At 69.6% G+C, this 45035-nt stretch carries 43 protein-coding genes, 2 tRNA genes and 1 rRNA gene; 36 read left to right on the plus strand and 10 right to left on the minus strand.

Going from position 1 to position 45035, the window contains the following annotated elements; translation table 11 throughout:
- The 21 genes from rrf to AB0K21_RS40755 form a co-directional block, all read left to right on the plus strand.
- Positions 1-85 (plus strand): 5S ribosomal RNA (gene rrf, locus AB0K21_RS40655); the annotation flags it as partial.
- Between the two features lie 159 nt (positions 86-244).
- Positions 245-670 carry an RDD family protein gene (locus AB0K21_RS40660; protein WP_364157935.1) on the plus strand — a complete coding sequence of 142 codons (426 nt, stop codon included), beginning with the start codon at positions 245-247 and terminating at the stop codon, positions 668-670.
- Between the two features lie 228 nt (positions 671-898).
- Entirely contained in the window at positions 899-2191 is a 1293-nt protein-coding gene (locus tag AB0K21_RS40665) for a folylpolyglutamate synthase/dihydrofolate synthase family protein (protein WP_343977195.1), read from the plus strand.
- A 7-nt stretch (positions 2192-2198) separates the two neighbouring features.
- Positions 2199-2579 (plus strand): DUF4233 domain-containing protein, encoded by a 381-nt coding sequence (locus AB0K21_RS40670; RefSeq protein ID WP_343977189.1) that lies wholly within the window; start codon positions 2199-2201, stop codon positions 2577-2579.
- 11 nt (positions 2580-2590) lie between these two features.
- Positions 2591-4435, plus strand: a complete 1845-nt coding sequence (locus AB0K21_RS40675; RefSeq protein ID WP_364157857.1) for a hypothetical protein — start codon at positions 2591-2593, stop codon at positions 4433-4435.
- A gap of 91 nt (positions 4436-4526) precedes the next feature.
- Entirely contained in the window at positions 4527-4937 is a 411-nt protein-coding gene (gene ndk / locus AB0K21_RS40680) for a nucleoside-diphosphate kinase (RefSeq protein ID WP_030924808.1), read from the plus strand.
- Positions 4938-5128: 191 nt separating this feature from the next.
- Positions 5129-6160: a rod shape-determining protein gene (locus AB0K21_RS40685; protein WP_030924806.1), complete on the plus strand. Its 1032-nt coding sequence runs from the start codon at positions 5129-5131 to the stop codon at positions 6158-6160.
- On the plus strand, positions 6160-7068 hold the full coding sequence (gene mreC, locus AB0K21_RS40690; protein WP_343977179.1) for a rod shape-determining protein MreC: 909 nt from the start codon (positions 6160-6162) through the stop codon (positions 7066-7068). The genes AB0K21_RS40685 and mreC overlap by 1 nt, the downstream gene beginning before the upstream one ends.
- A gap of 4 nt (positions 7069-7072) precedes the next feature.
- Positions 7073-7600, plus strand: a complete 528-nt coding sequence (gene mreD / locus AB0K21_RS40695) for a rod shape-determining protein MreD (protein ID WP_343977176.1) — start codon at positions 7073-7075, stop codon at positions 7598-7600.
- A gap of 47 nt (positions 7601-7647) precedes the next feature.
- The gene (gene mrdA / locus AB0K21_RS40700) at positions 7648-9711 is read left to right on the plus strand and encodes a penicillin-binding protein 2 (RefSeq protein WP_343977173.1); all 2064 of its coding nucleotides are present in this window, start codon (positions 7648-7650) and stop codon (positions 9709-9711) included.
- A gap of 67 nt (positions 9712-9778) precedes the next feature.
- Positions 9779-10942, plus strand: coding sequence for a rod shape-determining protein RodA (rodA, locus tag AB0K21_RS40705; protein WP_343977170.1), 1164 nt, complete (start codon positions 9779-9781; stop codon positions 10940-10942).
- A 55-nt stretch (positions 10943-10997) separates the two neighbouring features.
- Positions 10998-12908 carry a TIGR03960 family B12-binding radical SAM protein gene (locus AB0K21_RS40710; RefSeq protein ID WP_343977167.1) on the plus strand — a complete coding sequence of 637 codons (1911 nt, stop codon included), beginning with the start codon at positions 10998-11000 and terminating at the stop codon, positions 12906-12908.
- A 100-nt stretch (positions 12909-13008) separates the two neighbouring features.
- Positions 13009-13788, plus strand: a complete 780-nt coding sequence (locus AB0K21_RS40715) for a TIGR03936 family radical SAM-associated protein (protein ID WP_343977164.1) — start codon at positions 13009-13011, stop codon at positions 13786-13788.
- 97 nt (positions 13789-13885) lie between these two features.
- Positions 13886-16639, plus strand: a complete 2754-nt coding sequence (locus AB0K21_RS40720) for an Rne/Rng family ribonuclease (protein ID WP_343977161.1) — start codon at positions 13886-13888, stop codon at positions 16637-16639.
- 333 nt (positions 16640-16972) lie between these two features.
- The gene (gene rplU, locus AB0K21_RS40725) at positions 16973-17275 is read left to right on the plus strand and encodes a 50S ribosomal protein L21 (RefSeq protein ID WP_030924785.1); all 303 of its coding nucleotides are present in this window, start codon (positions 16973-16975) and stop codon (positions 17273-17275) included.
- A gap of 19 nt (positions 17276-17294) precedes the next feature.
- Positions 17295-17552: a 50S ribosomal protein L27 gene (gene rpmA, locus AB0K21_RS40730; protein WP_030924780.1), complete on the plus strand. Its 258-nt coding sequence runs from the start codon at positions 17295-17297 to the stop codon at positions 17550-17552.
- Positions 17553-17657: 105 nt separating this feature from the next.
- Positions 17658-19010 (plus strand): GTPase ObgE, encoded by a 1353-nt coding sequence (gene obgE / locus AB0K21_RS40735; protein WP_343977151.1) that lies wholly within the window; start codon positions 17658-17660, stop codon positions 19008-19010.
- Positions 19011-19058: 48 nt separating this feature from the next.
- Complete coding sequence (proB, locus tag AB0K21_RS40740; protein ID WP_343977148.1) at positions 19059-20183, plus strand: glutamate 5-kinase; 1125 nt, start codon at positions 19059-19061, stop codon at positions 20181-20183.
- 18 nt (positions 20184-20201) lie between these two features.
- Positions 20202-21491, plus strand: coding sequence for a glutamate-5-semialdehyde dehydrogenase (locus AB0K21_RS40745; RefSeq protein WP_343977145.1), 1290 nt, complete (start codon positions 20202-20204; stop codon positions 21489-21491).
- 208 nt (positions 21492-21699) lie between these two features.
- Positions 21700-21843: a hypothetical protein gene (locus tag AB0K21_RS40750; protein ID WP_364157869.1), complete on the plus strand. Its 144-nt coding sequence runs from the start codon at positions 21700-21702 to the stop codon at positions 21841-21843.
- A gap of 221 nt (positions 21844-22064) precedes the next feature.
- The gene (locus AB0K21_RS40755; RefSeq protein ID WP_364157872.1) at positions 22065-23870 is read left to right on the plus strand and encodes a protein kinase; all 1806 of its coding nucleotides are present in this window, start codon (positions 22065-22067) and stop codon (positions 23868-23870) included.
- Positions 23871-23993: 123 nt separating this feature from the next.
- Here the strand turns inward: AB0K21_RS40755 and AB0K21_RS40760 are convergent, their stop codons facing one another.
- Positions 23994-25019, minus strand: coding sequence for a M48 family metallopeptidase (locus tag AB0K21_RS40760; protein ID WP_343977137.1), 1026 nt, complete (start codon positions 25017-25019; stop codon positions 23994-23996).
- A gap of 74 nt (positions 25020-25093) precedes the next feature.
- Here AB0K21_RS40760 and nadD point away from each other — a divergent pair, with 74 nt between their 5' ends.
- From nadD to AB0K21_RS40780, 4 genes are all read left to right on the plus strand, one after another.
- A complete protein-coding gene (nadD, locus tag AB0K21_RS40765; protein WP_343977134.1) occupies positions 25094-25765 on the plus strand; it encodes a nicotinate-nucleotide adenylyltransferase in 672 nt (223 codons plus the stop codon).
- Between the two features lie 312 nt (positions 25766-26077).
- Positions 26078-26485: a ribosome silencing factor gene (rsfS, locus tag AB0K21_RS40770; RefSeq protein ID WP_030924760.1), complete on the plus strand. Its 408-nt coding sequence runs from the start codon at positions 26078-26080 to the stop codon at positions 26483-26485.
- The gene (locus AB0K21_RS40775; protein ID WP_343977129.1) at positions 26482-27114 is read left to right on the plus strand and encodes a histidine phosphatase family protein; all 633 of its coding nucleotides are present in this window, start codon (positions 26482-26484) and stop codon (positions 27112-27114) included. The genes rsfS and AB0K21_RS40775 overlap by 4 nt, the downstream gene beginning before the upstream one ends.
- A gap of 124 nt (positions 27115-27238) precedes the next feature.
- Positions 27239-27311, plus strand: a tRNA-Ala gene (locus AB0K21_RS40780).
- Positions 27312-27722: 411 nt separating this feature from the next.
- Here AB0K21_RS40780 and AB0K21_RS40785 read toward each other — a convergent pair.
- Entirely contained in the window at positions 27723-29063 is a 1341-nt protein-coding gene (locus tag AB0K21_RS40785) for an ATP-binding protein (RefSeq protein WP_364157878.1), read from the minus strand.
- A complete protein-coding gene (locus AB0K21_RS40790; RefSeq protein WP_364157881.1) occupies positions 29060-29737 on the minus strand; it encodes a response regulator transcription factor in 678 nt (225 codons plus the stop codon). The genes AB0K21_RS40785 and AB0K21_RS40790 overlap by 4 nt, the downstream gene beginning before the upstream one ends.
- Before the next feature lie 50 nt (positions 29738-29787).
- On the opposite strand from AB0K21_RS40790, the gene AB0K21_RS40795 reads away from it, so the two are divergent.
- The gene (locus AB0K21_RS40795; RefSeq protein WP_364157884.1) at positions 29788-30408 is read left to right on the plus strand and encodes a hypothetical protein; all 621 of its coding nucleotides are present in this window, start codon (positions 29788-29790) and stop codon (positions 30406-30408) included.
- Here AB0K21_RS40795 and AB0K21_RS40800 read toward each other — a convergent pair.
- Positions 30405-30902 (minus strand): DUF523 domain-containing protein, encoded by a 498-nt coding sequence (locus AB0K21_RS40800; protein WP_364157887.1) that lies wholly within the window; start codon positions 30900-30902, stop codon positions 30405-30407. The two genes, AB0K21_RS40795 and AB0K21_RS40800, sit on opposite strands and share 4 nt — an antisense overlap.
- Positions 30903-30988: 86 nt before the next feature.
- On the opposite strand from AB0K21_RS40800, the gene AB0K21_RS40805 reads away from it, so the two are divergent.
- From AB0K21_RS40805 to AB0K21_RS40830, 6 genes are all read left to right on the plus strand, one after another.
- Positions 30989-31351: a hypothetical protein gene (locus AB0K21_RS40805; protein ID WP_364157890.1), complete on the plus strand. Its 363-nt coding sequence runs from the start codon at positions 30989-30991 to the stop codon at positions 31349-31351.
- On the plus strand, positions 31348-31728 hold the full coding sequence (locus AB0K21_RS40810; RefSeq protein ID WP_364157893.1) for a hypothetical protein: 381 nt from the start codon (positions 31348-31350) through the stop codon (positions 31726-31728). Before AB0K21_RS40805 ends, AB0K21_RS40810 begins: the two co-directional genes overlap by 4 nt.
- A gap of 66 nt (positions 31729-31794) precedes the next feature.
- On the plus strand, positions 31795-32442 hold the full coding sequence (locus AB0K21_RS40815) for an SRPBCC family protein (RefSeq protein ID WP_343977108.1): 648 nt from the start codon (positions 31795-31797) through the stop codon (positions 32440-32442).
- Positions 32443-32780: 338 nt separating this feature from the next.
- A complete protein-coding gene (locus AB0K21_RS40820; RefSeq protein ID WP_343977105.1) occupies positions 32781-34010 on the plus strand; it encodes an MFS transporter in 1230 nt (409 codons plus the stop codon).
- Between the two features lie 272 nt (positions 34011-34282).
- The gene (locus AB0K21_RS40825) at positions 34283-35713 is read left to right on the plus strand and encodes an MFS transporter (protein ID WP_343977102.1); all 1431 of its coding nucleotides are present in this window, start codon (positions 34283-34285) and stop codon (positions 35711-35713) included.
- A 19-nt stretch (positions 35714-35732) separates the two neighbouring features.
- A tRNA-Ala gene (locus AB0K21_RS40830) sits at positions 35733-35805 on the plus strand.
- Between the two features lie 328 nt (positions 35806-36133).
- Here AB0K21_RS40830 and AB0K21_RS40835 read toward each other — a convergent pair.
- On the minus strand, positions 36134-36631 hold the full coding sequence (locus tag AB0K21_RS40835; protein ID WP_343977099.1) for a hypothetical protein: 498 nt from the start codon (positions 36629-36631) through the stop codon (positions 36134-36136).
- 166 nt (positions 36632-36797) lie between these two features.
- Here AB0K21_RS40835 and AB0K21_RS40840 point away from each other — a divergent pair, with 166 nt between their 5' ends.
- Entirely contained in the window at positions 36798-37715 is a 918-nt protein-coding gene (locus AB0K21_RS40840; protein ID WP_343977096.1) for a YegS/Rv2252/BmrU family lipid kinase, read from the plus strand.
- Positions 37716-37996: 281 nt separating this feature from the next.
- Positions 37997-38434, plus strand: coding sequence for an SRPBCC family protein (locus AB0K21_RS40845; RefSeq protein WP_364157900.1), 438 nt, complete (start codon positions 37997-37999; stop codon positions 38432-38434).
- Here AB0K21_RS40845 and AB0K21_RS40850 read toward each other — a convergent pair.
- On the minus strand, positions 38418-39239 hold the full coding sequence (locus AB0K21_RS40850; protein ID WP_364157903.1) for a MerR family transcriptional regulator: 822 nt from the start codon (positions 39237-39239) through the stop codon (positions 38418-38420). The two genes, AB0K21_RS40845 and AB0K21_RS40850, sit on opposite strands and share 17 nt — an antisense overlap.
- A 104-nt stretch (positions 39240-39343) precedes the next feature.
- Between AB0K21_RS40850 and AB0K21_RS40855 the strand changes: the two genes are divergently transcribed.
- Complete coding sequence (locus AB0K21_RS40855; RefSeq protein ID WP_343977087.1) at positions 39344-40084, plus strand: class I SAM-dependent methyltransferase; 741 nt, start codon at positions 39344-39346, stop codon at positions 40082-40084.
- A gap of 61 nt (positions 40085-40145) precedes the next feature.
- A complete protein-coding gene (locus AB0K21_RS40860; protein WP_343977084.1) occupies positions 40146-40937 on the plus strand; it encodes an SDR family oxidoreductase in 792 nt (263 codons plus the stop codon).
- 14 nt (positions 40938-40951) lie between these two features.
- Here AB0K21_RS40860 and AB0K21_RS40865 read toward each other — a convergent pair whose 3' ends face one another.
- From AB0K21_RS40865 to AB0K21_RS40880, 4 genes are all read right to left on the minus strand, one after another.
- The gene (locus AB0K21_RS40865; protein WP_364157907.1) at positions 40952-42196 is read right to left on the minus strand and encodes a serpin family protein; all 1245 of its coding nucleotides are present in this window, start codon (positions 42194-42196) and stop codon (positions 40952-40954) included.
- Between the two features lie 55 nt (positions 42197-42251).
- Positions 42252-42878: a hypothetical protein gene (locus AB0K21_RS40870; RefSeq protein WP_364157910.1), complete on the minus strand. Its 627-nt coding sequence runs from the start codon at positions 42876-42878 to the stop codon at positions 42252-42254.
- An 11-nt stretch (positions 42879-42889) separates the two neighbouring features.
- Positions 42890-44275, minus strand: coding sequence for a selenium-binding protein SBP56-related protein (locus AB0K21_RS40875; RefSeq protein WP_364157913.1), 1386 nt, complete (start codon positions 44273-44275; stop codon positions 42890-42892).
- A gap of 470 nt (positions 44276-44745) precedes the next feature.
- Positions 44746-44931, minus strand: coding sequence for a hypothetical protein (locus AB0K21_RS40880; protein WP_364157916.1), 186 nt, complete (start codon positions 44929-44931; stop codon positions 44746-44748).
- Positions 44932-45035: the final 104 nt, after the last annotated feature.

Here is a 45035-nt window from a genome sequence, read left to right on the forward strand (position 1 = left end):
TTACATTCCGAACCCGGAAGTTAAGCTCTTCAGCGCCGATGGTACTGCACCGGGGACGGTGTGGGAGAGTAGGTCGCCGCCGGACAATCTTTCATATGAAGGCCCTCACCTTTCGGTGGGGGCCTTCGTGCTTTCCGGCTCCAAGCGGTATCTCAGTCCCTTTCAAGTCATCGGTGACACTCTTTCTGGCGTGACAGATTCACCGCGCACCGATTCTTTAGGCAGGCATCTCCGGACCGCGTCCATGGGCAGACGCCTGGGTGCCCATATCGTTGATACGGTCATCCTTGTAGTTCTCGCGACTCCCGTCGTGCCCTTCTTGGAGTTTGTGCTGGACGTCGACACCGAGCCTGGTTCTCTGCGCTCCTACTTCCTCACTCTCATACTCAGGGTGGTCTACGAGCCTGTGATGACCGCCTGGAAGGGGGCGACGTTCGGCAAGCTGCTCGTGAGGATCAGGGTCGTCGACAAGGAGCATGGCGAGCCGGTCACGGTGGACCCCGCCTTCGGCCGGTACGCCGTCAAAGAGGTCCTCAACATCGCACTCTTGATCTTGCCGATCCTGTTTGTCCTGTGGATCCTCTGGGCGTTGTCGCCGTTCTTCGACAGCAGCGGTTACCGTCAAGGGTGGCACGACAAGATGGCGGGGACCCGGGTCGTCGAGGCATGACGCGACGTTCCAGGCCTATGGCGCGGACATGAAAATCCCACGGGACGATTCCAGGGCCGCGTGACGATCTTTCCGGAAAGGTCCCGCCGAACGCGCGGGGCCTTTCTCGTTTCACGGTGGCTCGTATCCCATGCGGTGGCGCTCTTGCGCCATACGGGCCGGTCCGGAACCTGGTGGAAAGGTCAGTAGGCTGGGAACGTGGACTATCGAGCGGTTGAACAAGCGATCATGCAGCGCGGAGTCGAGTGGAACTTCGAGCCCAGTCTCGACAGGATCGCCGCGCTTGTGGATCTGCTGGGTTCCCCGCAGCACTCCTATCCCGTCGTGCACGTTGCCGGTACGAACGGTAAGTCGAGCACGACCCGGATGATCGAGGCGCTGCTGCGCGAGCGCAATCTGCGTGTCGGCCGGTTCACCAGCCCGCATCTGGTCTCCATGCGCGAGCGCATCAGCGTGGACGGTGCTCCGCTGAGTGAGGAGCGCTTCGTCGAGGTCTATGAGGACATCGCGCCCTACCTGGAGATGGTCGACGCTCAAGGGCGGCGGCTCTCCTTCTTCGAGACGCTCACCGCGATGGCGTTCGCGGCGTTCGCCGACGCCCCCGTGGACGTCGCGGTCATCGAGACGGGAATGGGCGGCATCACCGACGCCACCAACGTCGCGGACGGTACTGTGGCGGTCATCACGCCCATCTCCCTCGACCATGTCGACTACCTCGGGCCCGATGTCGAGACGATCGCGGGGGAGAAGGCCGGCATCATCAAGGCCGGGGCGACCGCCGTGCTCGCGCAGCAGGAGCTCCCCGCAGCCGCGGTGCTGATGCGGCAGGCGGCCGAGACGGGCGCCACCGTGGCACGCGAGGGGCTGGAGTTCGGAGTGCTGGGCCGGGAGCTCGCCATCGGCGGGCAACTGCTCCGGCTCAAGGGCCTCAAGGGGACCTATGACGACATCCTGCTTCCCCTGTACGGTGCCCACCAGGCGAGCAACGCCGCCTGCGCCCTGGCTGCGGTCGAGGCGCTGACCGGCGGGGACGAGCCTCTCGACACCGAGCTGGTGCGACAGGCGTTCCTGGGGGTGCGCTCGCCCGGCAGGCTGGAGGTGGTGCGCCGGGGCCCCACGGTCATCGTCGACGCCGCGCACAACCCGGCGGGGATGCGGGCCACTCTGGACGCGGTGCACGAGTCCTTCGACTTCGCGAAGCTCATCGGAGTGGTGGCGGTGTTCGAGGACAAGGATGTCGAGGGCATCCTGGAACTGCTGGAACCGATGATGGACGAGATCGTGGTGACCAGGAACTCCTCGCCAAGGTCCATGGACGTGGACGATCTCGCCGCGCTGGCCGAGGAGGTCTTCGGTTTCGACCGGGTGCACCAGGTCGAGCGGTTGGACAGTGCGATCGACAGGGCGATCGGCATGGCCGACGCTCTGGGAGAGTTCAGCGGTGCCGGGGTGTTGATCACAGGTTCCGTGGTCACCGCCGGTGACGCGCGGCTTCTGCTCAAGGCGGACGAGACGCAATGAGCGGTGGGTGCCGACGGCCGACGGCCGGGCGACTGAGGAGGAGCGAGAAATGATCACGGTCACTCCGGGCATGAGGCGCCTCTGCGCCAGCGTGCTCGGCATGGAGGCCATAGTCGTCGGGCTGTTCACGCCGGTGGCCATCAACACGCAGGGTGTCGAACCGGCTGTCGCGGCCACCGTCGGGCTGGGTCTGGCGCTTCTCTGTGTTCTGGTCATCGGCCTGCTCAAGCGGCCTTTCGCCTACATCGTGGGAAGCCTGATCCAGCTGCTCGCCATAGCCTCCGGCTTCATGGTCCCGACCATGTTCCTCCTCGGAGTGATCTTCGCCGCGCTGTGGATCACAGCGATATTCGTCGCTCGCCGTGTCGAGGGCGTGACTTCTCGCTAAAGTCGGCCAACATGGCCGTCCCTCCCATCCAGCCGACCCGGGCAGTGGGCGCCGGGCCCACGGGCCTGGTGCGCGCACTCCGTGTCTCGTTGATGCTCGACGTCGTCCTCGGACTGCTCGTCGCAGTAGTGCTGCCGCTGGCGATCGTCGCCATCCCCAACACCATCTCGGTGGTCGCCGCCCTCCTGCCGCCGGAAGTCTCGCAGATAGCGATGATCAGGGCGCATGGGCTGGCACTCCCCGCGATGGTCCTGACCATGCCGGTGGCCGCGGTGCTCGTACGCCGGGTGCGGGCGGCCCCGATGGTGGTCGCGGGGCTGACCCTGCTCGCCTTCGCGGACGCCGCCGGCGGCTATGCGGGGTCCACGATGCTGGTGGGGGGCCTGCGGGTCCTGCACGGTGTCGGCGCGGGCCTGCTGGTCCCCGCCACTCTGATGGCCGTCTGGGGGCGCTCGTCGTTCCTGCGGGCACTGTGGGCAGCCGTGCTGGCGGCGAGTCTCCTGGCCGCACAGGCGCTCGCGCTCTGGCCCCTCGACCAGGTCGACTCCTGGCGCGTCACCCTGCAGCCGTACCCGATGCTCACCGGGGTGGCGCTCGCGCTGGCCGCGCTCTACCTCGTGCTGTGGCTGAAGGACGGTGGGAGCACCGCCGGTCCGGACGCGGCCGTCGCGGCACGCGGGCGCACGCTGTGGGCGGTCGTGCCCGCCGCGGGCGTCGCGGCCCTCGCCCTGGGAAGCACGTTCGACTGGTCGGCGGGTCTCGTGATCCGCGCGGCTCTGGTGTCCGTCGTCGTGCTGCTCGCTCTGGCCTCCTCGGGGGCCTCACGGGGGGCCGTCGGCCGCGCGCCGGCCTACGCGATGGTCGCGGTCGGCGTCGTGGTCCTGCCCACCGCGGCCCAGGTCACCTATGTCGAACTCGGCGGGCTGGGAGGTCCTGGCCTGTCCGGCCTCTGGTCGGCCTTCGCGACCGCCACCCTGGTGGCCCTCCTCGCCGCCGCGCTGACGAACCGGCTGGGCGCGACGGCGATGCCCGTGGTCACCGCCGGTGGACTGGTGGTGGTGGTCGCGGGCCTGTGTGCGGTACGGCTGTTCCTGCCCGCTCCGGGCGGGCTCGCGCTGATCCTCCCGTTCACACTGCTCGCGGGCGGCGCCTCGGTGGCCATCACCGGCGCGTTGCGCTCCTGTGCCGAGGAGGCCGCGCTCCTGGCGCTGTCGCTGTTCTTCCCCGCGGTGCTGGCCGGATTCCTGCTGGGCAGCGGCGTCCAGGTCGCCCAGCTGCGGGAGGCCAAGACTCCGCAGGCGCTGGTCGACGGGTTCGTGGACGCTCTGCACCTGTGGGCGCTGATCGGGGGCGGCCTGGTGCTGGTGGTGATCGTGCTCGCTGCCGTGCTGGCCCGTCTCCTGCCGGGGAGTCCGGGGAGTCCGGGGAGTCCGGGGAGCTCGCCGGATGCCGGTACGGCGGACACCTCACCCGTGGCGGGCCCCTCCTCTGGGCTGGTGCCCTCTCCCGCGGGGGAGATCGATCCCGTCGGCGGTGCATGGCGGGAGGCCGTCACGCGAGGACAGCCAGGGCCCACGGTGGCGCGGCCGCGCTCCGAGGCGGTGACCGGTTCTCACACGCCGGCCCGCTCGAAGCCGGAGGCCGGGCCGGAGCGCGGGTCCGTCGCCGCGGCCGGAGGAGGTACCGGAGCGGGCAAGGGCAACAGGTCCAGGCCTCGGCACGAGCCGGACCGCGTTCCCGAGCGGGACCCCGACGCGGAGCCGGAGCCGGAGAAGGTGGTCGCGCCGCCGGTGGTGGTGCCACCGCCCGCGCCCTCCCCGGAGGACGGCCCGGGAAGCGGTCCGGCCCTGCAGTGACTCCGCCGACCACGGGAAAGCGCGCGAAGGGCGGTAAACTTCGCGCGATTACCGCAGTCAGCGACCCATACGTGTTCGAAGGAGAACCTCAGTGTCCGAGCGCACCCTTGTCCTGATCAAGCCCGACGGTGTGGCGCGTGGTCTCATCGGCGACGTGATCGCCCGTGTCGAGCGCAAGGGCCTGAAGGTCGTGGCGCTGGAGCTGCGCACCCTGGACGTCGACACCGCCAAGACGCACTACGCCGAGCACTCCGAGCGGCCGTTCTTCGGTGAGCTGGTGGAGTTCATCACCTCCGGTCCGCTGGTCGCGCTGGTGCTGGAGGGACCGCGCGCCATCGAGGCCTTCCGCTCCCTCGCCGGCCTGACCGACCCGGTCAAGTCCGCTCCCGGCACCATCCGCGGCGACCACGCTCTGGAGATCGGCGAGAACGTCGTCCACGGCTCGGACTCCCCCGAGTCCGCCGCAAGGGAGATCAAGATCTTCTTCCCGGATCGCTTCTAGGCGCCCGCTTTTATCGTGTTTGTCGGGCCCCGCCGTCCTTCTGGACGGCGGGGCCCGACCTGTTTGGCTAACCCAAGATTTTGCTGCGGTAGGCCGGCTCATTGCGCTCAAGGGTGGGTGCGTCACGTTACGATTCGAGTGCGTTCCGTAGTTTTCGCCGACGACCTGACGGAAGGAGGCCAGCCTTCCTCATGGGCAGCAATCTTGCTTTTTTGGGCCGTGACATGGCAGTCGACCTCGGCACCGCGAACACCCTCGTGTACGTCAGAGGGCGCGGAATCGTGCTCAACGAGCCGTCCGTCGTAGCGATCAACAGCATCACCGGGAAGATCGTGGCCGTTGGCATCGAGGCCAAGCGGATGATAGGCCGCACTCCAAGCAATATCATCGCGATCCGTCCGCTCAAGGACGGTGTCATCGCCGACTTCGACGTCACCGAGCGCATGCTGCGCTACTTCATCCAGCGGGTGCACAAGCGCCGCCATTTCGCCAAGCCGCGCATCATCATCGCCGTGCCGAGTGGGATCACCGGGGTCGAGCAGCGGGCGGTCAAGGAGGCCGGATACCAGGCGGGCGCCCGCAGGGTCTACATCGTTGAGGAACCCATGGCCGCCGCGATCGGCGCCGGGCTCCCCGTGCACGAGCCCACCGGCAACATGGTGGTCGACATAGGCGGCGGCACCACCGAGGTGGCGATCATCTCGATGGGCGGCGTGGTGACCAGCCAGTCGATCAGGGTGGGCGGTGACGAGCTCGATCAGGCGATCATCGCCTTCGCGAAGAAGGAGTACTCGCTCATGCTCGGCGAGCGCACCTCCGAGGAGATCAAGATGGCCATCGGCTCCGCCTGCATGCTCCCGGAGGAGAGCCATGCCGAGATCAGGGGGCGTGACCTGGTCAGCGGCCTGCCGAAGACGATCGTGGTGTCGGCGGCCGAGATCCGCAAGGCCATCGAGGAACCGCTCAACGTGATCGTCGACGCGGTCAAGACCACACTTGACAAGTGCCCGCCGGAGCTATCCGGAGACCTCATGGACCGGGGAATCGCCCTCACCGGAGGCGGGGCGCTCCTCAAGGGCATGGACGAGCGGCTGAAGGCCGAGACCGGCATGCCGATCCACCTCGTCGACAACGCCCTCGACTCCGTGGCGCTTGGCACGGGCAAGTGCGTCGAGGACTTCGACGCCCTGCAGCAGGTCCTGGTTCCCGAGCCGCGGCACTGATGAAGGACACCCGCCGGGCACGGGTCAACCTGGGGCTGCTGTTGGCCGCCGCGCTCGTGCTCGTGACCATCGACCACCGTTCGGCCACGCAGTCCCCGTTCGGGCCGCTCCGCATGGTCGGCACGACATTGTTCGGCACCGCGGAGAGCGTGGGGTCGGGGATCGTGCGGCCGGTCGGCGAGTTCTTCGAGACGATGACCGGTGCCCCTTCCGCGCGTGGACGCATCGAGGAGTTGCTCGCGGAGAACCAGCGGCTCAAGCGGGACCTGGTGGCGCAGAGCCTCGACCGGGGGCGTTCGGAGGAGCTGCGCAAGCTGCTCGGAGTCTCGGGTACCGGCGGATACAAGATCCTGCCCACCCAGGTGATCGCCCGGCGCGGGGCTCCCGGGTTCGAGGAGGCCGTCGAACTCGACGTGGGGCGCCTCGACGGGGTGCGCACCGAGATGACGGTGCTGAACGCCGACGGCCTGGTCGGCAGGGTGATCCACGTGGGCGCGTCCACCTCGACCGTGGTCCTGCTCAGCGACCCTGCCTCAGCGGCCGGAGCCCGGCTGGAGGGAAGCAACGAGATCGGAGTGGTGCACGGGGTGGGGGAGAACGGCCGCCTGGTCCGCTTCCGGCTGCTCGACTCGACCGCGCCCATCATCCCCGGCCACCGCATCGTGAGTTTCGGTTCCCAGCGCGGCGCCCCGTACGTGGCGGGGGTGCCGATCGGGGTGGTGGAGCGGGTGGAGGCCACGCCGGGTGAGCTGACCCGCATCGCGTACGCACGGCCGTACGCCGACCTCACCGCGCTGGACGTGGTCGGCGTGGTGGTGCAGGCGCCGCGCCGCGACCCGCGTGACGCGGTGCTCCCCTCCGGCCCGCGAAAGGCGGCGCCTCCACGCTTCCAGCGAGAGGGGGTCTGACGGGATGGGGCGCAACGCGATCTTCGTGGCGCTGCTCCTGGGAATCATGATTTTCCAGGTGACCGTCGTCAACAGGCTGCCGCTGCCGGGGCAGGCCGCGCCGGATCTGGTGCTGCTCGCCGTGGTGGGGTACGCGCTGGCCCGCGGGGCAGCGGCGGGGGCAGCCATGGGGTTCGCCGCCGGGCTTCTCAGCGACGTGCTGCCACCGGCCGCGCACCTGTTCGGGCACCACGCGCTGGTGCTCTGCCTCGTCGGCTTCATCGCGGGACGCGCCGTGGAGAGCCATCCGGGGGCGGGGCCGCTCGCAGCGCTGGCCTGCGCGGTCGCCGGTCCGGTGATCGCGGTGGCGACCGGCGCTCTGCTGGGAGACCCGCGGACCGGTGTGTCCATGCTCACGACCGCGCTGCCGCAGGCGGTGCTCTACAACCTGCTCGCCGCGTCGCCGGTGGTGTGGGTGGTGCGAAGGCTCGTCTGCGGGCCGGAGCCGCGCCCCGTCCAGGTGCTCGGATACGTCATGCGGAGCCGCCTGTGAGGCATCTCGTGCTGGGGAACACGTGAGCGGCGGTGGGAGGAGCGGGCATGGGCCTGATGCGGGGGCGGCTGGTCGTGGTGCAGTTGCTGGTGGTGTCGATGCTGGCGTTGCTCACCGTCCGGCTCTGGCAGGTGCAGGTGGTGCGCGGTCCGGAGTACGTGGTGGCCGCCACCGAGACACGTACGCGCGATGTCGTCGTTCCCGCGGTACGCGGGCAGATCCTTGACTCGACGGGCCGTCCGCTGGTCCGAAACCGGACCACGCTGGTGGTCTCGGTCGACCGCACCCGCCTGAACCGGATGGAGGGCAACGGCAAGGAGGTGCTCGAGAAGCTGGCCGCCGTGCTCGGCCGTCGCCCCGCCGAGTTACGGGAGCGCATCAGGGCATGCGGGCCAGGGGTCGCCCGCCCCTGCTGGCCGGGCTCCCCGTACCAGCCGATCCCCATCGACGCGGATGTCACCACGCGCGAGGCCCTGCAGATCCTGGAACGGCAGGAGGAGTTCCCCGGGGTCACGGCCGAGGTGCAGGCGGTACGGGAGTATCCGAGCCGGAGCGCGGGAGCTCAGGCGCTCGGCTACCTGCAGCCGATCACGCAGGAGGAGCTGAACAGGCGCGACGGGCTCAGGGCGGCGTTCTCCGGGGTCGACCTGGTGGGCAGGGACGGCCTGGAGTCGGTCTACGACGTGTCGCTGCGGGGGACGCCGGGGATGCGGCGGGTGCAGGTCGACCGGCTTGGCAAGGTCATCGGGGTGGAGCAGCACGTGCCTCCGGTGCCGGGTGACACGCTCATCACCAGCATCGACTCCAGGGTGCAGGCCACGGCGGAGAAGGCGCTGGCCGAGGCGATGAAGGGCGCGCCCACGGCCGACGGCGCGGCGGCGGTGGTGCTGGACGTGAAGACGAGCAGGGTCATCGCCCTGGCCAGCGCGCCGACGTACGATCCGGCGATCTGGACCGGGGGAATCTCCGAGGTGCAGTACCAGCGCCTGCTGTCCGGCAAGGCGGGCAAGCCGTTGGTCTCCCGGGCCATCAAGGGCGAGTTCGCGCCTGGCTCGACGTTCAAGGTGTCGTCGGTGGCGGCGATGCTCAAGGACGGCTACCCGTTGCACGGTCAGTACGACTGTCCAGGGTCCTTCATGGTGGGCGACCGGCCGTTCAACAACTTCCGGGGTATCGGGCTGGGAACGCTCACCCTGCACATGGCGCTGGTGAAGTCCTGCGACACGATCTTCTACCGGGCGGCCTACGAGCAGTGGCTGCGCGACGGCGGGCTCAATCCCAAGGGGAGGACCAAGGAACCGATGGCGGCCATGGCGCGCGCCTACGGTTTCGGCCGCCCCACCGGTATCGACCTGCCGGGTGAGTCGGCGGGACGGATCCCTGACCGGGCGTGGAAGAAGACGCTCTGGTCGGCGACCAAGGACACCAACTGCAAGCGGGCCAGGACCGGCTACCCGGAGGTGGCCAGAAGCAGCCCCAGCAGGGCCGCCTTCCTCAAACGGCTGGCGTACGAGAACTGCCTGGAGGGGTACCAGTGGCGGCCCGGTGACGCCGCCAACTTCTCCATTGGGCAGGGCGACGTGCTGGTGACGCCGCTGCAGCTGGCGGCGGCCTACGCGGCGCTGGTCGGGGACGGCAGGCTGCGCAGCCCCCGGCTGGGCTGGGCGCTGGTGCGCCCCGACGGCACCAAGGTCAAGGAGATCGAGGTGCCGGTGGTGGGCAGGCTGCCGCTCTCATCGCGGGAACGGGCCTACATCAAGGGGGCGCTGAGCGAGGTCGCCTCCGACGGCACCGCGGCCGGGGCCTTTGTCGGGTTTCCCATGAACAAGGTCAAGGTCGGCGGAAAGACCGGCACCGCCGAGGTCTATGGCAAGGCCGACACGTCGTGGTTCGCCTCGTTCGCCCCGACGGACAAGCCGCAGTTCGTGATCGTCGCCATGGTGTCCCAGGGCGGGATGGGCGCCCAGACCGCGGCTCCGGCGGTGCGGAAGATCTACGAGGGCATCTTCGGATTCAAGCCCGACGGCAAGCAGGTCTCCCCGATCCTGCCGGGCGGGCGCCCGGTGAGAGCGCTTCCGGTGATCGCGAAAGACGGGACGGTGGCGCGATGAGGTCCGCTGTGCTGTCCGCGGTGCGGTCCGTGACGGCGTCGGCGGTGACATCCGCCAGGAGGGCGGCGTGAACCGGGTGGCGGCCGCGCCGCCGAGGGCGTCGTTGGCCGGCAGGACGGTGGCGGCGGTCGCCGCGGTGGGCCGGATGGACGGGTTGATGCTGGTCGCCGTAGCCGCCCTGGGGGTCATCGGCACGATGCTGGTCTGGTCTTCGACCAGGACCTGGGCGGCCGGCTCCACCGGACTGGTCAAGAAGCACATCCTCAACCTCGTCATCGGGGCCGTGCTGGCCGGTACGGCCGCGATGCTGGACCACCGGACGCTGAGAACCTTCGCGCCGCTGGTGTACGGCGTGACGCTGATCGGGCTGCTTCTGGTGATCACACCCCTCGGCAGCACGGTGAACGGCGCACACTCGTGGATCATGCTGGGCGGTGGTTTCGCGTTCCAGCCCTCGGAGTTCGCCAAGCTCGGCCTGGTGCTGATGCTCGCCATGCTGCTGGCCCAGCCCGCTCGCGGCACCGACCGGCCGAGGAGTTTCGACGTCGTGATCGCGCTGGTGGTGGCCGTCTTCACCATGGGGTTGGTGATGCTCCAGCCCGACCTGGGAACCACGATGGTCATCGGGGTGATCACGGCCGGTGCGATCGTCGTGGCCGGCGCCCGCAAGCGCTGGATCGGCGGGCTCACCCTCGTCGTGGTCGGCGCGGGGGTGGCCGTCTGGTTCCTCGACATCCTGGAGCCGTACCAGATCGCCCGGTTCACCGCGTTCCTCAACCCGGCCAGCGATCCACGCGGGGTCGGCTACAACAGCACCCAGTCGTTGATCGCGATCGGGTCGGGGGAGGTGTTCGGCAAGGGGCTGTTCGGGGGTGGTCAGACCACCGGCCGCTTCGTACCCGAGCAGCACACCGACTTCATCTTCACGGTGGCGGGGGAGGAGTTCGGCTTCCTCGGTTCGGTCACCGTGGTGGCACTGCTCGGGGTGATCCTGCTGCGGGGGGTGCGGATCGCGCGGGAGTGCGAGGACCGGTTCGGCACGCTGGCGGCCGGGTCGATCGTGTGCTGGCTGGCCTTCCAGTCGTTCGTCAACATCGGGATGACGGTCGGGATCATGCCGATCACCGGTCTTCCCCTGCCGTTCGTCTCCTACGGCGGCACAGCCACCTTCGCCAACATGATTGCTTTTGGGATACTTCAAGCGATTCACATGCGTCGGCAGTCCTTCTAGCACCGGCATGGGTGACTGCCTATGGCACTCTCTCCAGGCGGATATTCTTGATGCCATGTCTGTCGAGTCGCTGTTTCCCCGTCTGGAAGCGCTCCTGCCCAGAGTGCAGAAGCCGATCCAGTATGTTGGAGGTGAGCTCAACTCGGCCGTCAAGGACTGGGACGAGACGACGGTCCGCTGGGCGTTGATGTATCCGGACGCCTACGAGGTCGGTCTGCCCAACCAGGGCGTCCAGATTCTCTACGAGATCCTCAACGAGCTGCCGGAGACGCTGGCCGAGCGGACCTACGCGGTCTGGCCCGACCTGGAGGCGCTCATGCGCGCCGAGGGCGTACCTCAGTTCACGGTCGACGCGCACCGTCCGGTACGGGCGTTCGACGTGCTCGGTCTCTCCTTCTCGACCGAGCTCGGCTACACCAACATGCTGACCGCGCTGGATCTGGCGGGCATCCCGCTGGAGGCGTCGGAGCGGGGCGACGATGATCCGATCGTCCTGGCCGGCGGTCACGCGGCGTTCAATCCCGAGCCGATCGCCGACTTCCTCGACGCCGCCGTGCTGGGCGACGGGGAGCAGATCGCCATCGCGATCACCGAGGTCATCCGCGAGTGGAAGGCCGAGGGCTCGCCCGGCGGGCGCGACGGGCTGCTGATGCGGCTGGCCGAGTCCGGCGGGGTCTACGTGCCGAAGTTCTATGACGTCGACTACCACCCCGACGGCCGTATCCAGCGCGTCGCACCCAACAGGTCGGGTGTGCCGTGGCGGATCCACAAGCACACGGTCATGGATCTGGACGAGTGGCCGTACCCGAAGAAGCCGCTGGTCCCGCTGGCCGAGACCGTGCACGAGCGGTTCAGCGTGGAGATCTTCCGCGGCTGCACCCGGGGTTGCCGGTTCTGCCAGGCCGGCATGATCACCCGCCCGGTGCGTGAGCGTTCGATCACCACGATCGGCGACATGGTCGAGGCGGGCGTGAAGGCGTCAGGTTTCAACGAGGTCGGCCTGCTGTCGCTCTCCTCGGCCGATCACTCCGAGATCGGTGAGGTCGCCAAGGGGCTGGCGGATCGTTACGAGGGCACCAACACCTCGCTCTCGCTGCCCTCGACCCGGGTCGACGCGTTCAACATCGACCTGGCCAACGAGTTCTCCCGCAACGGCCGACGCTCCGGTCTGACGTTCGCCCCCGAGGGCGGCTCCGAGCGGATGCGCAAGGTGATCAACAAGATGGTCACCGAGGAAGACCTGATCAGGACCGTCACCACCGCGTACACCCAGGGCTGGCGGCAGGTGAAGCTCTACTTCATGTGCGGCCTGCCCACCGAGGAGGACGTCGACGTCGAGGGCATCGCCGACCTGGCCAAGAAGGTGATCAAGGCCGGCCGGGAGGCCACCGGGTCGCGCGACGTCCGCTGCACGGTCTCCATCGGTGGCTTCGTTCCCAAGCCGCACACCCCGTTCCAGTGGGCCGGCCAGGCCGACCACGAGACGGTCGACCGCAGGCTCAGGGCGTTGAAGGAGGCCCTGCGCGGTGACAGGGAGTACGGCCGGGCGATCGGCCTGCGCTACCACGACGGCAAACCCTCGATCGTGGAAGGCCTGCTGTCGCGGGGCGACCGCCGGGTCGGGGAGGTCATCCGCGCGGTGTGGGCGGACGGCGGCCGGTTCGACGGCTGGAGCGAGCACTTCTCCTACCAGCGCTGGATGGACGCCGCGGCCAAGGTCGGCGTCGACGTCGACTGGTACACCACCCGCGAGCGCGAGGAGAACGAGGTCCTGCCCTGGGACCACCTCGATGCCGGTCTCGACCGCGAATGGCTCTGGCAGGACTGGCAGGACGCGGTCAACGACGTCGAGGTCGAAGACTGCCGATGGACCCCGTGCTACGACTGCGGCGTCTGTCCCACGATGGGGACGGAGATCCAGATCGGGCCCACCGGGAAGAAGCTGCTGCCACTGACGGTTGTCTGAGGTAGGCGGTGCGTGAGCGCCGCCCACCAGGAGACGACCACGACTTTGGAAGGACGACACCACCCTGAAACCCGCTCCCGACGGGCCGCCGCCCGCGCCAGTGGTGCAGCGCCTCCGTGTGCGCTACGCCAAGCGCGGCCGCCTGCGCTTCACCAGCCACCGCGACATCTCCCGGGCGCTTGAACGCGCGGTCCGGCGAGCCGACGTCCCGGTGGCGTTCAGCGCGGGCTTCTCGCCCCACCCGAAGATCTCCTATGTGGGAGGGGCCGCACCCACCGGGGTCGCCAGCGAGGCCGAATACCTCGAGATCAGCCTGACGCGCGAGTGTGACCCGGAGCGGCTGCGAGTCGCTCTGGACGCCTCGTTGCCTCCCGGTCTCGACGTACTCGACGTCGTGGTGGCCGGCCCCGCGAGTCTGGCCGACCAGATGGAGTGCTCGGCGTGGGAACTGCGGCTGCCCGGAGCCGATCTCGCCCTCGCCGGTGTCGCGGTTGAGAAATTCGTCGCCACCGATCACGTCGAGGTCGAACGCCTTACCAAGAAGGGGATGCGACGTTTCGACGCGCGGGAGGCGGTGCTGAGCCTCGCGGCATTTGAGGGCAAAGGGACAACAGCAGGTCAGGCGTCCAGTCGGCCATGTGTCATACTTCGCATGGTTGTACGGCACGCAACTCCTGCCGTTCGACCCGACGACGTTCTCACTGGACTGCGTCTTGTGGCTGACTTCGCGCCGCCGGTGCCCCCCGAGGTGACCAGGCTGGCGCAGGGCCCGCTGGACGTTCGCACCGGTGAGCCCGCTGATCCGTTCGGCCTGGACCGCGACATTACGCGCGGCGGCGAAGCGGAACCGGTGGGCAGGCACGTCGGCGGCGACATATAGGACTTGGCGCCGGGCTATGAGCCTGGCGGACAGTGAGAGACGAGAGCTCCCGCGCGGCGCGGAGACGTGCCCGGGAGCTGAACGGGAGAGCGCCCGCATGCTCGACAACGAGCCCAACGCCGGGGTCAACAGCCTCGGTGGGGATACGACAACAGAAGAGACGCGGCCACCGGCGCCCCGGCGCAGGGCCGCGAGCCGACCTGCGGGACCTCCGCCGGAGGTACCGGATTCGGTTCCCGAGGTCGTGACGGCACCCGCACCCCGGGCGGCGTCCGGCATCTCGCCGGAACCGTCGGAGGCCGGTGCGTCCGGGCCCGCGGCGGAGCCCGCGAAGGCCGCGGAACCCGCCGAGGCCGAGGAGGCGAAGGCGGCGGCGCCCAAGCGCGCCACCAGGCGCAAGGCCGCCGCGACGGACGGCACCGTCACCACCGCGCGGCGTAGTCGTGCGAAGAAGGTGACCGAACCGGTCGCCGAGCCTGTCGAGACGGCGGACGCAGAGGCGGCGCCCGCGGCGCCCGCCGCCGTCCAGGAGCCCGCCACCCCTGTCAAGCGCACCCGTACGCGCAAGAAGGCGGTCGTGCAGGAGGAGCCGGCCGTGGCCGAGGAGGTCACCGGTGAGGCGCCCATGGCGGGAGCGGAGGAGACCGAGGCGGAGCTGCTGCTCGAACTGCCCGTCGACGAACCGCTCGACGACGAGCCGGCGGGTGAGGAAGTCGTCGAGGAACGGCGGCCGGGGCTGTTCGCCGACCCCTTCGGGCTGGTCGCCCAAGAACGTTCCGAGGTGCCCTCGGTGACCTTCCAGGCACCCGCGGCGGTGTTCCAGCCGCTGTTCCAGGCCCCCGACCCGCAGCGGGCCACGCAGCCCGCCGCCCGGCTCGCGCCGGTCCAGCCTCCCGCGCCGCAGCCGGAGCCCGAGCCCGTCGAGGCGAAGGCCGCCGAGATCGCCGAGGAGCCCGAGGACGAGGACACGGACGGAGACGAGGACGCCGGTGGCCGTCGGCGTCGGCGCCGCAGGGGCGGTCGGGGCCGTGGCAAGACGCGGGACCTCGACGAGAGCGAGGAGACCGAGGCCGAGCAGGACGAGGAGGACAGGCCCGAGGCTGAGCAGGACGAGGACTCGGAGAGCGGCAGCTCGCGCCGGCGTCGCCGCAGGCGGCGCAGGGGCGCCGACGAGGCGGGTGAGGTTCACGACGATCCGCCGAACACCGTGGTGCGCATCCGCGCGCCCCGCGCCGGGCGCAGCACCTCGGTGGACGAGGTGCAGAGTGTGCGAGGCTCGACCCGTCTGGAGGCCAAGAAGCAGCGCCGCCGCGAGGGGCGCGAGCTTGGCCGCAGGCGTCCGCCGATCATCACCGAGTCGGAGTTCCTGGCCCGCAGGGAGTCCGTCGAGCGCATGATGGTGGTCCGCCGTACCGGCGGGCGCACCCAGATCGCGGTACTGGAGGACGGGGTCCTCGTCGAGCACTACGTCAACCGCGAGGCGAGCCAGTCGTACGTGGGCAACGTCTATCTCGGCAAGGTGCAGAACGTCCTGCCGAGCATGGAGGCCGCGTTCGTCGACATCGGCAAGGGCCGTAACGCGGTGCTGTACGCCGGAGAGGTGAACTTCGACACCGCCGGGCTGGAAGGACAGCCCAAGCGGATCGAGGTGGCGCTGAAGTCGGGCCAGTCGGTGCTGGTGCAGGTCACCAAGGACCCGATGGGTCACAAGGGCGCCCGCCTGACGAGCCAGATCAGCCTGCCCGGGCGCTACCTGGTCTACGTGCCCGACGGCTCGATGACCGGGATCAGTCGCAAGCTCCCCGACAAGGAGCGCACCCGCCTCAAGAGCATCCTCAAGAAGGTCATGCCGGAGAACGCCGGGGTCATCGTCCGCACGGCCGCCGAAGGCGCGTCGGAGGACGAGCTGAGCCGCGACGTGGCCAGGCTGTCGGCGCAGTGGGAGAACATCCAGCGCAAGGCCAAGTCGGCCAGCGCGCCGGAGTTGCTCTCCTCCGAGCCGGACCTGACGGTCCGGGTGGTCCGAGACGTGTTCAACGAGGACTTCTCCTCGCTGGTCGTCGCGGGAGACGAAGTGTGGGAGACGGTCGACGAGTACGTCCGTTACGTCGCCCCGCACCTGGCCGACCGCCTCGGCAGGTGGGAGGAGGACGGCGACGTCTTCGCCGCCTACCGGATCGACGAGCAGATCGCCAAGGCGATGGAGCGCAAGGTCTGGCTGCCCAGCGGTGGCTCGCTGGTGATCGACCGGACCGAGGCCATGACCGTGGTCGACGTCAACACCGGCAAGTTCACCGGTCAGGGCGGCAACCTCGAGGAGACCGTCACCCGCAACAACCTGGAGGCGGCCGAGGAGATCGTCCGCCAGCTCAGGCTGCGCGACATCGGCGGCATCATCGTCATCGACTTCATCGACATGGTGCTGGAGAACAACCGGGACCTGGTGCTGAGGCGGCTGCTGGAGTGCCTGGCCCGCGACCGTACCAAGCACCAGGTCGCCGAGGTCACCTCCCTGGGCCTGGTCCAGATGACGCGTAAGCGGGTCGGTCAGGGCCTCCTGGAGGCGTTCTCCACGGTCTGCGAGTGCTGCAACGGCCGCGGCCTGCACGTCTCGACCGAGCCGGTCGAGGGCAAGCCGGAGCCGCGTGGTACGCAGGGCAAGATGGCGGTCGAGAAGGCCGTCGCGGAGAAGCTCGGCAAGGACGGTAGCCACGCTGTGGCGGCCGGTGACCAGTCGGGTCGTGATACGGTGACCGATGCGCTTGATGGCGTCCAGAACGAGGACGGTCAGGCAGCACAGGCTTCTGGCCGGGGGCGGAGACGCTCCCGCAAGGCCAGGCCGGCCGAGTAGGTCCTGTCCCGCAGATTCTGCCGTGGCGTGGGTCTGCCGGATGGTGTCTCGTAGGGCGGAAGAGGAGCTCATAGCGTGCTATGGGTGACGGAGACCGTCGCGAGGCCCCGTCCGGTGACCAAGGCAGGCAGAAGATCCAAGGAGCAGGTCCTGAGGTCGGCACCCCCGACGTTCCGCCCGGTTCGACCAGGACACCGTCAATCCGGTATTCTGGTGAACCGGTGCGCTCATGGCGCGCCCTGTTCGCGCGCCTACCCGGTACGTCATCAATGACCACAGCCGGATGCGGGGCGCAGCATCCAGCGAGCAAGCAGTCAGAAGAAGGGTTCCGCGGTGTACGCGATCGTTCGTTGCGGCGGCAGGCAGCAGAAGGTCTCCGTCGGTGACGTCCTTGAAGTGGACAAGGTCGCCGGCGAGGTCGGTTCCACGGTTTCGCTGCCGACGGTCCTCGTCGTCAACGACGGCGACGTGACCACCGAGGCGGGCAAGTTCACGGTTGCCGCCGAGATTCTCGGTGAGACCAAGGGTCCGAAGATCCGGATTCTGAAGTACAAGAACAAGTCGGGGTACAAGAAGCGCCAGGGTCACCGTCAGCGGTACACCCAGGTGAAGATCACCGGCATCGACCAGGCCTGAGTTTCGGGAGTTTTGCGAGATGGCACACAAGAAGGGCGCGTCGTCCACTCGGAACGGCCGCGACTCCAACGCCCAGCGGCTCGGTGTGAAGCGCTTCGGTGGTCAGCTGGTCAACGCCGGCGAGATCATCGTTCGTCAGCGTGGCACCCACTTCCACCCCGGCGACAACGTCGGCCGTGGCAGTGACGACACGCTGTTCGCGCTGGCCGCAGGCCACGTTCTGTTCGGTGTCAAGCGCGGGCGCCGCGCGGTGAGCATCGTTCCGGTCGCGGAGTAGATTCGCACCGACAGACGTTGAGGGCAGGGGTGGATCGCATTCGGCGGTCCACCCCTGTTCGCGTTTTCCGCAGAAGTTCCCGTAGATAGAGGTAGGAAAGTAGAGATGCCGGACTTTGTGGACCAGGTGGTCCTGCACATCAAGGCCGGTGACGGGGGAAACGGCTGCGCCTCTGTCCATCGGGAGAAGTTCAAGCCGCTGGGAGGTCCGGACGGGGGCAACGGCGGCCGCGGCGGCGACGTGATCCTGGAGGTGGACGCCAACACGGCGACGCTCCTGGAGTACCACCGCCGCCCGCACCGCAAGGCCGACAACGGCAAGCAGGGGCAGGGCTCCAACCGCGACGGCGCCAACGGTCCCGACATCGTCATCCCGGTACCGGACGGCACCGTGGTCAAGGACGCCGACACCGGTGAGGTCCTCATCGACCTGGTCGGCGCGGGCACCCGCTATGTGATCGCCGAGGGCGGGCACGGCGGGCTCGGCAACGCCGCGCTGGCCTCCACCAAGCGCAAGGCCCCCGGTTTCGCGCTGCTCGGCGAGCCCGGCGACGAGCTCGACGTGATGCTGGAGATGAAGAGCGTCGCCGACGTGGCGCTGGTCGGCTTCCCCAGCGCGGGCAAGTCCTCCCTCATCGCGGCCCTCTCCGCCGCCCGGCCGAAGATCGCCGACTACCCGTTCACCACGCTGGTCCCCAACCTCGGGGTGGTCACCGCGGGCGCGACCGTCTTCACGGTCGCGGACGTGCCAGGCCTGATCCCCGGCGCCTCACAGGGCAAGGGCCTGGGGCACGAGTTCCTGCGCCACGTCGAGCGCTGCAACACACTGGTGCACGTGATCGACTGCGCCACGATGGAGCCGGGCCGCGACCCCATCAGCGACTACGAGGCGATCGAGGCCGAGCTCGCGGCATACGGCAAGCTGGAGGACCGGCCGCGCCTGGCGGTGCTCAACAAGTCCGACGTGCCCGACGCCCGCGACCTGGCCGACATCGTCGGGCCGATGCTCGAGGAGCGGGGGCTCCGGGTCTTCTCGATCTCCGCGGCCACCCACGAGGGGCTCAAGGAACTGACCTACGCCATGGGGGAGATGGTCGCCGCGGCCAGGGCCGCCGCCCCCGCCCCCGAGCCGACCCGACTGGTCATCAGGCCCAAGCAGCACGGTGACACGGGATTCGTCGTCCGCCGGGTCGACGAGGACACCTTCCAGGTCACCGGGGCCAAGCCGGAGCGGTGGATCCGCCAGACCGACTTCACCAACGACGAGGCCGTGGGCTATCTGGCCGACCGGCTGGAGCGGCTGGGTGTCGAGGAGGAGCTGACCAAGGCCGGGGCGAAGGCCGGGGCCGAAGTGATCATCGGTTCCATGGAGAACGGCTACATCTTCGACTGGCAGCCGACGCTCAACGCCGAGGCCGTGCACCAGGGGCCGCGCGGGTCGGACAACCGGCTCGGTTAGTACGCCTTCCGCTGTTCTCTCAATGATCATTTTTGAAAGGTGCGTGTCGTGGACTCTGCGCGCGAACGGATCCGTAAGGCCTCACGCCTCGTCGTGAAGGTGGGTTCGTCCTCGCTCACCACTCCGCAGGGAATGATCGACGTCGACCGGGTGGACGCCCTGGTCGATGTGCTCGGCGCCCGACGGAAGTCCGGTACCCAGATCGTGCTGGTCTCCTCGGGCGCGATCGCGGCGGGCCTCGGCCCGCTGGGCCTGGCGGCCAGGCCACGCGACCTCGCCACCCAGCAGGCCGCGGCCTCGGTCGGCCAGGGCGTGCTGGTGGCCCGCTACACCTCCTCCTTCGCCCGGTATGGTCTGCGGGTCGGTCAGGTGTTGCTGACCGCCGACGACATGATGCGCCGCTCGCACCACGTCAACGCCGAGCGCACGCTGGCACGCCTGCTCGAACTGGGTATCGTCCCGGTGGTCAACGAGAACGACACCGTGGCCACCGACGAGATCCGGTTCGGCGACAACGATCGCCTCGCGGCCCTGGTCGCCCACCTGACCAGGGCCGACGCGCTGGTGCTGCTCTCCGATGTGGACGCCCTCTACGACGATGACCCCCGCCGCCCCGGCGCCCGTCGGCTCACCGAGGTGCGCGGGCCCTCCGACCTCCTCGGGGTCGAACTCGGCAAGGGCGGCGCGGTCGGCACCGGTGGCATGATCACCAAGGTTCAGGCTGCGAAGATCGCCACAGGGGCGGGTGTTCCCGTGGTGCTGACCGCCGCCGCGCACGCGGCTCAGGCCCTCGCGGGAACCGATGTCGGCACCTACTTCCACCCGGAGGGCCGCCACCCGGGCACCCGCCTGCTCTGGCTGGCCCACGCCACCACCGGCCGAGGCCGGCTCCACCTGGACTCCGGCGCCGTCGAGGCCGTGGTGAACCGCCGCAAGTCACTGCTTCCCGCGGGGGTCACGGCGGTCGAGGGCGACTTCGCGGCGGGCGACCCGGTGGATCTGTGCGAGCCGCGCGGCCAGGTGGTCGCGCGCGGCCTGGTCAACTTCGACGCGGGGGAGATCCCCGAGCTGCTCGGCCGTTCCACCAGGGAACTGGCGACGGCTCTGGGGCCCGAGTACGAGCGAGAGCTCATCCACCGTGACGACATCGTCATACTGGAATCCCACCACTAGTTCTTTTGGGAGCGCGAGATGTCCGAGGACTTCCTGAAGGTAGCCCTGGCGGCTAAAGAGGCCGCCGCCGAGCTGGCCCCGCTGCCGAGGGCGCCGAAGGACGCCGCGCTCCGGGTGATCGCGGACGCGCTCGTGGCCGGGTCCGCCGAGATCGTCGCGGCCAACGCGCTCGACGTCGAGAGGGCCAGGGAGAGCGGGACCTCCGAATACATGATCGACCGTCTCAGTCTCGACGAGGCCAGGATCGAGGCGATCGCCGAGGCGGTCCGTCAGGTCGCCGACCTTCCCGACCCGGTGGGTGAGGTGATCCGGGGCAACACGCTGCCCAACGGACTGGAGTTGCGCCAGCTCCGGGTCCCGCTCGGGGTGATCGGCATCATCTACGAGGGCCGGCCCAACGTGACCGTGGACGCCGCGGCGCTCTGCCTCAAGAGCGGCAACGCCACCCTGCTGCGCGGCTCCTCCAGCGCGTACGAGTCCAACAAGGTCCTCGTCAGGATCATGCAGGAGGCGCTGGCGGACACCGAGGTGCCCGCGGGGGCCGTCCAGCTGGTTCCCGGGCTGACCCGTGACTCGGTCAAGCAGCTCATGCGGGCCCGCGGCCTGGTCGACGTGCTGATCCCGCGCGGCGGGGCCTCGCTGATCAATTCGGTGGTGGAGGAGTCCACGGTCCCGGTGATCGAGACCGGCGTGGGCAACTGTCACGTCTACGTCGACGCCGATGCGGACCTCGACCTGGCGATCCAGATCCTGATCAACGCCAAGGTCCAGCGCCCCTCGGTCTGCAACTCCGCGGAGACGCTCCTGGTGCACGCGGCCGTGGCGGACGCCTTCCTGCCGCGCGCGCTGGCCGCCCTGGCGGCGGAGGGTGTCACGGTGCACGGCGACGCCCGCGTCGCGGCGTACGGCGACGTGGTACCCGCCGAGGAGGAGGACTTCCGGATGGAGTACCTCTCGCTGGACATCGCGGCCGCCGTGGTCGACTCGCTGGAGGAGGCGGTCGCGCACATCAGGAAGTACGGCTCGGCCCACACCGACGCGATCGTCACGCGCTCGGTCAGCGCCTCCCGCAGGTTCGTCGCCCTGGTCGACTCCGCGGCCGTGGCGGTCAACGCCTCGACCCGGTTCACCGACGGCGCGGAGTTCGGCTTCGGCGCGGAGATCGGCATCTCCACCCAGAAGCTGCACGCGCGCGGCCCCATGGGCCTGCCGGAGCTGACCTCGACCAAGTGGGTCTACACCGGCGAGGGACACCTGCGCACCAGCGAGGGCACGGTCCTCGCCTCGGCCGAAGCCGGCCTGAGGTAGGGGGCGTGGGGCCGGGGAGTGTTCCCGACGCCGGGGAGCAACGGCATCGGGAACACTCCGCGAGCCGCACGGCACGGGTGTGATCCACCTCTGGCCGTCGCCGAGCGTTATGGTGTGTCGCTCCATGTGATCACGGTCACTTGTGGTTTGACTGGGCTTCATGGAAATCGTCGTTGCGTTCCTTTTCATAGCTTTTGTCGTTTTTGCTGTGGACCGTTTGCTGCTGTTCATGGAGAGCCGCGGGCACGTCAACTGGCGCCGCACCCGGCGCCGCGACCTGTCGGCGGAACCTGCCGCGGAGCTCGACAGCCTGCTGGAAGACCCGGTCCGCGAGCCCACGCGCGGGCCCTGAGACGCTCCGCCCGCGGTCTGGCCCGAGCCTGGCGAGGCGCACGAGGAGGCGCGCGTCCCGCCATACCGATCTTTCCGGGAGTCCGGCGTGCCATCGGGAAAACGTCACACTCGCCCGCTATGGTGTGGTCTCCTACGGCTGGACAGCAGGGAAGCGAGCAGGAGCGAGCGACCCGATAGGCGCAGCGGTCCCTGACCCATGTGGCCGACGCAGGAGGTCATATGGGTCGTCTCGGGCGGGTCGGTCCTTACACGTTGCTGGAGCGTCTCGGCCGGGGAGGCATGGGGGAGGTCTACCTCGCCGCCGGCCGCCGTGGAGACAACGTCGCGCTCAAGGTCCTCCACGACATGGTCGACACCGACTCCGAGGCCCGGATACGTCTGGAGCGGGAGGTACGTGCCCTTCGCCGGGTCGAGAGCCCCTACGTGGCCCGAGTCGTCGACGCCGACCTCAACGGTGACCGGCCCTACCTGGTCATGGAGCACATCGAGGGAGAGACCCTCCTGGAGCGGGTGCGGCGCGGCGGTCCCCTGGAGGGCGGCCTGCTCACCCTCGCGCAGGGGCTGGCCACCGCCCTGTCGATCATCCACGCGGCCGGGGTCGTCCACCGCGACCTCAAGCCCGCCAACGTGCTGGTCAACGAGGACGACGAGCCCGTCCTCATCGACTTCGGCATCGCCCACGTGCTGGACGCCACCAGACTCACCCTGACCGGCACCTTCCTCGGCACCCCCGGTTACGCGGCCCCCGAGCTGTTCGCCGACGAGCCCGTGGGCGAGCCCGCGGACGTGCACGCCTGGGCGGCCACCGTGGCCTTCGCCGCGACCGGCAGGCCCACCTTCGGCAGGGGCACGGTCGAGGCACAGATGTACGCGATCCTCAACGGTCAGGCCGATCTCGAGGGTGTCCCGGCGGCCCTGTTGCCCCTGATCCGCGCGGCCCTGCACCGCGAGCCGGCCAAGCGCCCCACCGCGGCCCTCCTCGCCGGCCGCCTCGGCCGCCTCGCCCGGGTGGCCTCGCCCGAGGCGGGAATCTCCCAGAAAGCGGCCGGCTCCGCAGGGAAGAACGGCGGGTCCAGGAAACAGGAGAGCCGTCCCAAGCCCCGCGCCAAGGGTGACGAACCCGCGAGGAGCGGCCGATCGGCCAGGGCGGAGACGGGCAAGGGAAGGCCGCCCGCCCCGGCGGCGGAAGGCTCGGCGGGGTCCGCGCGGGCGGTACGCCCCCCTGCCGCCACGGAGGGCACGTCACGCGCCGGACGGGCGGCGCTCGCCTCAGGTGAGGCGCCCCGTGCGGGGCGAGCGCTCCCCGCGGCGGCTGAGACGTCGCGGGGCGGGCGTCAGGCATCCCCGGCCACCGAGGCGCCCAGCGGTGGACGTGCGGCTCTCACGGCGGGTGAGACGTCGCGGGGCGGGCGTTCCTCCGCCGCGGACGGCAGGGCGCCCCGACGCCGGGCGGGCAGACGGTCCGGCGGCGCTGCCGGGGAGACTCAGGTCCCTGGCCGGGCGGGGCCGCTGCCCACGGGCAACGCGGCGTTGCTCCTGCTGGCGGTGCTGGCCGTGCCGTGCGTCGTGGCCACGGTCATCTGGCCGCCGGCCACCTTCGCCGTCACCGGCCTGTTCGCCGCGCTGGCCCGCGCGCTCTGGGGCGGGCACTGGCTGGTCAGGAAGCGCAAGTCGGCCAGGGTCCGGGTGGCCCTGCGGGTGCTGGGCTTCCCGGTGATCCTCGCCGTCTCACTGCTGACCGTCCTGGCCTGGCCGGGGCTGCCGGCGGCCGCCCTGGCGGGTCTCGCGCTCTGGCTGACCCTCGGTGGCTCGCTGCCATCGGAGTGGTGGCTGCACTCGGCCCCGGTCGCCGTCTCCGGCGTCGTGTTCGGCGTCGTCTGCGGTGGCCTCCTCGGCCGGGAGATCGAGCGGATCGGCGCCGAGCTCGTCGAGCTCCGCAAGGAGGGGCTGCGCGCGCTCGCGGTGCTGGGCGGCTTCGTCGCCCTGTGCTCGGCGGCCGTACGCGCGATCGCCCTCCTCGTGTAGGGGGCGTCCTTTCGTCAGGGAGGCCCCGGCGTCGGGTGCCGCCCGATGGTGGGGTTCGCGTCGGCTCAGGTCTAACGAAAAAGGGCCCGGAGGGGGTCCGGGCCCTTTTGGTGGAACTCTCGGTTAATTTCCATCGCGGCGGGAGAAGCGGTTGAAGATGCGCTCCCCGGCGTTGACGGCACCTTCCGCCACGTCGCGCAGGACACCGATGAACGGGTCCTGCGACTGTGACCAGGACTCGCGGTAGGAGCGGGCGGCAGCCCGGACCTCCTCGGAGATCTTCGCGTTGGAGTCGTCGGCGCGGCGGGGGTAGTCACCGGCGATGATCGTGTCGTACTCGCCGCCACGGCGCCACTTGTCGAGCTCGGCGACGCGGGAGACGGCGAACGGGTGGGTGGTGCCCAGCAGGTTGAGGACCTTGAGCAGGCCGTCGCGGACGTCGCCCGCGGTGTCGTACTCCCGTGCCTGGTCGAGGAAGGCCTCGATGTTCATCTCGTGCAGGCGCGAGCCGCCGGCGAGCTTCATCAGGGCACGCAGCGCCGCATCGGGGTCCTGACCGCAGAGCAGGCCGCCGCGGTCGGCGGAGAGCTCGGACTTGCGCTGCCACTCCTCCAGGCCGGCCACGATCGCGCGCAGGCCGATGTAGCCGAGCGGGATCCAGGCCACGCGCGCGGCCAGACGGGTCAGGATGTCGAGCATGGTGCGGTAGACGGCATGGCCCGACAGGATGTGGGCGGTCTCGTGGCCGATGACGAAGCGCTGCTCCTCCGAATCCATCAGGTCCAGCAGGCCGGTCGTGACGACGATGAACGGGTCGTCGAAGCCGATCGCCTTCGCCTGCACCAGCGGGCTCTGCTGCACGTAGACCTCGGGAATGCGGTGGAGGTCGAGCGTGTAGGCCGCGTCGCGGCCCATGTCGTGCAGCGCTCGGAACTGCGTGTCACCGGTGCGTACGGCCGAGGCGAGGTAGATCAGGCGCAGGCGGCGCTCGCTGACCAGGCCGGACATCTGCTTGAGCACCGTGTCGAATCCGCTGAGCGATCGGAGGGCGACCAGCGCGGACCGGTCAGTGGGATGTTCGTAGGCGCGTGAGCTGATGCCGGGAAGCTGCACGCGGTTGCGATCCGGGGTGGTGGTCATGTCCGGCATGCTACGTCGGGTCTGCCTGCCACGCGCGGGGGGTGATTAAAAGCTCTGTACGGCTTGCGCGTATGGTCCGTTTCATGATGAACGCGCCTACCGGTCGGGGGAAGCGGCGCCTGGGCGTCATGGGCGGGACCTTTGATCCGATCCACCATGGTCACCTGGTCGCGGCCAGCGAGGTCGCCCACCACTTCGATCTCGACGAGGTGGTCTTCGTGCCCACGGGACGGCCCTGGCAGAAAGCCGACAGGACCGTCTCCGCCGCGGAGGACCGCTATCTCATGACGGTCATCGCGACCGCGTCCAACCCTCGCTTCTCGGTGAGTCGCGTCGACATCGACCGCCCAGGGCCGACCTTCACCATCGACACGCTCCGGGAGATCTCCTCTGCCTGGGGGCCCGACGTCGATCTCTACTTCATCACCGGCGCCGATGCCCTGGCCCAGATCCTGAGCTGGCGCGACGTCGACGAGCTGTTCACCATCGCGCACTTCGTGGGCGCCACCAGGCCCGGCCACGTCCTGCACGACCCCGGCCTTCCCGAGGGGAAGGTCAGCCTGGTGGAGATCCCGGCGCTGGCCATCTCGTCGTCGGAGTGCCGCGAGCGGGTGGCCGCCGGGGAGCCCATCTGGTACCTCGTGCCCGACGGCATCGTCCAGTACATCAACAAGCGCGGCCTCTACGGCAGGGCGTCATCTGAAGGGGGGCGTCCTTGGCGGGTGGGGCAGGGCAGGCCGGAAGAGATTCCGTGAATCGCGATGATCTGCAGAAAAGACGCAAGTTAGAACGTGTTTCGCTATGATTCGAGAAGTTTGCGTGGGGCGGGTATCCACAGTTCGGCCGGCTTGATCGTCGAACGCCCCGGGCACCCGCCCGTCCCACCCGAGATCGGCAGGCGCGGTCCCGACCGCGCGGTAAGCCCCCGATCAGACCGCCAATCCGTTTGCGGTACGGAATCGGGCGGCCCACGATAGGCGTTGTTCAAACGGTGGCTCTTCAACGAGCGCCGAATCGGGCACCCTGATAGGTGACAGCGCCGACTAGCAGGAGGACTGACCCACACCGTGACAGCAACCGACAGATCCATCCAGCTCGTCAGGCTCGCCGCCGAGGCGGCGGCGGACAAACTGGCCGACGACATCCTCGCCTATGACGTGAGCGACCAGCTCGTCATCACCGACGCGTTCGTGCTCTGCTCCGCCACCAACGACCGCCAGGTCCGCGCCATCGTCGACGAGATCGAGGATCGGCTGCGGATCGAGGCCGACGCCAAACCCGTCCGCCGCGAAGGCGAGCGCGAGGGCCGCTGGGTCCTGCTGGACTACATCGACATCGTCGTGCACGTCCAGCACGAGGAAGACCGCACCTTCTACGCGCTCGAACGCCTGTGGAAGGACTGCCCCTCCATCGCGCTGCCGGACAGCGTGACCCAGGTCGCAGCCCAGCGCGCCCGCGGGGCGGTAGCTGAGTGAGCCGTCGCGTCGTCTGCCTCAGACATGGTCAGACGCTGTGGAACGTCGAGCACCGCTTCCAGGGCCACAGCGACATCCCGCTTGACGAGACCGGGATCGCGCAGGCGACCCGTGCGGCCTCGCTGCTCGCCGCGCTCCGCCCGAGCATGATCGTCTCCTCCGACCTCCAACGGGCCTTCGACACGGCCTCGGCACTGGCCCGCGTCACCGGCCTGAACGTCATGGTCGACAAGGATCTGCGAGAGCGGGGCGGCGGGCAGTGGGAAGGGCTCACCCGGGAGGAGATCTCCGCGGGTTGGCCCAGGGAGTTCGCGGCCTGGGAGGCGCCGGGCGGCGAGGAGGTCGGCGACGTCGCCGACAGGGTGGCGTCGGCGGTACGCCGCTGGGCCGCGCAGGTCGACTCCGACGGCCTGCTCGTCGTCGCCTCCCACGGGGCGGCGATCCGGCTCGGTATCGCCAAGCTCATGAACCTGCCGCAGGAGCTCTGGCCCGCCCTGGGCGGCCTGGGAAACTGTTCGTGGTCGGTGCTGGAGGAGTCGCGCAAGGGCTGGCGCCTGCTGGAGCACAACGCCGGGACCCTCCCCGAGCCGGTCAGCAGCGACGACAACCCCGAGGTCACCCAGGAGTGACCTCGCCGGTGCGGCTTGCGCCCCGGTGGCGGGCGCGGGCCGTGTGGCCGTCGATTAGGTGAACATGTCGGTGTCCTTATATGCTTCCCAAGCGCCGCGACGAGAGCACTCGAAGCGGTGACCAGGGGCTATGGCGCAGCTGGTAGCGCGCCTCCATGGCATGGAGGAGGTCTGGGGTTCGAATCCCCATAGCTCCACCGCTAAACCGCCTCTGACCTGCACAAAAGTGCAGGTCAGAGGCGGTTTTCGGTTCTGGTCGCGGACCTCGGCGCGTCTTGCCGGGCCGGCCGCGCGCCCTCCGTCTGAACGTGAGGCCGGCCCGGTGAGACGCGAGGGGATCACGGACGCGGGTGGCGTGCGCGATCCCTGCCGCGCTCCTTCATGATCGTGCAGCAGGAATGGCGAAGCAGCATGCTTTAACCGCTTTTAAGGTGTGCTTACGTGTGATCTAACCAATGCCTGACTTCTCCGCTCCCCGGTGGAAGCGGCTTCTCGCCTCCCTCGAGCGAGGCGGGCGATGGCCAAGCCCTGCCTGTTTCCCGCGCCGGAACCGCGAAAGGGAAGAAGAAGCGCCTGTCACGCGAACACGATGACCTTCAGCGGGCTGTTCAACGCGGTGTGTTCCCGCGGGACCAGCGGCCGCGGACCAGGCGCCGGGTGATGCGCGGGGGCCGGTCGTGCCGGTCGGTGCGGAACCAGAGCTGGACCCTGGCGCCGCCGAGGGAGGAGGCGTCGATCCGCAGCGTGCCGCCGGTGGACTCGGCGAGCCGGCGGGCGATGTCCAGGCCCAGCCCGGTGGATCCCGCGCCGCTGCTCCCGCGCCGCAGCGCCGCCTCCGGGTCGGGGATCCCGGGGCCGGCGTCGGCGATCAGCATGCCGACGGTGCCCGATCCCTGGTGCAGGGTCACCGTGAACGCCGTGCCCTCGGGGGTATGCCGGAAGATGTTGCCGAGCAGGGCGTCCAGCACGGCGCTGAGCTCTCCTGCCGCGACCGGGACCTGAGTGGGGGTCGAGGCGCCGATCCACTCCCAGGCGCGTTGCTGATCCTCGGCCAGGGCGGACCAGAAGGTCAGCCGCTCGCGCAGCACCTCGGCGGCGTCACAGTGGACGAACTCCGGGGCCAGGGAGGGTTGCCTGGCCGCCGCGATGATCTGGTCCACCTCCGCTTCCAGGCGGCCTAGCGCGCTCCTGCTCTGTTCGGCCTCGGGCCCCAGATGGTCCAGGCTGAGTCGGAGCGCGGTGAGAGGTGTGCGCAGGCGGTGCGACAGGTCGGCGGCCATCTCCCGCTCGGCGGCCAGGAGCTGGACCACGCGGTCGGCCATGCTGTTGAACGCCTCACCGGCCGCGACCAGCTCGGGTGGGCCCTCCGGTTCGATGCGGACGCTGAGATCTCCGGCGCCCAGCGCGCTCGCCGCCCTGCCCAGGCGTCGGGCCGAACGCACCACCCGGACGCCCAGCCGGTCGCCGACCAGCAGGGCGCCGGCGACGAGCACCGCCGCCACCCCGCTCAGCACGGCCCACGACGCGGCGACGCCCCGGGTGAGGTCATCCGAGGGGATGAAGATCTCAATGACCACGGTCCGCCCACCCTCCAGGGCGACCGGGCGCAGCAGGAGGTAGCCGGTGTCCATCTCCGCGGTGATGGCCCTGGTCAGCCGGGAGGCGGCGGCCACGGTCTGGGCGGGGGCCCTGACGGTGCCGGCCGAGCCGCCGTCGGGCAGGTGGACCGCGATCCGGTCCTGCGCGCCCGTGCTGAGCAGCGCGTGGGTGAGCCGGGTCTCCTCGACGGTGATGGCCAGCACCGGGACCAGAGCCGACGCCTGCCGTTCAGCCTCGGCCATGGCCCGGCCGTGGGCGATCTCCCTGACGATGAGCCCGAGCGGGATCAGGAAGGCCAGGGCGACCATCGAGGTCCCGGCGACGGTGAGCAGGGCCAGGGTCCGTCTCACCGCGGTGTGATCAACATGACCCCCACGCCGCGTACGGTGTGCAGGTAGCGGGGGGAGGACGCGCTCTCGCCGAGTTTGCGCCGCAGCCACGACAGGTGGACGTCGATCGTCTGGTCGTCGCCGTAGGACTGCTGCCACACCTCGGTGAGCAGCTCCTTGCGGGAGACCACCCGGTCGGCGCGGGCGGCGAGGTAGGCGAGGAGGTCGAACTCGCGCCTGGTGAGGGTGAGAGGGGCGCCGTCCAGGTGGGCCTCGCGCCGGTTCAGGTCCACCGACAGCGCGCCGACGCACAGTAGCGGCGGCGGGGTCGCGCTCCGCGCCCGGCGCAACACGGCGTCCAGACGGGCGTTCAGGTGGTCGCCGGAGAACGGCTTCACCAGATAGTCGTCGGCCCCCGCTTGGAGCAGACGGACGATCTCCGCTTCGTTGTCCCTGGCCGTGGCGATGATGACGGGGACGCTGGATACGCTGCGGACCATCTTGAGAGCCTCCGCCCCGTCCAGGTCGGGTAGCCCGAGGTCGAGGACCACCGCGTCCGGGGGGTTCTGGGTGATCTCCCTCAGGGCGTCGAGAGCCCGCCCCGCGCTGCGCACGGCGTGCTGGCGCCTGCTGAGTTCCTGGATGATCGCGGATCGTACGTACTCGTCGTCTTCGACCACCAGAACTATCGCCATGTCATGTAACGGTAGTGAGTCAAGGGACATATGACGTAATAATCCGTGACATGCGGCAAACGCTGGGGTTCATAGCGGTGTGGTGCGGCGCCACCGTCCTGGCGATCTCGGTCGCCTGGTTCGGTGTCCGCGACGTGCTCCGCAGCGAGGTCTTCGAGGACGCGAGCATCGAGCCCCTCAACGCCGCCATCGGCCGTACCGGAGAATCGCGGCTCCCGGCGGGGGCGCCGACGGGGCCGCAGGTCATCGGCGTGCCGACGGCCTCCTCAAAATCCGTCCGTACCCCGGCGCCCCGTCTCATCCCGCCCACGCGGGACACCACCGGCTCACAGCCGGCCCGTTCCCCGTCGAGGGCGGCCGCGCCGGCGCGCACGCGGGACGCCGGTCCCTCCCGGCCGACGCCGTCGCCCGCCATGCCCAAGCCGACGGTCACCAGGACCAGGTCGATCTCGACCGGGAACCTGCGCGTGGTGAACGTCAAGGGCGGTTCGGTCTCGTTCGCCATCGAGAACGGTGTGTGCCGCCTGATCGCCGCGGCCCCCAACGCGGGCTACGAGGCCAAGGTCGCCTCGGCCACCGGGTGGATCCGGGTCGACCTGGTCAAGGGAGAGCACGGCTCGGCGGTCTTCTGCATCGGCGGGGAGAGCCGTACGGACCTGTGGGAATACTAGGACTCGCCGATCTCGCGCAGTCGTGCGGCGGCCTCGGTGATGCGATCCTCGCCGAAGACCGCGATGCCGTGCAGTTCGAGCAGGGCCGAGGTGACTCCGTGGCCGGGGACGCGCCGGCCGGCGAAGGTGCCGTTGTAGACGGTCAGGCTGCCGCAGGAGGGGCTGCCCTCCTTCAGGATCGCCACCTTCACGTCGAAGGACCTGGCGGCGGCGAGCGCCGCCTGGGCACCGGCGAGGAAGGCGGCCGTGACGTCGGTGCCCCCGGAGGTCAGTACCCGGGCCGCCCCGGAGAGCACCGCCGCGCCCCCGGCACCGCCCTCGATCTCCGCGGCGGGGCGCGGGACGGGCAGGCCGCCCTCGACCTCCGGGCAGAACGGGACGAGCCTTCCCTGGCGCCGCCACGCGGCCAGCAGCGCGTCGCCGCTCGTCTTGGCGGACCCGTCGTAACGGACCTTCCGCCCCATCAGGCAGGCACTGACCAGGATCCTTTCCACGGTCTCAGAATAGGCGCCGTGAAGGAGGGGGCGAGGGGGGCGGGCAGTACCCTACTGCTCATGCTTTTCGATCCCCTGCGGTCTCGATGATCGGCCCGCTCGCGACCGGCCTGATCCTGTTCTCCCTGGCGATCGGCCTGGTCAGCCTCCTGACCACCATGCGGAACAGGGCGATGGGCACCGTGCTTCTCGTCGCGCTCGGGGTGCTGGAGGTCGGACTGCTGGTCCAGGCCGGGTTCGTGATCGCCGCGATGCTGCGGGGCGAGGGGCCGGCGAGCTCGGCCACCCTCATCGGCTACCTGGCGGGCAGCGTGGTGATCCCGCCGGCGGCGGCCTTCTGGGGGCTCGGCGAGCGCTCACGCTGGGGTCCCGCGGTGGTCGCGGTGGCGGGCTTCGCGATTCCCGGCATGGTCGGGCGGCTGCTCCAGGTCTGGCAGGGCATGCCGTGAGCGAGCCGGCGATCGGCAGCGGACCCGGCCGCGCGCTGGTGGCTGTCTACGGGGTGTTCGCACTGGCCGCGGGGGCCCGCGCGGCGGTACAGATCGCGACGCGCCTGCAGGAGGCCCCGCTGGCCTACTGGCTGTCGGCGTTCGCCGCCGCCGTCTACATCGTGCTCACCGTCGCGCTGGCCAGGGGGGATCGGATCCTGGCGCTGGTCGCCTGCGGGATCGAGCTGGCCGGGGTGCTCATCGTCGGCACGCTCAGCATGGTCTATCCAGAGGCGTTCCCTCGTGCCACAGTCTGGTCGGGTTACGGGAGCGGATATCTCTTCATCCCGTTTGTGCTGCCAGTCCTGGGGCTTTACTGGCTTCTGCGGCGGCGCTAGTTAGGTCCGGCCCGTACCGGGCAGGTCTGCCTCCCGAACCGACCAAACCACAAGGGAGGCACGGTCATGAGTTCGATTGAACAGTCAGTCGACGTCAACGTACCGATCCGGACCGCGTACAACCAGTGGACCCAGTTCGAGAGCTTTCCCGAGTTCATGGAAGGCGTGGAGTCGATCAAGCAGCTCAGCGACACGCGTACCGCGTGGGTCGTCGAGATCGCGGGGGTCCGCCGGGAGTTCCAGGCGGAGATAACCGAGCAGCACCCCGACGAGCGGGTGGCCTGGAGATCTGTGGAGCGGCCGCACCAGGCCGGTGTGGTGACCTTCCACCACCTCGGTCCGGACACCACCCGGGTCACACTCCAGATGGAGTACGACCCCGAGGGGTTCGTCGAGACCGTCGGCGACTGGCTGCAGATCGTCCGCCTGCGGGTCCGCGGTGACCTGGAGCGTTTCAAGGCCTTCATCGAGTCGCGCGGCGGCGAGACCGGCGCCTGGCGCGGGGATGTGCCGGGACCGCACGAGCACGGCGCCCGTGTCGGCGGCACCGGCACGACAGGTGGCTATGGCTCCGACGAGCCCGCACCTCCGCGCACCGTGGGCCAGGGTTATCCGCCGGAGTCCGCCCTTCCGCCTCCCGGCGGTGAACCGCTGCCTCCGGCCGGCCGCCGGCTCGGCGAGGAGCCGCCGCTCACCCCGGGGCCGCGCATCTGACGCTCGTGGGTCCGGGATGGCCGCCTGATGTCCGTCCGCAGGGGGCGTACATCTGCGGTTCGCCCGGATCGCAGCTCGCCCGGCGCGGCCCGAGGTGTCCGGAGCCCTGACCGTCCGGGTTCTCTGGCATCGGCGCCAGGGACACGCCGGCGCGGGAGAGAGCCGGGTCACGCCCTGTAAAGGGATGCGTGGCCCGGCTTTCATGTTGTCAGCGATTTTCGATCACCTCCGCATCGATGCGCCGGTCAGGAACAAACGGATGTTTCAGTCCTGTTAAAGTTGTGGTCAGCCAATCATCCTACGATTGGATGAAACCACTGAGGAGGACTGAAACCAGCATGAGCGTGCTAACCCATCAGACCAGGGGCCGCACCGGTGGAACGACAGGATCTCTCGCCTGGTTGCTCGTGCTGGGAATCGTTCTCGCGGCGCTGAACCTGCGCACCGCCGTCACGAGCGTCGGGCCGGTTCTCGACCAGATAACCTCCGGCCTCGGCATGACCACCCTCGGAGTCGGGCTGCTCACCACGCTCCCCGTGCTCATCTTCGCCTCGGTCGGAGCGGTGACCCCGGCGCTGGCCAGGAAGGTCGGCGAACACCGCCTCCTGCTTCTCTCCCTCATCGCCCTGGGCGCCGGCCTGCTCATCCGCTCGATGGTGGACTCGGCCGAGGTGTTCCTCTACAGCAGTGCCCTGGCGCTGTCGGGCGGAGCGGTGGGCAACGTGCTCATCCCCAGCCTGATCAAGCGCCACTTCCCCGGCAGGGCCGGGACCATGACCACCGTCTACACCACGGCCCTCGCGGTGGGCACGATGCTCGCGGCCGCCGCGACCGTGCCCATCCAGCAGGCCACCGACGGCAACTGGCACGTTGCCCTCGGAGTGTGGGGGGCGCTCGCCGCCGTTGCCGCCATTCCGTGGCTTGCGCTCGCGCGCAGTGAGCCGGAGCGGCGCGGCGCGAGCGAGGGAACGAGTGCTCGTGCCCTGCTCCGCAGCAGGCTGGCCTGGGCGGTCGCCGCCTACTTCGGCACCCAGAGCATGGTCGCCTACATCATGTTCGGCTTCCTGCCGAAGATCCTCATCGATGGTGGCTACAGCAGCGGGCAGGCGGGTCTGGTGCTGGGCGTCTTCACCGCGATCGGTATCCCGATCTCGCTCCTCGTGCCCTGGGCGGCGTCGAAGTTCTCCGACCAGCGGCCCGTGGTCGCCGTCTTCGTGGTCTTCTACGTCGCCGGTTTCCTCGGTCTCTGGCTCGCGCCCGTCGGCCTGGCGTGGCTCTTCGCGAGCCTGGTCGGCATCGGGATGGGCTCCTTCCCGCTCGCGCTCACCATGCTCGCCATGCGCACCCGCACCCCCGATGCGACAGCCGCGCTGTCGGCCTTCGGGCAGAGCACCGGATATCTCATCGCGGGCGCCGGGCCCCTGGTCATCGGCTTCGCGCACGAGTCGACCGGTGGCTGGACGCTGCCGTTCCTGCTGCTGCTCGGGGTGGTCGCGGTGCAGTTCGTGGCCGGCTGGTACGCCGGGCGGCCGAGTTACCTGGAGGACGAGCGGGCTCTAACGCGCTGACCCTCCCTCGCCGGCGCGGCCTGTGCCCTCTCGGGGGCGGCACAGGCCGCGCCGGCGCGGTCGCGCCTCCTGGACCACGTCTTCGGCGTCGGTCACGCCGCCCGGGATCCGGTGGGCGACCCCGGCCGGCAGGTCGCGGTGTCCTTCGAAACGCTCAACGGCCACAGGGGCGTACACGTCACGGCCCTTCGGTGTGACATAGCCCGGTAAACGGCTGTTTACTGCCGCGCCTTACCATGCGAGAACAGAAGCCGGCAGCGAAGGAGTGTGCAGTGACGGGAACGATCGTCGCCGAACCGGGTACCGCCCAGCAGGGCAGACATCTCTGGCTGACCCTGGTGGCGCTCTCCGCGGCGGGAATGGTCGTCTCCGTCCAGCAGACCGTGGTCATCCCGCTGCTGCCCCGGCTGATGGCCACCTTCGGCGTGTCGGTGGCCGAGGTCACCTGGGTCTTCACCGCCTCGCTGCTCGCCGCCGCGGTGGCCACGCCGCTGCTGTCACGCCTCGGCGACATGTACGGCAAGAAGCGGATGATCCTGTTCACGGTCGGCCTGCTCGTCCTGGGCTCGCTGGTCTGTGCCCTGTCCGGCTCCTTTCCCGTACTGATCGCCGGACGGGCCCTGCAGGGCGCGTCGGCGGCGCTGGTGCCGTTGGCCATCGGCATGATCAAGGACACTTTCCCGTCCGACAGGGTCATGACGGCCATCGGGGTGGTCAGCGCCACCATGGGCGTCGGCGGCAGCCTCGGTATGATCGTCACCGGCCTGATCGCCGACCGCACCCCCAGCCACCACCCGGTCTTCTGGATCACCGCGGGTCTCGGCGTGATCGCGATCGTCCTCATCGTGCTGAGTGCCCCCGGTGGCGGAACCGGTGCCGGAGGCCGCCCCGACCTCATCGGCGCGGCGCTGCTGTCCGCCTGGCTCGTCTGCCTGCTGCTGGCGATCTCCAAGGGCAACGACTGGGGCTGGGGTTCGGGGGCCGTCCTGCGGTTGTTCGCGGGCGCGGGCGGATTCGGTGCCGTCTGGGTCTTCAGCCAGCTGCGGCTCCGGGCGCCGATGGTACGGCTCCACCTGCTCGTCGGCCGCCGTTCCCTCCCGGCCAACCTCGCCTCGCTGCTCCTGGGCTTCGCCATGTTCGGCTCCTTCGCCCTGATCTCCAGTTTCATCCAGACACCCCCGTCCGCTGGGTATGGTTTCGGGGGATCTGTCCTCGACGTCGGTCTCTACGCCCTGCCCAGCACCGTGACCATGCTGCTCTCCTCCTTCATGGCCGGCCGTCTCTCTGCCTGGTTCGGTCCCGCCTACTCCCTCGCTCTCGGCGCGGGCCTGTGCGCGATCGGATTCGGCTGGTTCACCCTCTTCAACGACTCGGTGCTCCAGCTGGTCGGCGCCAACGCGGTGCAGGGGCTGGGTTTCGGCATCGCCTACGCGGCGCTGGGCGCGCTCGCCGTGCAGCACGTGCCCAGGGACCAGAGCGGCATCGCCAGCGGTATCAACTCCCTGGTCCGCTCCATCGGCGGCAGCCTCTCCGGCGCCGCGACCGCCGCGCTCCTCACCTCCATCACCATCGCCGGCACCGCCATCCCGTCCCGGGACGCCTATGTGATCTCCTTCGGGATCATCACCGCGAGCGCCCTGGGGTCGGCGGCCATCGCGCTCGTGTCCGGAATGATGGCGCGAGGGGTGTCAGAAGTCGGTTAAGATTTCATCTGCATCGCAAGGGGCTATGGCGCAGCTGGTAGCGCGCCTCCATGGCATGGAGGAGGTCTGGGGTTCGAATCCCCATAGCTCCACTTCGGTGACCGGGGTTCGCTGTTCGCAGACGGAGATCTGCTTCCGGCGGGCCCCTTCGTCGTTCGCACGGGGGAGTGACCCCCGAGCCCCCCGATGTGGTGACCGGGGTTCGCTGTTCGCAGACGGAGATCTGCTTCCGGCGGGCCCCTTCGTCGTTCGCACGGGGGAGTGACCCCCGAGGCGGTGGCTTTGCCCCCCGCACCCCCGGACGCTTCGCTTCGTTCGGGGCGTGCCGTACGTTGTCCGGTCTCCGTATCGGCCCAGGTGCTCGGCCGTGTGTTCGCGTTCGCCGCGGGCCGGAGAGCCGAACGTGTGCGGAGGGCCGGGTCAGTCGTCGGAGGCGACGACGACGGCAAGGGAGCCCTCGTTCCGGTCGATCAGCACGAGCTCGTGGAAGTCGCCGAGGATCCATCCCAGGTCGTCGTCGCGGTCCGCCTCGTCGAGGTCGCGGAGGCGGTAGAGGGAGGTGGCCGCGCGGATCAGCCGGTAGACCTCGCTCTCCAGGTCGTGGGCGACGGTCTCGGGAAGATCGGTGTACCTGTCGGCCCAGGTGCGGATCGTGGCGGAGGCGGTTTCCGCGTCGACGCCCTCGAAGGAGGCGGTCGAGAGCGCGTCGAGGCGGTAGGGGCCGTGCACCGACCCACCGTCCTTCCAGGAGTCGGGGCCCAGGTAGTCGTCCCGGTACAGCTGGTGCGAGAGCAGCGCGGTGAGCAGCGGTTCGTCGTCCTGTCCGGGGACTATACGGAAGTGCTTCACGTCCACCCAGCGGTAGGTCCTGTCCTTGAAGTTGACCAGGGTGGTCGAGGTGAACGCCAGTTGCTCCATGGTTGTGACGATAGTGACTTCCGGGACCGGTTGATCACCGATTGACCGAACCGGACGAGCAGCCGGGAAACGAGGAAACCAGGTGCGAGCTGGGGGTGCGCGACGTTTGCCGCTCCGGTGCGAGGGCAGCCGTCAGCGTATCCGGCAGGGTGCTACAGGAGGTCAGATGCTGCCCCGGAAGCAGAAGGTCGGCACGGTCGCGGTAATCGCTCACCAGCGGAAGTCATTCGGTGGAGGGCTGGACGAGTTGCGCAGGCTCCTCGCCGACGAGGGAGTCGGCGAGCTGCTCTGGTACGAGGTGCCCAAGAGCAAGAAGGCGCCGAAGAAGGCGCGGAAGGCGCTGAAGGAGGGCGCCGACCTGATCCTGGTGTGGGGCGGTGACGGCATGGTGCAGCGCTGCGTGGACGCGATCGCGGGCTCGGGCGTCACGGTCGGCATCCTCCCCGCGGGAACGGGCAACCTCTTCGCGCAGAACCTGGGCATCCCCGAGGACCTGCCCAAGGCCGTGCACGTCGCGTTCCACGGTGAGAACCGGAAGCTGGACCTGGGGAAGGTCAACGGGGAGCACTTCGCCGTCATGGCCGGGGTCGGTTTCGACGCGGCGATGATGGAGGAGGCCGACCGGGGGCTGAAGGACCGCCTGGGACGTGCGGCGTACGTCTGGACGGGCCTGCGTCACGTGCGCGGGGAGCTCGTGCCGATGGAGGTCAGGATCGACGGGGTGACGTGGTTCGAGGGCGAGGCCAGCTGTCTGCTGCTGGGCAACGTCGGCACCATCACCGGCGGCATCGAGGCGTTCGACGACGCGCGTCCCGACGACGGATGGCTGGAGATCGGCGTGACCACCGCGAACGGGCCGATCCAGTGGGCCCGCGTGCTCGGCCGGATGAGCGCGGGGCGGTCCGAGGATTCGCCGTTCGTCCGGATGACCCGGGCTCGCAAGATCACCGCCAGGTTCGGCTCCCCGATGACCTACGAGCTGGACGGTGGCGCCAAGGGGGCCGTCACCAAGCTCAAGGCCAAGGTCGTGCCCGGTGGCGTCACCATCCGCGTCCCCGAGTCCACCGGTTCCGAACAGCTGTGATCCCCGATCCCCGATCCCGGTCACCGTGGACCAAGGATCGGGGACAGGCGTCAGGTCTCCGCCGATTCTCCCTTTTGGTCAACATTCATAACAAATGCAGATTCGATATGGTTTGTCGACTAAATCGCTTGATGGAAAAGAGCGGCAATGACCAGTAGTCATTGGACGGAGGTCGACGGCCCTGGCCGCCCCGGGCGGGTCCGTTCCGGTGTTCGCTCACATGCCACCCGAACCCGGTTGCGGGCGAGGTCCGAGGGTCCGGCAGGGATCGTGTACGAGCTGTGATCGAACTGAATGTGTCGATCGAGATAGCGTGTCCGGCCGCCGAGATATGGCAGATCATCGCCGACTTCGGCCAGGATCCCCGATGGCGCGCGGGCGTGACCACCATGGCGCCGGACCCGCCGGGCCTCGTCGTCCCGGGCACCACCACGGACGAGTTCATCACTTTCAGGGGCCGTGTCCACTACACCGGCAGCGTGGTCACCTCGGTGACTCCCGGGAGGGAGTTCGCCTGGCGGACGATCTCGGGGATCGACGCCGAGGGCGGCAGGTCGGTCGTGCCGCTGGGCGGCGACCGCTGCCTGGTGACCGTTCGCCTCAGAGTCAGGTTCCGCGGCCTGCGGCGCCTGTATGCCCCCTTTCTCGGACACGCGCTCAACCACAAGCTCCAGCAGGATGTCCGCCGCCTCAGCGATCTGGTCATCGCGCGCGCGTGACCGTCAGCTGCAATTCGGTCACCCAGTTGTCAGGGTCGTCGGGTGGGCAGTCGATGGAGACCTCCCGCGCGAGCCCGACGCCCCGGTAGCCATGCTCGTCGATCCAGTGGGCCAGCGTCTGGAACGTCGGGCCCGTCTGCTCCATCGAGCCACGGTGAATGATCGTGGCGGCCGACTCGATCTCCGGCAGGTCCACGATCGCGAAGTCGTGGTCGTCGCCCGCCTCCGCGGAGACCTCCACACCGGCGTGCACGGTCACCCGGCCGTCGGCCTCCGGCTCGTAGCGGGCGATGCCGTAACCGGTGATCCTCACTCCGGCGGTCTCGACCCTGCGGCACAGGTCGTCGAAGAGCGGCTGGATGACGGGGCCGATGTCCTCGGCGTCGTAGCTCGCCGCGACGGCGGTGAGCTCCGCCACGCGGGTCGCGGGGATCGGCTTGAGCAGAACCTCTTCGGGGTGCATGTGACCTTCCTTGGCGATTGTCGTGAGCCTTACCTCAACCCGGATCAGCCGTGCCGCGTCCGCCGCGATCCGCTCCTCCAGTTCCGCGCGGCGCAACCGCAGCATCCCGTGAAGCTCCGCGGCGTCGACCCGCTCGTCCAGGATCGAACCGACCTGGTGCAGGGTGAAGCCGAGATCCTTCAGGGCGACGACGCGGTTGAGCCGCGACAGCTGGCCGGCCCGGTAGAAGCGGTGACCGGCCGGGTCGACATGGGCGGGCTGAAGTAGGCCGATCGCGTCGTAGTGGCGCAACATGCGCACCGACACGCGGCCGAGCTGGGCGAACTCTCCTATGCTGAACATGGTGCCTTCAGGTATAGGGGCTGACACCGTGTCAGCCGCAACCCCGGATCCCCCCCGCGGATAACCGGTTGTCCGGCTCTTCCCACCTGGGAAACATGGCGGTCATGTCACTGCGTTTTCACGAGATCGCCGAGGGCGGTCACCGCATCCTCAACCCGTTCACGAACGACAAGCTGGCGCTGCTCGGCGAGGTCGCCAGGCTCCGGCGGGGAACCCGCCTGCTCGACCTGTGCTGCGGCAAGGCGGAGATGCTCTGCCAGTGGTCTCTCGCCCACGGAATCGAAGGGGTCGGGGTGGACATCAGCGACGTCTTCCTCGACGCGGCGCGTGCCAGGGCCGGGGAGCTCGGGGTGGCCGATCGCGTACGCCTGGTGAAGGGCGACGCCGGAGCCTACCCGGCGGAGCCGGGGACGTTCGACGTCGTGTCCTGCCTGGGGGCGACCTGGATCGGCAACGGGCTGGAGGGGACGGTCAAGCTGATGCTTCCCCCGCTGAAGGAGGACGGGATCCTGCTCGTAGGTGAGCCGTACTGGAACTCCGAGCCGCCCGCGGCGGCATACGAGTCGTTCGGGTTCGGGCCGGACGACTTCACCTCGCTGGCGGGGACCTTCGACAGGTTCGAGGCGGCGGGGGTCGAGGTGCTGGAGATGGTCCTCGCCGACCAGGACAGCTGGGACCGTTACGTGGCGAGCCAGTGGTGGACGCTGAGCGACTGGCTGCGTGACAACCCCGACGATCCCGACGTCGAGGGGGTGCGCGGCTTCCTGGAGCGCTGTCGCCGCTCGCATGTCGAGTACGGCAGGCGACACCTGGGCTGGGGTGTCTTCGTGCTGCGCCGTCGTTGACGGCTACTGACGGGTAGGAATAGGTTCCCAGAGACCGGCTGGTCGGTTCGAGGGAGCTTGCATGCGGGTGCGGGACAAGGTCGTGGTGGTGACCGGGGCCGCGAGCGGGATCGGCCGGGCGATGGTCCGCAGGTTCGCCGCGGAGGGTGCGGCCGGCGTGGTCGTGGCCGACATCGACGCGGCGGGCGCGACCGCGGTGGCCAGGGAGATCGGTGACCGGGCGGTCGCGGTACGGGCCGATGTGTCGGTCGAGGAGGACGTACGCGGCCTGGTCACCACCGCCGAGAGTGCCTTCGGCCCGGTCGGCCTGTTCTGTTCCAACGCCGGCGTCACCACCGGCCGCGGGCTCGACGCCACGAGCCCGGACTGGACCCGGACGATCGCGGTGAACGTCCTCGCCCACGTCTACGCGGCGCGCGCGGTCGTGCCCGGGATGGTCGAGCGCGGTGAGGGCTACCTGCTCAACACCTGTTCGGCGGCCGGGCTGGTGAGCTGCCCCGGAGACGCCCCCTACGCCGTGACCAAGTCGGCGGCGATCTCCTTCGCCGAGTGGGTGTCCATCCACTACGCGACCAGGGGTGTCAGGGTCAGCGTGCTCTGCCCGCAGAGCGTGCGCACCGCCATGTTCGAGCGTGGCGTCGCCGCGGACCATCTCAGCGCGAGGGCGGCGGGCGCGTCGGGATCCGTCCTCGACCCCGAGGCCGTGGCCGACGTGGTGGTCGAGGGCCTCGCCGCCGAGCGGTTCCATATCTTCCCGCATCCCGAGGTGGCCGGTTTCGTCCGGCGCAAGGCAGAAGACCCCGACCGCTGGCTGACCGGAATGGCGTATTTCGTCGACTCGTTGCGGGCGTGATCGTCCGGGCCGGCTCAGCTCCTGGCGGCCGGATCGCCGACCTGGCCGATGAACAGCGGGGTCAGCGTCGGCCGATGGACGATCGCGAAGGCGAACGGGTGGTCGGCACGGACCTCTGCCTCGGGCGGGGCAGGGGCCGACACGGTGAAGGCGAGGCCGGTGACGGCGGCGGCCTCGGTGCCCCACTCGTTCACCGTGATGTCGGCGCGGTGGACGGCCTGCTCAAGAGAGGCGCCGTCGGTGATGCCCGAATAGTCGGTCCCCCGCAGTCCCAGCCTCCCGAGCGGCTCCGCCAGGTCCAGGCTCGTGGAGAAGTCCCAGCGTGGCATGGCGAGCCGCACCGGCCGTTCCCTGAGCTCGGCGGCCACCCGTGCCATCACGGCGGGGGAGAGCAGATCGCCGGGAGAACCGCCCGCTCGCGGTACGAGAACCCACATGGCCAGGTCACCGCCGGCGTACCGCAACTCCACGGCCTGCCAGCCGGGCCCCGCCGCGTACGGGAGGCCGCCGTCGCGGCGCATCAGGGCCGTACGTACGGTCGTGCCGTCCGCGCGGGTGAAGGAGACGCCTTCCTCGGCCGGTTCGGTGAACGGCGTCGTCCACTCGGCCCTGAGGTAGCCGGCGTTGGCGATGACCAGCCTGGTCTGTGGGCTCAGCTTGTCGAACACCTTCCTGATCCGCCCGGCTGTTCGCTCCTCGGCCCAGGCGTCGATGACCTTGGCGCCATCCCCGGTGAAGTCCACCTGGTGCACACCCACGCCGTACTGTGCCGCGAGCGTGCGCAGGAACTCCGCCCTGACGCTCAACCCTTCCTGGGTGAACAGCGCATTGGCCATGCTCACGATCGCAGGGGCGGGGGCGTCCCGGGCATCCCGCTCCGCGCCCGGGGCGGGAGGGGGCGGCGGGTCCTCGGTCGTGATGATCTGCCTGGCGAGCGCGTTGAGCGAGGCATGCGGTCCCGCGGAGGGGAAGCCGAAGACCGTGTCGAGCTCGGTGGCGGTGTCCGCGGCGGCCCCCGCCCTCGCCATGCCGAAGGCGTAACCGATGCTCAAGGGTGACAGGACGGCGTTGCCCCCCGGGCTCGTGGTCGCGGTGAACAGGGCATGTCCGAAGGACGTCAGACCATGCACGGTCTCCGCGACCGGAGGGTTGTCCGGGACCTCCCGCCGCACCCCCTCAGCAGTGATCACGTTGGGCTCGGCGATGGCGCACGATGACAGGACGGCGACGGCCAGCAGGGCGGGAAACAGTCGGCGCATGCTTCTAGAACGCATGCCGCCGCACGGCGGTTCACCTTCGGCGTGGCGGGTGACGTCAGGTGAGTGCGGCGAAGGCGCCCGCCCCGATGAGGGCGACGGCCCAGGCGAGGTCGAGGTTGAACCACGCCTTGCGGAGCACCGCCACCCCCAGCCGTTCGTAGACGACCAGGGCCAGGACAGTGGTCGTCACCAGCATGGCCAGCGTGTGCGCCCCGGTCGCCAGCAGGCTCTGCGAGGCCAGCGCGGTGGCGTCATGGCCGCCATGGCCGCCATGTCCCTCATGCCCGCCGCGCAGGGTGACCGGGAGCACCATCAGGCCTGCTCCGTGAGCGGTGGCCATCAGGAACGACCATCCGGCCAGCTGCCACCTCGTCACCCTCATGCCGACCCAACGGGGGTGGCGCCGTCTGAGCAGCCGCCAGAGGCCGAAGGCGCACACCACGGCCGCCACACCGTACGAGACCGCTTTCGGCGGGGCGGCGAGCCGTGCCGCGTACACCAGCCCGAGGGTGATCAGCACCGAGCCCGCGTGGCCGAACACGATGGGCGGCAGCGCTCGTAGGACTCCGTCGCGCGAGCGCTCCTGCAGGCCGAGCGCGACCGCGAAGAGCCAGCCCATGGCGGGGTTCAGGCCGTGGAAGGCGCCGAGCCCGGCCAGGACGAGCAGGGACGTCAGATCCATCGGGCGAGCCTTCAGGGGAAGCAGTAGGAGTCGGAGGAGGAGTCGCCGCCCTGCAGGCGGATCTGGTGCGCACGGCGGCCGTCGGCGGCGAAGTCGACGAAGAAACCGGGGTCGAGTGCGATCGAACCGTCGGTGGCGATGTCCACCTTCGCCATCCAGCTGGAGATGCCGTCGGGGTAGAAGACGTCGTCCCAGGACCGGTAGAGCGAGTTGGTGAAGTAGACCCGCCGCCCGTCCCTGCTGGCCTCGACCATCTGCGGCCCCCCGTTCAGCGCCCGGTCAGGGGCGGCAGGGTGGGCGTCGCGCCGGACGATCCCGCCGATTCGGACAGAGCCGGTCTCGCGCGGCGCGAACGGGTCGGAGACGTCGTACGCCTTGAGCTCGCCGGTGCCCCAGGCCGAGACGAGCAGGATCCGGTCGTCGAGGGTCAGAGAGATGTCACTGACCAGCGGCGGTACCGCGCCGAACTGCTTGAGTGGTTCGGGCAGCAGGTCGGGGTCGGCGGGCTCGGCTGGAATTGTGATCGTCTTGCGGGCCTTCCAGAGACCGTCCTCCAGGTACCAGGTGAAGATGTTGGCCGACAGGTCCTCGACGTTGATCACCGTGTTGACGAAGCCGTGGGTCTTGGTCGGGTCGTGGGCAGGCCGGAGCTCCAGGGCCATCTGATGCTGGTCACCCAGGTCGATCTCCTGGAGATGCCTGCGCCTGGCCAGGTCCCAGACGTGCAGCCGGTGACCGTACCGTCGGCCGACCAACAGCTCCAACGAAGGGCCCGGCTCGATCTGGTTGGGCGTCCCCCACTCGCTGGTGATCATCGTGTCATGCCCGAGATGCCACCAGAAGTCGTAGTGCAGCCGCTGTGGCCCCCGGTCGGACTCCCAGCGGCCTTTTGGCTCGAAGGTGTCGTGGTCGAGAGTGAACACCCCGCCGGGCGCGTCGCCGTTCACGTTGCCGAGTGCGCTGACATAGATGGCGTCCGTGCCGCAGTGGACGGTGTGCGGGCGGCTGTAGCCGGTCTTCTTGAAGACCGTCTCCGGCTCGATCGTCTTGACGAGCTTGGGATGCCGGGGATCGTCCTTGACGTCGAAGATGTAGATCCGGCTGGACCTCAGGCCGGGGAGGACCAGATAGCGCCTTTCCACGTGCGGGTGCGGCGCGTACGGGCACAGGGCCGCGCTGCACACGTTCCAGCCGAAGTGATGGAGCTCGTCGCCGGGGACGGACATGTCGTGCACATCGATGATCGTTCCGTCCGAGAGGTCGATCGTGGCGAGCCCATCGGGCCGGCCGTCGCCGGCCGGGTCGAGGAGGGCGACGTAGGCGAGCTCCTCCGGAGGGGCCAGCATGGCCTCGCGGGCGGACGGGTAGAAGGTGGGGTCAGGCTGGATGAGCGGCACAGTGAACTCCTGGACTCGTAGCCGGAACCAATATCCAACTAATCTTGTAGGAAAACTTCCCGCTGTCCAGGGGGCATATCGCGTAATCGGAGTGGAAGGCTGCGACGCCCGGCGGTGTCGATTCGCTGTCCTACGGAAGTGGAGACGCCCCGCGGGCGTGAGGACTTCCGGTAGGGGGCGGACAGACGGAGAGGTACGGGGCGTCATCGCCCCGTACCTCTCCGTCTGTCGGTTCTATCTGTCAGTCGACGGCCACCTGTCCTACGCAACCGTTCCCGAAGGCCACTTTCTTGCTCCTAGAGACCTTCGGAGCGAACCACTGGGCTGGGAGGTGTCAGTCGACCTGTGTCACGAGCCCCCTGGAGAACCTCAGCAGATTTTCGTAGGAGTGCAGACATGCATGGGAGTCCAGATGACCGGGACAGTGATGATCGGCGTCCTGACAACCGGCGGCCTGCTCGTCGAGGTACTCAAAGTTCCCGATCCGGGAGGTCCGGGCGGTCCTTGCGGGCCTTCCGGCCCTTGCGGTCCTGCGGGTCCTTCGGGACCTTGCGGTCCTGCGGGTCCGGGTGCGCCGTCGGCGCCTGCGGGTCCTTCAGGTCCTGCGGGTCCTTCGGGACCTTGCGGTCCTTCGGGTCCGGGTGCGCCGTCAGCACCTACCGGTCCGGGTGCGCCGTCGGCGCCTGCGGGTCCTGCGGGTCCTTCAGGTCCTTGCGGTCCTGCGGGTCCTTCGGGTCCGGGTGCGCCGTCGGCGCCTGCG

This window comes from Streptosporangium sp. NPDC049248 (assembly GCF_040678965.1).
GTDB classification, from domain to species: domain Bacteria; phylum Actinomycetota; class Actinomycetes; order Streptosporangiales; family Streptosporangiaceae; genus Streptosporangium; species Streptosporangium fukuiense.

Coding starts and splice junctions, on each gene's coding strand:
- AB0K21_RS40660 (WP_364157935.1), top strand. CDS start 245: ATGGGCAGACGCCTGGGTGCCCATATCGTTGATACGGTCATCCTTGTA.
- AB0K21_RS40665 (WP_343977195.1), top strand. CDS start 899: ATGCAGCGCGGAGTCGAGTGGAACTTCGAGCCCAGTCTCGACAGGATC.
- AB0K21_RS40675 (WP_364157857.1), top strand. CDS start 2,591: ATGGCCGTCCCTCCCATCCAGCCGACCCGGGCAGTGGGCGCCGGGCCC.
- AB0K21_RS40685 (WP_030924806.1), top strand. CDS start 5,129: ATGGGCAGCAATCTTGCTTTTTTGGGCCGTGACATGGCAGTCGACCTC.
- mreC (WP_343977179.1), top strand. CDS start 6,160: ATGAAGGACACCCGCCGGGCACGGGTCAACCTGGGGCTGCTGTTGGCC.
- mreD (WP_343977176.1), top strand. CDS start 7,073: ATGGGGCGCAACGCGATCTTCGTGGCGCTGCTCCTGGGAATCATGATT.
- mrdA (WP_343977173.1), top strand. CDS start 7,648: ATGGGCCTGATGCGGGGGCGGCTGGTCGTGGTGCAGTTGCTGGTGGTG.
- AB0K21_RS40710 (WP_343977167.1), top strand. CDS start 10,998: ATGTCTGTCGAGTCGCTGTTTCCCCGTCTGGAAGCGCTCCTGCCCAGA.
- AB0K21_RS40720 (WP_343977161.1), top strand. CDS start 13,886: ATGCTCGACAACGAGCCCAACGCCGGGGTCAACAGCCTCGGTGGGGAT.
- rpmA (WP_030924780.1), top strand. CDS start 17,295: ATGGCACACAAGAAGGGCGCGTCGTCCACTCGGAACGGCCGCGACTCC.
- obgE (WP_343977151.1), top strand. CDS start 17,658: ATGCCGGACTTTGTGGACCAGGTGGTCCTGCACATCAAGGCCGGTGAC.
- AB0K21_RS40745 (WP_343977145.1), top strand. CDS start 20,202: ATGTCCGAGGACTTCCTGAAGGTAGCCCTGGCGGCTAAAGAGGCCGCC.
- AB0K21_RS40755 (WP_364157872.1), top strand. CDS start 22,065: ATGGGTCGTCTCGGGCGGGTCGGTCCTTACACGTTGCTGGAGCGTCTC.
- AB0K21_RS40760 (WP_343977137.1), bottom strand. CDS start 25,019: ATGCCGGACATGACCACCACCCCGGATCGCAACCGCGTGCAGCTTCCC.
- nadD (WP_343977134.1), top strand. CDS start 25,094: ATGATGAACGCGCCTACCGGTCGGGGGAAGCGGCGCCTGGGCGTCATG.
- AB0K21_RS40790 (WP_364157881.1), bottom strand. CDS start 29,737: ATGGCGATAGTTCTGGTGGTCGAAGACGACGAGTACGTACGATCCGCG.
- AB0K21_RS40795 (WP_364157884.1), top strand. CDS start 29,788: ATGCGGCAAACGCTGGGGTTCATAGCGGTGTGGTGCGGCGCCACCGTC.
- AB0K21_RS40805 (WP_364157890.1), top strand. CDS start 30,989: ATGATCGGCCCGCTCGCGACCGGCCTGATCCTGTTCTCCCTGGCGATC.
- AB0K21_RS40815 (WP_343977108.1), top strand. CDS start 31,795: ATGAGTTCGATTGAACAGTCAGTCGACGTCAACGTACCGATCCGGACC.
- AB0K21_RS40820 (WP_343977105.1), top strand. CDS start 32,781: ATGAGCGTGCTAACCCATCAGACCAGGGGCCGCACCGGTGGAACGACA.
- AB0K21_RS40835 (WP_343977099.1), bottom strand. CDS start 36,631: ATGGAGCAACTGGCGTTCACCTCGACCACCCTGGTCAACTTCAAGGAC.
- AB0K21_RS40840 (WP_343977096.1), top strand. CDS start 36,798: ATGCTGCCCCGGAAGCAGAAGGTCGGCACGGTCGCGGTAATCGCTCAC.
- AB0K21_RS40850 (WP_364157903.1), bottom strand. CDS start 39,239: ATGTTCAGCATAGGAGAGTTCGCCCAGCTCGGCCGCGTGTCGGTGCGC.
- AB0K21_RS40855 (WP_343977087.1), top strand. CDS start 39,344: ATGTCACTGCGTTTTCACGAGATCGCCGAGGGCGGTCACCGCATCCTC.
- AB0K21_RS40860 (WP_343977084.1), top strand. CDS start 40,146: ATGCGGGTGCGGGACAAGGTCGTGGTGGTGACCGGGGCCGCGAGCGGG.
- AB0K21_RS40865 (WP_364157907.1), bottom strand. CDS start 42,196: ATGCGCCGACTGTTTCCCGCCCTGCTGGCCGTCGCCGTCCTGTCATCG.
- AB0K21_RS40870 (WP_364157910.1), bottom strand. CDS start 42,878: ATGGATCTGACGTCCCTGCTCGTCCTGGCCGGGCTCGGCGCCTTCCAC.